41 protein-coding genes and 1 riboswitch are annotated in these 44,162 nt (G+C 71.6%); of the genes, 24 read left to right on the plus strand and 17 right to left on the minus strand.

Going from position 1 to position 44,162, the window contains the following annotated elements:
- Positions 1–173: 173 nt before the first annotated feature.
- On the minus strand, positions 174–1,274 hold the full coding sequence (cobT, locus tag IE260_RS28910) for a nicotinate-nucleotide--dimethylbenzimidazole phosphoribosyltransferase (protein WP_189877112.1): 1,101 nt from the start codon (positions 1,272–1,274) through the stop codon (positions 174–176).
- A gap of 161 nt (positions 1,275–1,435) precedes the next feature.
- Here cobT and IE260_RS28915 point away from each other — a divergent pair, with 161 nt between their 5' ends.
- The gene (locus IE260_RS28915) at positions 1,436–2,173 is read left to right on the plus strand and encodes a class I SAM-dependent methyltransferase (protein WP_189877114.1); all 738 of its coding nucleotides are present in this window, start codon (positions 1,436–1,438) and stop codon (positions 2,171–2,173) included.
- On the opposite strand, the gene IE260_RS28920 is transcribed toward IE260_RS28915, so the two are convergent.
- Positions 2,162–3,361, minus strand: coding sequence for a bifunctional adenosylcobinamide kinase/adenosylcobinamide-phosphate guanylyltransferase (locus tag IE260_RS28920; RefSeq protein ID WP_189877116.1), 1,200 nt, complete (start codon positions 3,359–3,361; stop codon positions 2,162–2,164). The two genes, IE260_RS28915 and IE260_RS28920, sit on opposite strands and share 12 nt — an antisense overlap.
- A 182-nt stretch (positions 3,362–3,543) precedes the next feature.
- Here IE260_RS28920 and IE260_RS28925 point away from each other — a divergent pair, with 182 nt between their 5' ends.
- Positions 3,544–3,756 (plus strand): hypothetical protein, encoded by a 213-nt coding sequence (locus IE260_RS28925; RefSeq protein ID WP_189877118.1) that lies wholly within the window; start codon positions 3,544–3,546, stop codon positions 3,754–3,756.
- Between the two features lie 47 nt (positions 3,757–3,803).
- Here IE260_RS28925 and IE260_RS28930 read toward each other — a convergent pair whose 3' ends face one another.
- The 3 genes from IE260_RS28930 to IE260_RS28940 all read right to left on the minus strand — a co-directional run bounded on the left by IE260_RS28930 (position 3,804) and on the right by IE260_RS28940 (position 6,364).
- Positions 3,804–4,883 carry a S1C family serine protease gene (locus IE260_RS28930; protein ID WP_189877120.1) on the minus strand — a complete coding sequence of 360 codons (1,080 nt, stop codon included), beginning with the start codon at positions 4,881–4,883 and terminating at the stop codon, positions 3,804–3,806.
- A gap of 57 nt (positions 4,884–4,940) precedes the next feature.
- Complete coding sequence (locus tag IE260_RS28935; protein WP_189877122.1) at positions 4,941–5,642, minus strand: class I SAM-dependent methyltransferase; 702 nt, start codon at positions 5,640–5,642, stop codon at positions 4,941–4,943.
- Positions 5,643–5,725: 83 nt separating this feature from the next.
- On the minus strand, positions 5,726–6,364 hold the full coding sequence (locus IE260_RS28940) for a DUF3043 domain-containing protein (RefSeq protein WP_189877225.1): 639 nt from the start codon (positions 6,362–6,364) through the stop codon (positions 5,726–5,728).
- A 270-nt stretch (positions 6,365–6,634) separates the two neighbouring features.
- Here IE260_RS28940 and IE260_RS28945 point away from each other — a divergent pair, with 270 nt between their 5' ends.
- The 5 genes from IE260_RS28945 (at position 6,635) to IE260_RS28965 (ending at position 13,075) form a co-directional block, all read left to right on the plus strand.
- Positions 6,635–7,420 (plus strand): PspA/IM30 family protein, encoded by a 786-nt coding sequence (locus tag IE260_RS28945; RefSeq protein ID WP_189877124.1) that lies wholly within the window; start codon positions 6,635–6,637, stop codon positions 7,418–7,420.
- Between the two features lie 39 nt (positions 7,421–7,459).
- Positions 7,460–7,741 carry a PspA-associated protein PspAA gene (gene pspAA, locus IE260_RS28950; protein ID WP_189877126.1) on the plus strand — a complete coding sequence of 94 codons (282 nt, stop codon included), beginning with the start codon at positions 7,460–7,462 and terminating at the stop codon, positions 7,739–7,741.
- Positions 7,742–7,882: 141 nt separating this feature from the next.
- Positions 7,883–9,100, plus strand: coding sequence for a sensor histidine kinase (locus tag IE260_RS28955; RefSeq protein ID WP_189877128.1), 1,218 nt, complete (start codon positions 7,883–7,885; stop codon positions 9,098–9,100).
- 22 nt (positions 9,101–9,122) lie between these two features.
- On the plus strand, positions 9,123–9,806 hold the full coding sequence (locus IE260_RS28960) for a response regulator (protein WP_189877130.1): 684 nt from the start codon (positions 9,123–9,125) through the stop codon (positions 9,804–9,806).
- Between the two features lie 152 nt (positions 9,807–9,958).
- Positions 9,959–13,075 carry an efflux RND transporter permease subunit gene (locus IE260_RS28965; RefSeq protein WP_189877131.1) on the plus strand — a complete coding sequence of 1,039 codons (3,117 nt, stop codon included), beginning with the start codon at positions 9,959–9,961 and terminating at the stop codon, positions 13,073–13,075.
- A gap of 97 nt (positions 13,076–13,172) precedes the next feature.
- Here the strand turns inward: IE260_RS28965 and nadA are convergent, their stop codons facing one another.
- On the minus strand, positions 13,173–14,357 hold the full coding sequence (gene nadA / locus IE260_RS28970; RefSeq protein WP_189877133.1) for a quinolinate synthase NadA: 1,185 nt from the start codon (positions 14,355–14,357) through the stop codon (positions 13,173–13,175).
- A gap of 252 nt (positions 14,358–14,609) precedes the next feature.
- On the opposite strand from nadA, the gene IE260_RS28975 reads away from it, so the two are divergent.
- Positions 14,610–14,966 (plus strand): iron-sulfur cluster assembly accessory protein, encoded by a 357-nt coding sequence (locus IE260_RS28975; protein ID WP_028422454.1) that lies wholly within the window; start codon positions 14,610–14,612, stop codon positions 14,964–14,966.
- A 95-nt stretch (positions 14,967–15,061) separates the two neighbouring features.
- On the opposite strand, the gene IE260_RS28980 is transcribed toward IE260_RS28975, so the two are convergent.
- Both IE260_RS28980 and IE260_RS28985 read right to left on the minus strand, forming a co-directional pair.
- Complete coding sequence (locus IE260_RS28980) at positions 15,062–16,612, minus strand: hypothetical protein (RefSeq protein ID WP_189877135.1); 1,551 nt, start codon at positions 16,610–16,612, stop codon at positions 15,062–15,064.
- A gap of 94 nt (positions 16,613–16,706) precedes the next feature.
- The gene (locus tag IE260_RS28985; protein WP_189877137.1) at positions 16,707–16,925 is read right to left on the minus strand and encodes a hypothetical protein; all 219 of its coding nucleotides are present in this window, start codon (positions 16,923–16,925) and stop codon (positions 16,707–16,709) included.
- 133 nt (positions 16,926–17,058) lie between these two features.
- Between IE260_RS28985 and IE260_RS28990 the strand changes: the two genes are divergently transcribed.
- Positions 17,059–18,033, plus strand: a complete 975-nt coding sequence (locus IE260_RS28990; protein ID WP_189877139.1) for a carbohydrate kinase family protein — start codon at positions 17,059–17,061, stop codon at positions 18,031–18,033.
- Between the two features lie 78 nt (positions 18,034–18,111).
- Here the strand turns inward: IE260_RS28990 and IE260_RS28995 are convergent, their stop codons facing one another.
- Positions 18,112–19,494: a cysteine desulfurase/sulfurtransferase TusA family protein gene (locus IE260_RS28995; protein WP_189877142.1), complete on the minus strand. Its 1,383-nt coding sequence runs from the start codon at positions 19,492–19,494 to the stop codon at positions 18,112–18,114.
- A 305-nt stretch (positions 19,495–19,799) separates the two neighbouring features.
- Here IE260_RS28995 and ctaC point away from each other — a divergent pair, with 305 nt between their 5' ends.
- The 4 genes from ctaC to IE260_RS29015 all read left to right on the plus strand — a co-directional run bounded on the left by ctaC (position 19,800) and on the right by IE260_RS29015 (position 24,285).
- On the plus strand, positions 19,800–20,759 hold the full coding sequence (gene ctaC, locus IE260_RS29000; protein WP_189877144.1) for an aa3-type cytochrome oxidase subunit II: 960 nt from the start codon (positions 19,800–19,802) through the stop codon (positions 20,757–20,759).
- Positions 20,756–22,492, plus strand: coding sequence for an aa3-type cytochrome oxidase subunit I (ctaD, locus tag IE260_RS29005; RefSeq protein ID WP_189877146.1), 1,737 nt, complete (start codon positions 20,756–20,758; stop codon positions 22,490–22,492). The genes ctaC and ctaD overlap by 4 nt, the downstream gene beginning before the upstream one ends.
- A complete protein-coding gene (locus tag IE260_RS29010; RefSeq protein ID WP_189877148.1) occupies positions 22,489–22,887 on the plus strand; it encodes a cytochrome c oxidase subunit 4 in 399 nt (132 codons plus the stop codon). The genes ctaD and IE260_RS29010 overlap by 4 nt, the downstream gene beginning before the upstream one ends.
- A gap of 129 nt (positions 22,888–23,016) precedes the next feature.
- Positions 23,017–24,285 carry a L,D-transpeptidase gene (locus tag IE260_RS29015; RefSeq protein WP_189877150.1) on the plus strand — a complete coding sequence of 423 codons (1,269 nt, stop codon included), beginning with the start codon at positions 23,017–23,019 and terminating at the stop codon, positions 24,283–24,285.
- Positions 24,286–24,365: 80 nt separating this feature from the next.
- On the opposite strand, the gene IE260_RS29020 is transcribed toward IE260_RS29015, so the two are convergent.
- On the minus strand, positions 24,366–24,767 hold the full coding sequence (locus tag IE260_RS29020) for a response regulator (protein WP_189877152.1): 402 nt from the start codon (positions 24,765–24,767) through the stop codon (positions 24,366–24,368).
- A 189-nt stretch (positions 24,768–24,956) separates the two neighbouring features.
- On the opposite strand from IE260_RS29020, the gene ctaE reads away from it, so the two are divergent.
- From ctaE to IE260_RS29050, 6 genes are all read left to right on the plus strand, one after another.
- Complete coding sequence (ctaE, locus tag IE260_RS29025) at positions 24,957–25,577, plus strand: aa3-type cytochrome oxidase subunit III (protein ID WP_029393865.1); 621 nt, start codon at positions 24,957–24,959, stop codon at positions 25,575–25,577.
- Positions 25,578–25,643: 66 nt separating this feature from the next.
- Positions 25,644–26,453, plus strand: coding sequence for a cytochrome bc1 complex diheme cytochrome c subunit (qcrC, locus tag IE260_RS29030; RefSeq protein WP_189877154.1), 810 nt, complete (start codon positions 25,644–25,646; stop codon positions 26,451–26,453).
- On the plus strand, positions 26,450–27,508 hold the full coding sequence (qcrA, locus tag IE260_RS29035; RefSeq protein ID WP_189877156.1) for a cytochrome bc1 complex Rieske iron-sulfur subunit: 1,059 nt from the start codon (positions 26,450–26,452) through the stop codon (positions 27,506–27,508). The genes qcrC and qcrA overlap by 4 nt, the downstream gene beginning before the upstream one ends.
- Complete coding sequence (gene qcrB, locus IE260_RS29040; RefSeq protein WP_189877158.1) at positions 27,505–29,142, plus strand: cytochrome bc1 complex cytochrome b subunit; 1,638 nt, start codon at positions 27,505–27,507, stop codon at positions 29,140–29,142. Before qcrA ends, qcrB begins: the two co-directional genes overlap by 4 nt.
- Positions 29,143–29,268: 126 nt before the next feature.
- A complete protein-coding gene (gene trpD / locus IE260_RS29045; RefSeq protein ID WP_189877160.1) occupies positions 29,269–30,333 on the plus strand; it encodes an anthranilate phosphoribosyltransferase in 1,065 nt (354 codons plus the stop codon).
- Between the two features lie 79 nt (positions 30,334–30,412).
- Positions 30,413–30,529, plus strand: a riboswitch (SAM riboswitch).
- Between the two features lie 181 nt (positions 30,530–30,710).
- Positions 30,711–32,078: an aminotransferase class V-fold PLP-dependent enzyme gene (locus IE260_RS29050; protein ID WP_189877162.1), complete on the plus strand. Its 1,368-nt coding sequence runs from the start codon at positions 30,711–30,713 to the stop codon at positions 32,076–32,078.
- Here the strand turns inward: IE260_RS29050 and IE260_RS29055 are convergent.
- The 7 genes from IE260_RS29055 to IE260_RS29085 form a co-directional block, all read right to left on the minus strand.
- Positions 32,033–33,226 carry a glycerate kinase gene (locus tag IE260_RS29055; protein WP_189877164.1) on the minus strand — a complete coding sequence of 398 codons (1,194 nt, stop codon included), beginning with the start codon at positions 33,224–33,226 and terminating at the stop codon, positions 32,033–32,035. The two genes, IE260_RS29050 and IE260_RS29055, sit on opposite strands and share 46 nt — an antisense overlap.
- 12 nt (positions 33,227–33,238) lie before the next feature.
- A complete protein-coding gene (locus IE260_RS29060) occupies positions 33,239–34,654 on the minus strand; it encodes an SLC13 family permease (RefSeq protein WP_189877166.1) in 1,416 nt (471 codons plus the stop codon).
- A gap of 57 nt (positions 34,655–34,711) precedes the next feature.
- A complete protein-coding gene (locus IE260_RS29065; RefSeq protein ID WP_189877168.1) occupies positions 34,712–35,374 on the minus strand; it encodes a response regulator transcription factor in 663 nt (220 codons plus the stop codon).
- Positions 35,375–35,394: 20 nt separating this feature from the next.
- On the minus strand, positions 35,395–36,876 hold the full coding sequence (locus tag IE260_RS29070; protein WP_189877170.1) for a sensor histidine kinase: 1,482 nt from the start codon (positions 36,874–36,876) through the stop codon (positions 35,395–35,397).
- Complete coding sequence (locus IE260_RS29075; protein ID WP_189877172.1) at positions 36,806–37,117, minus strand: small secreted hydrophilic protein; 312 nt, start codon at positions 37,115–37,117, stop codon at positions 36,806–36,808. The genes IE260_RS29070 and IE260_RS29075 overlap by 71 nt, the downstream gene beginning before the upstream one ends.
- 81 nt (positions 37,118–37,198) lie before the next feature.
- On the minus strand, positions 37,199–37,480 hold the full coding sequence (locus IE260_RS29080) for an Lrp/AsnC family transcriptional regulator (RefSeq protein WP_189877174.1): 282 nt from the start codon (positions 37,478–37,480) through the stop codon (positions 37,199–37,201).
- The gene (locus IE260_RS29085; protein ID WP_189877176.1) at positions 37,477–38,238 is read right to left on the minus strand and encodes a rhomboid family intramembrane serine protease; all 762 of its coding nucleotides are present in this window, start codon (positions 38,236–38,238) and stop codon (positions 37,477–37,479) included. The genes IE260_RS29080 and IE260_RS29085 overlap by 4 nt, the downstream gene beginning before the upstream one ends.
- Positions 38,239–38,394: 156 nt before the next feature.
- Here IE260_RS29085 and IE260_RS29090 point away from each other — a divergent pair, with 156 nt between their 5' ends.
- The 5 genes from IE260_RS29090 (at position 38,395) to IE260_RS29110 (ending at position 43,780) form a co-directional block, all read left to right on the plus strand.
- Positions 38,395–38,634, plus strand: coding sequence for a hypothetical protein (locus IE260_RS29090; protein ID WP_188180961.1), 240 nt, complete (start codon positions 38,395–38,397; stop codon positions 38,632–38,634).
- A gap of 68 nt (positions 38,635–38,702) precedes the next feature.
- The gene (locus IE260_RS29095; RefSeq protein WP_189877178.1) at positions 38,703–40,046 is read left to right on the plus strand and encodes an NYN domain-containing protein; all 1,344 of its coding nucleotides are present in this window, start codon (positions 38,703–38,705) and stop codon (positions 40,044–40,046) included.
- A 232-nt stretch (positions 40,047–40,278) separates the two neighbouring features.
- On the plus strand, positions 40,279–41,319 hold the full coding sequence (locus IE260_RS29100; protein ID WP_189877180.1) for a C40 family peptidase: 1,041 nt from the start codon (positions 40,279–40,281) through the stop codon (positions 41,317–41,319).
- A gap of 216 nt (positions 41,320–41,535) precedes the next feature.
- Positions 41,536–42,549 (plus strand): C40 family peptidase, encoded by a 1,014-nt coding sequence (locus IE260_RS29105; protein WP_189877182.1) that lies wholly within the window; start codon positions 41,536–41,538, stop codon positions 42,547–42,549.
- A gap of 40 nt (positions 42,550–42,589) precedes the next feature.
- Complete coding sequence (locus IE260_RS29110) at positions 42,590–43,780, plus strand: hypothetical protein (protein ID WP_189877184.1); 1,191 nt, start codon at positions 42,590–42,592, stop codon at positions 43,778–43,780.
- Positions 43,781–44,162 lie beyond the last annotated feature (382 nt).

Below are 44,162 nucleotides of genomic sequence, written 5' to 3' on the forward strand. Positions count from 1 at the left end.
CCCGCAGGGGCCGGCGGTGGCTCGCGCCCCTCGGGGGCCCGCATGCGTCGGCGGTGGGCTCACCCTCCCTGGGCGCCCGCAGGGGCCGGCGGTGGCTCGCGCCCCTCGGGGGCCCGCATGCGTCGGCGGTGGGCTCACCCTCCCTGGGCGCCCGCACCCGCGCCGGCGGTGGCTCACGCCCCCTCGGTGGCCGAGGACTCGTCCGCGGCGTCCGTCTCCTCCGACGCCTTCGGCCGCTCCGGCAGCTCCGCCGCCAGCGCCGCCGCGGCCTGCACCAGCGGGAGCGCCAGCAGGCCACCCGCCCCCTCGCCCACGGTCACACCCTGGGTCAGGAGCGGCTCCAGCGCCATCCGGTCCAGGGCCTTGGCCTGGCCCGGCTCCCCGCTGTCGTGCGCGGCCAGCCACCAGTCCGGCGCCCGGAACGCGACCCGCTGGCCCACCAGCGCACACGCGGCCGCCACGACCCCGTCCAGGATCACCGGCATCTTGCGCACCGCGCTCTGCAGCAGGAAGCCCGTCATCGCGGTCAGGTCGGCGCCGCCCACCGTCGCCAGCAGCTGCAGCTGGTCCCCGAGCACCGGCCGGGCACGGCGCAGCGCGTCACGGATCGCCGCGCACTTGCGCATCCACGCCAGGTCGTCGATGGCGAGCCCGCCCCGCCCGGTGACGACGGACGCGTCCGTTCCGCACAGGGCCGCGACCAGCACGCCCGCCGCCGTGGTCCCGCCCACGCTGATGTCGCCGAGCACCACCAGATCCGTGCCGGAGTCGGCCTCCTCGTCGGCCACCGCGACCCCGGCCCGGAAGGCGGCCTCCGCCTCCTCCAGGCTCAGCGCGTCCTCCATGTCGATGCGCCCGCCGCCGCGCCGCACCCGGTGCCGTACGACCTCGTCCGGCAGTGTCTCCGGGTCGCAGTCCAGCGCCATGTCGACGACCCGCACGGGCACGCCGAGACGCCGGGCGAGGACGGACACGGGCCGGCCGCCCTCCAGCACCTCGCGCACCAACTGCCCGGCACCGCCCGCGGGCCGCGCCGAGACCCCCAGTTCGGCGACCTTGTGGTCACCGGCGAAGAGCACCACCCGCGGCCGTTCGACCGGCCGTACCGGAACCGCCGACTGCGCCGCGGCCAGCCACTCACCCAGGTCGTCCAGGCGGCCCAGCGATCCTGGCGGCACGACCTGACGCTCCCGGCGTGCCTCGGCGTCGCGGCGCACCCCGCCGTCGGGGCGCTCGATCAGATCGGTGAAGTCGTCGAGATTCAGCGAGCTCATTCGCCGAACAGTACCGGCCCCGGTCGAACAGGACGCCGGGCACTTCCGCACCGCGCCCGAGCGGCGTCGTTGCACCCAAGATCGGGATCCCATACGTTCCGTTTTGCAGCGGATTGTCGTACGTCCCCTCGTACGTCCCCTTCTCGCGCCGGGAGCCGCCCATGCCCGCATCGCCCGTACCGTCCGTGCCGCCCCTGCCCCGTCACGAGCCGCGCCGCGAGGACTGCCCCTGGTGCGGCTCGCAACGGCTGCGCACCCGTCGGCGCGGGGGCCCGCCGCAGTACGCGCCGCCCCGCCCCGCCCTCGACGAGTGCCGGGACTGCCGCCACACCTTCCACAACCCCCGGTCCGCGGCCGGAACGGAGCCGTGGGGCCCGTCCGTCCGGGCGCGGGTCCGCCTCGGCCACCGCTCGGCCGCCCGCGCGCTGCACCAGCGGTGCCCCGAGCCGGAGAGCTGGCTGGACGTGGGCACCGGCGACGCCGACTTCCCCCGCACGGCGCGGTCGCTCTTCCCGTACACATCCTTCGACGGTCTCGACCCCACCCACCGCGTGCTGCGGGCCCGCGCGGCCGAGCGGGTCGAGGAGGCCTACGTCGGCCGGCTGACGGACCCGCACATCGCGGCCCGCCTGCGCGCCCGCTACGACGTCGTCAGCATGTTCCAGCACCTGGAGCGCGTCCCGGACCCCCGCGCCGAACTGCGCGCCGCCCTCCACGTACTGCGCCCCGGCGGCCATCTGCTCGTCGACGTCGCCGACCCGCGCCGCCTGTTCACCCTCCTGCCCGGCGCACCGCGTCCGGCCGGCCTGCGCGCCGAACTGGAGGCCCGGGGCTGCACGGTCCTCACCGGCGCCAGGGCGCGCCGCGTCGTCGCGCGCAAGGAGCTGTCAGCCCCGTAGCACCAGGGCCTGCCCGGCCACCACCAGCAGCACCTGCTCGCACTCGCCGGCGAACGCCGTGTTCAGCCGGCCGAGTTCGTCCCGGTACCGGCGGCCCGACGCCGTGGCCGGCACGATCCCCGACCCCACCTCGTTCGACACGGCGACGAGGGTGCGACGGGTGTGCCGCACCGCCTCCGTCAGTTCCCGCACCCGCTCCGCGAGGGCCCGCTCCCCGCCGTCGGCCCACTCCGCGTCGTCCCACGCCCCGACGGCGTCCATCGCGTCCGTCAGCCACAGCGACAGACAGTCCACGAGCAGCGGCGGTCCGTCCTCCTCCAGCAACGGCACCAGGTCGCACGTCTCCACGGTGCGCCACGACCCCGGCCGCCGCTCCCGGTGGGCCGAGACCCGCGCCGCCCACTCGCTGTCGCCGCCCCGGGTTCCGCCCGTCGCCACGTACAGCACGTCGGGGAAGGACTCCAGCCGCCGTTCCGCCTCCACCGACTTCCCCGACCGCGCCCCGCCCAGCACCAGCGTCCGCCGCGGCACGTCGGGTACGTCCTCGTAGGCGCCCACCACGAGCGTCGCCCCGTCCGGCACCGCCCGGGCCCCCGCCGCGGCCAGCCGCCGCGCCAGCTCCGGCCCCGGCGGCACGTCGTGGTCCAGATGGACGGCGACCACGTCGGTCGTCGGCCCCGCCGCACCCACGGCCCGCAGCCTCGCCAGCGCGTCCGGCCGGCCGACGACGTCCGCGAGGACCATGTCGTAGGGCTCGGCCGGCTCCTCCAGCCCCGCCGGCGCGGCGCCCGGCGGCAGATACAGCAGCCGCTGCCCGTCCGGGCCCGTCACCGCGTACCCGGTGCCCGGCGAGTCCATCGCCACCGCGCGCACCCGGTGCCCGGTCAGCAGGGCCAGTTCCCGCCCGTCCGGCACCCGGCCCGGCTGCGGCAGCCCGGCCGGCACCTCCACCGCCGGTCCGTCGTGCGGGTGGGAGAGCAGCACCTGCCGTACCCCGCCCAGGGAGTGCCCGGCCCGTGCGGCCGCGAACGCGGCGCCGGGCGTCAGGTCGAGCAGCAGCGCCCCGTCCACCAGCAGCGCGGTCGCCGCGCGCGCGTTCTCGCCCTGCGCGGCGGCACAGGCCGCGCAGGGACAGTCGGGGCGGGGGAGTCCCGCGGGGGCACCGGTACCGAGCAGAGTGACGTCCACGCACCGATTTTCGCCGGTCACCCCGCGACCTGCGCGTCCGAGACCCCCTGAGGAGCGCCGACCGCCCCCGGCGTTCTGCGGCGGCCTTCTACGGCGCGCCCGGCGAAGCGCATAGGCTGCGACCGGGAGCCGGACCAAGATCCGGCTTCCGCACTGCATGTGCTCACATCTTGGAGGCGTACATGGCGGCATGGACGTGGCGGTTCGAGACGGCCGGCGGGGCGGAGGTCCAGCCCGCGGTCCAGCCGGAGGAGTTCACCACGCAAGGGGACGCCGAGTCCTGGATCGGGGAGCACTGGAAGGCCCTCCAGGAGGGCGGCGCGGACCAGGTGCGGCTGTTCGAGGACTCCACCGAGATCTACGGGCCGATGAGCCTGCACGCCGAGGAGGCCTGACCGGCCGACGGGGCGGCGGGGCGGTCGCGGCCGGACCGCCCCCCGCCTCACTGCTCGCCGAGCGTCACCTCGACCGTCCGGTCACTTCCGTCCCGGCTGAACGTCACCTTCGTCCGCTCGCCGGGCTGCATCGACGCCAGCGCCTCGGCGAGCGACGTGATCGTGGTGATGTCCGTGTCCCCCAGCCGGGTGATGACGTCCCCGCTCCTGATGCCCGCCTTGTCGGCGGCCCCACCGCCGCTCACCTCCACGACGGCCACGCCGATCGCCCGGTAGCCGGTGTCGAGGACCGTACGGCCGCTGATGCCCAGCGCCGCCCTCCCCGAGTCGGTGACCTTGCCGTCCTTCACGATCTGGTCGGCGATCGTCCGCACCGTCGAGGCGGGGATCGCGAACCCGATGCCGGGTGCCTGACTGTCGCCGATGTTGGGGTCGGTCGCGGCGAGCGTCGGGATGCCGACGACCTTCCCGTCGAGGTCCACCAGGGCGCCGCCGCTGTTGCCGGGGTTGACGGCCGCCGACGTCTGCACCATGTTCCCGATCGTCGCGCCCGTGCCGCCGCCGCTGGGACGCTCGGTGACGGTCCGTCCGGTCGCCGACACGATGCCCTGCGTCACGCTCGACGACAGGCCGAGCGGCGAGCCCATCGCCAGGACGATCTGCCCGACCTCGATCTTCTCGGAGTCCCCGAAGGCAGCCGGCTTCAGCCCGTCCGGCGCCTTGTCGAGCCTGACGACGGCGAGGTCCTGCTCGGGGTAGGACAGGACCAGGGTGGCGGCGAGGGGGTCCTCGCTGTGGGCGGTCGTCACCGTGAAGGTCTTGTCGTCCCCCACGACGTGCGCGTTGGTGACGACGTGGCCCTTGTCGTCGTACACGACCCCCGAACCCTGCTCCTCACGGGACTGGACCTGTACGACCGACGGCAGTACGTTCCTGATCACCCGCTGGTAGTCGTCCTGCAGGTCCTTGGCCACCGGCACGGCGGCCCGCGTGGTGGCGCGCTCCTGCTCGTCGCGGGTGTCGGAGTCGGAGTCGGACCCCGTGCAGCCGGCCGCGAGGAACAGGGCGCAGGCCAGCGCGGCGGCAGGGGCGAGGAGCCGTGGCACACGGATGCGGCATATGTCCATGCCTCCGAGTCTCGCCGCGGAGCGCACACACGGCTTGCGGTGAGCACCCGAACGGGCTCAGCCGCGCACCCCGCACAGGTGGAGCAGGGCCGCGACGCCCCGGTACGGGTCGGTCCGCCCGGCCCGCTCCTCCACCGCCAGCAGCGTCTCGACGTCGTCCGGGACCGCGGCCCCGTCGACCGCCGTGTCCGTGAAGACCCGGACGCCGTACCAGGTGTGCAGCGGGGCGCCGATGCTCGCGAGCTTGGCCGTCATCGCCGCCAGCCGGTCCGCGCGGACGTCGAGCCCGAGGCGGTTGCGGTAGGCCGTGGTGTCGAAGGCGGCCAGGGCCCCGGCCCACTCGCCGTACAGGCCCGGCCGCATGGCGAGCGCGTCGCCGTTGCGCACGAGCAGCGACAGCAGTCCGCCCGGGGCGAGCATCCGGGCCAGCCCGGCCAGCAGCGGATCGGGCTCCTCCACGTACATGAGCACACCGTGGCACAGCACGACGTCGAAGCTGCCCGGCAGGAAGTGCACGCCGGTGTCCCGGCCGTCGCCCTCGATGATCCGCATCCGCTCCCGGATGCCCTCCGGCTGGCCGGCGAGGGCCTGCCGGGCCGTGGCGATCATCGTGGCGTCCTGCTCCAGACCGGTCACCTGGTGCCCGGCCCGGGCCAGGCGCAGCGACTGCGTGCCCTGCCCCATGCCGACGTCGAGCACCCGCAGCCGCTGACCGACCGGGAACCGGCCGGCTATCTGCTCGTCCAGCTGCCGGGCCACGAGCTCCTGCCGTACGACGTCCCGCAGACCACCCAGCCCACTCAGCCAGGCGTCCGCCGCGCCCCCGGTGAACGGTGTGGTGCTCAGGGCCGCTCCCCGCGCTTGACCTGCGGCTTGGGCAGCCGGAGCCGGCGCATCTGCAGCGAGCGCATCAGCGCGTAGGCCACCGCGCCCCGCTTGTTGTCGTCGGGGAAGCGCTCGGCGAGGCGCTTCTTCAGCCGGAAGCCGGTGACGATCGAGTCGAGCACGATCAGGACGATCACGACCAGCCACAGCAGCAGCGCGACGTTCTGCAGCGAGGCCACCCGCACCATGCTCAGCACGAGGATGATCACGGCCATCGGCAGGAAGTACTCCGCGATGTTGAACCGCGAGTCGATGAAGTCGCGCGCGAACCTGCGGACCGGACCCTTGTCACGGGCCGGCAGGTACCGCTCGTCGCCGCTGGCCAGCGCCTGACGCTGCCGCTCCAGCGCCGTCCGGCGCTCCTCGCGCTGACGCTTGGCGGCCTCCTTGCGCGTCATGGGCGTGTTGGCGACGCTGCGGCGCTGGGACTGGGCCTCACTGCGCTTGGGCGTGGGCCGGCCCTTGGGGGCCTGCGGGTCGCGGGGCTGCTTGGAGTCGGTCAGCGGCGCCTTGTCGGCGGCTGCGGCCTTCTCTTCCTTGGCACGGCTACGGAACACAAAACCCAAGGGTACGGGGTAGGGGGGTGTGGACCCCAGCCCGGTGGGGAACGATCCGGCAACACCGGTCGTCTGTAAGTGGACAGAGGGGACGTTGTGTACGGCTCCGGGTGTCGGCCCCGCAAGGCGACCCCGGGGAGCACCTACTCCCTACGCCGGATCAGGAACGTGCGCAGTCGTCCTTGGGGATGAGCGCATCCGTCCCCGAACAGTGCGGTAATGGATGCAGGGCCCGTACTGTGGGTTCTGTTGCAGTCGCTGGAGCTGGAGTCGGTCAGAAGGGGGCGCGCGAAGCCCATGAGCGGTGTCATGAAGCGTATGGGGATGATCTTCCGCGCGAAGGCCAACAAGGCCCTTGACCGGGCCGAGGACCCGCGCGAGACCCTCGATTACTCGTACCAGAAGCAGCTGGAGCTGCTGCAGAAGGTGCGCCGCGGTGTCGCCGACGTGGCGACCAGCCGCAAGCGCCTGGAGCTCCAGCTGAACCAGCTCCAGTCCCAGTCGTCCAAGCTGGAGGACCAGGGCCGCAAGGCGCTCGCGCTGGGCCGCGAGGACCTGGCCCGCGAGGCGCTCTCCCGCCGCGCCGCGCTCCAGCAGCAGGTGACCGACCTGGAGACCCAGCACGCCACGCTCCAGGGCGAGGAGGAGAAGCTCACCCTCGCTGCCCAGCGCCTGCAGGCAAAGGTGGACGCCTTCCGCACGAAGAAGGAGACCATCAAGGCCACGTACACCGCGGCCCAGGCGCAGACCCGGATCGGGGAGGCCTTCTCCGGTATCTCCGAGGAGATGGGCGACGTCGGCCTCGCCATCCAGCGGGCCGAGGACAAGACCGCGCAGCTGCAGGCCCGGGCCGGCGCCATCGACGAACTGCTCGCCTCCGGCGCGCTGGACGACCCCTCCGGCATGCACAAGGACGACATCCAGGCCGAGCTGGACCGGCTCTCCGGTGGTACGGATGTGGAGCTGGAACTGCAGCGCATGAAGGCCGAACTGGCCGGCGGAAGCACGGGTGGCCGGCAGGCCATCGAGGGCGGCGACGGCCGGGCGCAGTCCCAGCAGCAGCCGCAGGACACCCCGCGCTTCGACAAGCAGTAGTCACCGACGGCAGCCGGGCCCATCGCCGAGGAGGGCGACATGATCGTACGGATCATGGGGGAGGGACAGGTGAGGCTGGCCGACGGCCGCCTCCCCGAGCTCAACAAGCTGGACGACGAACTCCTGGCCGAGATGGAGAAGGGCGACGGGCCGGGCTTCCGCGCCACCCTCCAGGCACTGCTGGCCAAGGTCCACGAACTGGGTGAGCCCCTGCCCGACGACTCCCTGGAGCCCTCGGACCTCATCCTCCCGTCCCCGGACGCCACCCTGGAGGAGGTCCGGGACCTGCTCAGCGACGACGGCCTGATCCCGGGTACCTGAGGCATGCCCGCCCGTCCGGCGTTCGAGGAGGAGGCCGTTCAGGCCGACGCGGGGCTCCGGTGGAGCAGCCCCCGGGGCGGCGGCCGCCTGAACGCCGGGTGCTGTACGAAGCGACGCCCACCCCGGCTACCGTAAACACGCGTGAGCACTATCGCGCGCGCCCGCTGCCGGCTCGCCGCCCACCCCCTGGCGCTGGACGCGGCCCTCGCCGCGGCGGTCCTGGCGTGCATGGTGGCCGGTTCCTTCGTGGAACCGCACGGTCGGGCCGGCGTCACCTGGGGCGTCCGCACCCCCGACCCGCTCAGCCTGCTCCTCATGGCGCTCGGTGCCGCCGCGCTCGTCTTCCGCCGCCGCGCCCCCATCACCGTCCTCGCGCTCACCAGCGGCGTGTCCGTCGTCGAGTGCGTCACCGGAGACCCGCGCGCCCCCGTCGTGATGTCCGCGGTCGTCGCCCTCTACACCGTCGCCGCCACCACCGACCGCCCCACCACCTGGCGGGTCGGCCTGCTCACCATGACCGTCCTCACCGGCGCCGCCATGCTGGCCGGACCGCTGCCCTGGTACGCCCAGGAGAACCTCGCCGTCTTCGCCTGGACCGGCATCGGCGCCACCGCCGGGGACGCCGTCCGCAGCCGGCGCGCCTTCGTGCACGCCATCCGCGAGCGCGCCGAGCGGGCCGAGCGCACCCGCGAGGAGGAGGCCCGCCGCCGCGTCGCCGAGGAGCGGCTGCGCATCGCCCGCGACCTGCACGACGTCGTCGCCCACCACATCGCCCTGGTCAACGTGCAGGCCGGGGTCGCCGCGCACGTCATGGACAAGCGGCCCGACCAGGCCAAGGAAGCCCTCGCCCACGTCCGCGAGGCCAGCCGGTCCGCGCTCGACGAGCTGCGCGCCACCGTCGGCCTGCTCCGTCAGTCCGACGATCCGGCGGCCCCGACCGAACCCGCCCCCGGTCTGGACCGTCTCGACGAACTGGTCGGCACCTTCCGCAACGCCGGCCTGCACGTCGAGGTGGCCCGCGCCGACCAGGGCACCACCCTGCCCGCCGCCGTCGACCTGGCCGCCTACCGCGTCATCCAGGAGGCCCTGACCAATGTGCAGAAGCACGCGGGGCCGGAGGCGAAGGCCGAGGTCAGCGTGGTCCGTGTGGGCCCGAACATCGAGATCACCGTGCTCGACGACGGTACCGGCGAGCACGACACCCCCGCCGCCGGCGGTGGGCACGGGCTGCTGGGCATGCGCGAGCGCGTCACCGCCGTGCGCGGCACCCTCACCACCGGCCCCCGTTACGGAGGCGGCTTCCGGGTCCATGCGATCCTGCCCGTCAAGATGCCCGTCGAGGACCGCGACCGCGCCTGAAGAGGACCCCGGAGGACCCCGTATGACGATCCGTGTCCTGCTCGCCGACGACCAGGCGCTGCTGCGCAGCGCCTTCCGGGTCCTCGTCGACTCCGAGCCCGACATGGAGGTGGTGGGCGAGGCGTCCGACGGCGCGGAGGCGGTGCGGCTGGCCCGGGAGCAGCGGGCCGACGTGGTGCTGATGGACATCCGGATGCCCGGCACGGACGGCCTCGCCGCCACCCGGATGATCAGCGCCGACCCGGACCTCGCCCAGGTCCGCGTCGTCATACTGACCACCTTCGAGGTCGACGACTACGTCGTGCAGTCGCTGCGCGCCGGCGCCTCCGGATTCCTCGGCAAGGGCTCCGAGCCCGACGAGCTGCTGAGTGCCATCCGCGTCGCGGCCGGCGGGGAGGCGCTGCTGTCCCCGGCCGCCACCAAGGGCCTGATCGCCCGCTTCCTCGCCCAGGAGGGAACGGCGGACCAGGACCGCGACCCCGTCCGGGCCGAGCGGCTGGACACGCTGACCGGACGGGAACGTGAGGTGCTGGTGCAGGTCGCGGCAGGACACTCCAACGACGAGATCGCCGAGCGGCTGGAGGTCAGCCCGCTGACCGTGAAGACCCACGTCAACCGGGCCATGGCAAAGCTGGGCGCACGCGACAGGGCCCAACTGGTGGTCATCGCGTACGAATCGGGGCTGGTACGTCCAAGGGTGGAGTGACCTCCGCCGGGCGTACTGCGGCGGGAGTATGCGCCGGATAAAGAAATGGACCTGCGGCCTACGGAATCACCTCGCCGATGGCCCAGGGTGTTGAGGTGGGCGCTCGCATGTGCCCTTCCTCCGCTCAGGCCACAGAAGAGAGACCCTGACCCATGTCCTGGCTGTCGAGATTCAGCCTCGCGCAACGGGCCCTGATAGGGCTGATGTCGATCGTCGCGCTCGTCTTCGGGGCGATCGCGATACCCCAGCTCAAGCAACAGCTGCTGCCCACCATCGAACTGCCCATGGTGTCCGTGCTGACGCCGTACCAGGGTGCCTCGCCGGACGTGGTCGAGAAGCAGGTCGTCGAGCCGATCGAGGACAGCCTCGAGGCCGTCGACGGCATTTCGGGCATCACTTCCACGGCGAGCGAGGGCAACGCCGTGATCATGGCGTCCTTCGACTACGGCAACGGCACCCAGCAGCTGGTCGCCGACGTTCAGCAGGCCGTCAACCGTGCCCGCGCCCAGCTGCCGGACGACGTGGACCCGCAGGTCGTCGCCGGTTCGACGGACGACATCCCGACCGTCGTCCTCGCCGTCACCTCCGACAAGGACCAGCAGGCCCTCGCCGACCAGCTCGACAAGACGGTCGTGTCCGAGCTGAAGGACATCGACGGCGTCGCCCAGGTCGTGGTCGACGGCGTGCGGGACCTCCAGGTGACCGTGACCCCCGACGACGCGAAGCTGGCGAAGGCCGGCGTGAGCCCGCAGGCGCTCGCCCAGTCCCTGCAGGCGGGCGGCGCGACCGTCCCGGCGGGCTCCTTCGACGAGGACGGCGCCAACCGCACCGTCCAGGTCGGCGGCGGCTTCACCTCGATCGAGCAGATCCGGGACCTCATGGTCACCGGGGAGGGCGTCGACAAGCCGGTGCGTCTCGGCGACGTCGCCACCGTGAAGGAGGAGGAGGCCAGGGCCGACTCCATCACCCGCACCAACGGCAGGCCGAGCCTCGCCGTCGCCGTCACGATGGACCACGACGGCAGCGCGGTCGCGATCTCCGACGCCGTCGAGGACAAGCTCCCCGGCCTGCGCGAGCAGCTCGGCTCCGGGGCGACGCTCACCGTCGTCAGCGACCAGGGCCCGGCCGTGTCCAAGGCGATCGAGGGCCTGACCACCGAGGGCGCGCTCGGCCTGCTCTTCGCCGTCCTCGTCATCCTCGTCTTCCTGGCGTCGATCCGCTCCACCCTGGTCACCGCGGTCTCCATCCCGCTGTCGGTGGTGCTCGCGCTGATCGTGCTGTGGACGCGCGACCTGTCGCTGAACATGCTCACCCTCGGCGCCCTGACGATCGCCATCGGCCGTGTCGTCGACGACTCGATCGTGGTCCTGGAGAACATCAAGCGGCACCTCGGCTACGGCGAGGAGCGCCAGGAGGCCATCCTCAGGGCCGTCCGCGAGGTCGCCGGCGCCGTGACCTCCTCGACGCTCACCACGGTCGCCGTGTTCCTGCCGATCGGCCTGGTCGGCGGCATGGTGGGCGAGCTGTTCGGCTCCTTCAGCCTGACCGTCACCGCCGCGCTGCTGGCGTCCCTGCTGGTGTCGCTGACGGTCGTCCCGGTGCTGTCGTACTGGTTCCTGCGCCCGCCGAAGGGCACCCCCGAGGACGCGGCCGAGGCGCGCCGGCTGGCCGAGGAGAAGGAGGCCAAGAGCCGCCTGCAGCGGTTCTACGTCCCCGTCCTGCGCTTCGCCACCCGCCGCCGCCTCACCAGCGTGGCCATCGCGGTCGTCGTGCTCATCGGCACCTTCGGCATGGCGCCGCTGCTGAAGACCAACTTCTTCGACCAGGGCGAGCAGAAGGTCCTCAGCGTCAAGCAGGAGCTGAAGCCGGGCACCAGCCTGGCGGCGACCGATGCCCAGGCCGAGAAGGTCGAGAAGGTGATCGCCGGCACCGACGGTGTCAAGGACTACCAGGTCACGGTGGGCTCGTCCGGCTTCATGGCCGCCTTCGGCGGCGGCACCGACACCAACCAGGCCTCCTACCAGGTGATGCTGGAGGACTCGGCGTCCTACGAGGACGTCCAGGACCACATCGAGGACGGGCTCGCGAAGCTGGAGGGCATCGGCACCACCACGGTGGCCGCCGGTGACGGCTTCGGCAGCCAGGACCTGAGCGTGGTCGTGAAGGCGTCCGACCCCGAGGTGCTCCGCACGGCCTCGGAGCAGGTCCGCAAGACCGTCGCCGGCCTCGACGACGTCACCGACGTCACCAGCGACCTGGCGCAGAGCGTGCCGCGCATCTCGGTCAAGGCCAACTCCCGCGCCGCCGAGGCCGGGTTCACCGACCAGACCCTCGGCGCGGCCGTCGCCCAGGCGGTCCGCGGCACCCCGGCCGCCAAGGCGGTCCTGGACGACACCGAGCGCGACGTCGTCATCAGGTCGGCGAAGCCCGCCGAGACGCTGGCCGAGCTGAAGGCGCTGCGTCTGGGTCCGGTGAAGCTCGGCGACATCGCCACCGTCGAGCTGGTGGACGGCCCGGTGTCGATGACCCGCATCGACGGCCAGCGCGCGGCGACCGTCACCGCGAAGCCGACCGGTGACAACACGGGCGCGGTGAGCACGCAGCTGCAGTCGGAGATCAACGCCCTGGACCTGCCGGCCGGCGCCACGGCCGAGATCGGCGGCGTCACCGCCGACCAGGACGAGGCGTTCGTGAACCTGGGCCTGGCCATGCTCGCGGCGGTCGCGATCGTGTTCATGCTGCTGGTGGGCACGTTCCGCTCGCTGGCCCAGCCGCTGATCCTGCTGGTGTCCATCCCGTTCGCGGCGACCGGCGCGATCGGCCTGCTGGTGGCGACCGGCACCCCGATGGGCGTCCCCGCGATGATCGGCATGCTGATGCTGATCGGCATCGTGGTCACCAACGCGATCGTGCTGATCGACCTCATCAACCAGTACCGCAAGCAGGGGTACGGGGTCGTGGAGGCCGTGATCGAGGGCGGTCGGCACCGTCTGCGGCCCATCCTGATGACGGCCCTGGCCACGATCTTCGCCCTGCTGCCGATGGCGCTGGGCGTCACGGGCGAGGGCGGCTTCATCGCCCAGCCGCTGGCGGTGGTCGTGATCGGCGGTCTGATCACCTCGACCCTGCTGACCCTGCTGCTGGTCCCGACGCTCTACGCGATGCTGGAGCTGCGCAAGGAGCGGCGCGCGAAGAAGCGGGCGGCGAAGAAGGGCGGCGACGTGCCGCCGCAGGCCGCCTCCGAGGAGCCGGAGCCGGCGAAGGTCTGACGCGATCCGGAAAACGGCCGAGGCCCTGCCCGACACCGAAGGTGGTCGGGCAGGGCCTCGGCCGCAGCAGTACGGGCGGACGGGTGGGGGACGCCCCTTACGGCAGCGCCAGCATCCGCTCCAGCGCCAGCTTCGCGAACGCCTCGGTCTCCTTGTCGACCTCGATGCGGTTGACGAGGTTGCCCTCGGCGAGCGACTCGAGCGCCCAGACCAGGTGCGGCAGGTCGATGCGGTTCATCGTCGAGCAGAAGCAGACCGTCTTGTCGAGGAAGACGATCTCCTTGCCCTCGGGAGCGAAACGGTTCGCCAGCCGGCGGACCAGGTTCAGCTCGGTGCCGATGGCCCACTTGGAGCCGGCCGGGGCCGCCTCCAGGGCCTTGATGATGTACTCGGTCGAGCCGACGTAGTCCGCGGCGGCCACGACCTCGTGCTTGCACTCGGGGTGCACCAGGACGTTCACGCCCGGGATGCGCTCGCGCACGTCGTTGACCGAGTCGAGGCTGAAGCGGCCGTGCACCGAGCAGTGACCCCGCCACAGGATCATCTTCGCCGCGCGCAGCTCCTCGGCCGTCAGCCCGCCGTTCGGCTTGTGCGGGTTGTAGACGACGCAGTCCTCGAGCGTCATGCCCATGTCCCGCACCGCGGTGTTGCGGCCGAGGTGCTGGTCGGGAAGGAAGAGCACCTTCTCGCCCTGCTGGAAGGCCCACTCCAGCGCGCGCTTGGCGTTCGACGAGGTGCAGATGGTGCCGCCGTGCTTGCCCGTGAACGCCTTGATGTCCGCGGACGAGTTCATGTACGACACCGGCACGACCTGCTCGGCCACGCCGGCCTCGGTGAGCACGTCCCAGCACTCGGCGACCTGCTCGGCGGTGGCCATGTCCGCCATGGAGCAGCCGGCCGCCAGGTCGGGCAGGACCACCTTCTGGTCGTCGGAGGTCAGGATGTCCGCCGACTCCGCCATGAAGTGCACGCCGCAGAAGACGATGTACTCGGCCTCCGGGCGCGCGGCGGCGTCCCGGGCCAGCTTGAAGGAGTCACCCGTGACGTCGGCGAACTGGATGACCTCGTCGCGCTGGTAGTGGTGACCGAGCACGAAGACCTTGTCCCCGAGCTTCTCCTTGGCGGCGCGGGCGCGCTCGACCAGGTCCGGGTCCGAGGGAGAGGGCAGATCGCCGGGGCACTCCACACCGCGCTCGCTCGTCGGGTCGGCCTCACGGCCGAGGAGCAGCAGGGCGAGGGGCGTCGGCTGTACGTCGAGCTCCTGGGCTTGGGCGGTGGTCACGACACGCACCCTTTCTACTTTTCGTCGAACTGACGCTATATATCATAACTGGTTCATGTCAGTTTGACGATGCTCATTGTGTCGATGTGACGTGAATCCCGGTGTCCGAGCCGCTGTCCGCGCTCCGGGCCATGTGCGAGCATGAAGGAACAGGCCGGGGAGAAAGACCCGGGCCCGACCCGGAATGAATCCGCGGTCCCGCCGGTTGCAACCGTCGGCAAGCAGTCTCCGTACAACCCGGGAGAGATGTAGATGTCCGTATCGGACGAGACCACCACCGTCACCGACGGCATCATCCTGACCGACGCCGCCGCGGCCAAGGTCAAGGCCCTGCTCGACCAGGAAGGCCGTGACGACCTGGCGCTGCGCGTCGCCGTCCAGCCCGGCGGCTGCTCCGGCCTGCGCTACCAGCTCTTCTTCGACGAGCGTTCCCTCGACGGCGACGTGGAGAAGGACTTCGGCGGGGTCAAGGTCGTCACCGACCGCATGAGCGCTCCGTACCTGGGCGGCGCCACCATCGACTTCGTGGACACGATCGAGAAGCAGGGCTTCACGATCGACAACCCGAACGCGACCGGCTCCTGCGCCTGCGGCGACTCCTTCAGCTGAGCCGAGGGCCGTGCACGCGGCCCTGATCACGGTGTGAGGGCGGCGGCCCGGGGTTCCTCCCCGGGCCGCCGCCCTCGTGCGTGTCCGCGGGGCCGCTACCGGTTCCCGGACGGCGCCGGCAGCCGCGCGCCCGGCTTGTGCGACGGGATGCCCTTGCCGTCCGACCCCACGACCTGCCGGTCGCCGAGCGGCTCGTCGAGCCGCACCGTCTGCTGGTACTCCTTGGCGATCAGGATGCAGACCTTGTCCGGGTGCGGGGTCTCGGTCACGGTGACCGTCACCTCGTCCGCGCCCTCGGCCGCCGTCGCCGCGTAGTCGGAGCACACCCCGCCGGTGAAGTACACGGTCAGTTCCGTGCCCTCGGCGGTGTAGCCGCTCACCGGCACGTCCCGCGGCCGAGCCGGTGCCGAGGTCGGCTCGTCGGAGGGGCTGCGGGGGGCCGTGGAGGTCAGGAACTTCGGTTGGACCGCCGGATACGTCACCGTGAAGGCATCCTCCGCGCCCGGCGCCCGTACCTCGAAGAGCCAGGACGGCACCAGCGTCTGCCGCCCCTGCACCGGGTGCGCGGCCAGCCCGAACACCGCCCGTTCGACCTCGATCGTCTCCTTCTTCGGTGTACCCCCCGGCCCGGACGGCGCGCACCGTGCCTCGTCCGCGCGGTCCTGGTGGGGTACCGGGCTCGCGCAGCCGCCGATGCCGGCGCGGGGGTCGCTGCCCGGTGCGTTCATCAGGCCCAGCGTCCTCTCGGCGTCCAGGACGGGGTACGTGGCGCCCTTCACCGGCGTCTTCAGCAGCCCGCTGCCGCCGACCACGTCGCCCTGCGCGCCCACCGTCACCCCGGTGGTCCAGCCGTGGGTGGGCAGTCCGCCGACCTCGGGCTCGGCGTTCACGGCCCGCTGGGCGCCCATGACCTGGCTCGCGTCCACCTTGGCGTCGTCCTGCCCCACCGCCTTCAGCACCGGCGCCGCCGCCTTCCTGGCGGCCTCCTCGCCGACCGGGGTGCCGCCGGCGGACGGGATCTTGCACGCAGAACCCTTTCCGCAGTCGTCCGTGCCGGGCGTGTACCGCTGGAAGGTCCAGGTTCCCGGCGCCTGCCGGTCCACCCGGAGCAGCGGTCCCGAACCGTCCTCGGCGTTCCCGACCCTCCAGTCCTCCCCCTGCGCCACCGGTGCCCCCTCGACGCCGAGCGCCTCGGCCAGACGGGCCACCTCCTCCTCGGTGACCTCGCCCTTCGTCCCGTACACCGGTGCGGAGCCGGGGCCCTCGGGGAGCGGTCCGCCGGCGCGGTAGGTGACGCCGTACGGGTTGGGCTCACCGGGCGCGATGCCGTTCGTGCCGTCCTGCGAGGGCGCCGCGTAGCCGTCCAGGGCGAGCGGCGGGGGAGCGCCGTCACCCGGGGCACCGGACGCCGTCCCGCCGTCCGGGCCGTCGGAGGCGGTCGTGGCCAGATACGCCCCGCCGCCCCCTACGAGCAGCACGGCGGCGGCCACCGAGGCGGCGGCGACCGCCGCCGAGCGCCGCCGGGCCGGACGCCCCGCACCGGCCTCGTCCGTGCCGCGGGACGTGTCCGCGCCGACCCCTTCGGACGTACCGGAGGCCGCGTCGGCGGCGGTGGTGTCGTCGTTGTCGGGTCGCTCGCTGTTCACCGCATCGCTCCTTCGGCTGTTACTGGGGACAGCGATGGGACGCGGTGGGGGAGCATCCGGTTCCCGGGTGCCGGGTGTCGCCCGGACGGGTGCCTCAGTCGCCGTAGTCCGACATCGCGTCCAGCAGCCGGGCGGACGTCTGCGGCACGGTCACCCCGTGGATCAGCGACAGCGGGACGGGGCGGGAGGGGCTCCGCTCGGGGGCTGACCAGTGCGCCGACATCCGGGCGCAGTCACCGCGCAGCGAGGCCAGGTCGCCCTCCAGGTCGGCCGGGGCACCCGGGGCGGTCGAGACGCTCTTGAGGTTCGTCATAAGGGAACCGTAGGCACGTCCCGGACCGCGAAGAAAGATCTACTATCGGGTAGTTTTGCCTGCTTCGGAGCGGGGGCACTCCCGGGTAGCGTGGACTGTCAACCCACCCTCCCCGCAGGAGAGAGTCCACGCCGTGCGCATCGCAGTCACCGGCTCCATCGCCACCGACCACCTCATGACCTTCCCCGGCCGCTTCGCCGACCAGTTCGTCGCGGACCAACTGCACACGGTCTCGCTCTCCTTCCTGGTCGACAAGCTCGACGTGCGCCGCGGCGGCGTCGCCGCCAACATCGCCTTCGGCATGGGCCAGCTCGGCACCCGGCCGATCCTGGTCGGCGCCGCGGGCTCGGACTTCGACGAGTACCGCGCCTGGCTGGAGCGGCACGGCGTCGACACCGACTCGGTGCGCATCTCCGAGACCCTGCACACCGCCCGCTTCGTGTGCACGACCGACGCCGACCACAACCAGATCGGCTCCTTCTACACGGGTGCGATGAGCGAGGCCCGCCTGATCGAGCTCAAGACCGTCGCCGACCGTGTGGGCGGCCTCGACCTGGTCTCCATCGGCGCCGACGACCCGGAGGCGATGCTCCGGCACACCGAGGAGTGCCGCTCGCGGTCCATCCCGTTCGCCGCCGACTTCTCCCAGCAGATCGCGCGCATGGACGGCGACGAGATCCGGATACTGCTGGACGGGGCGACCTACCTCTTCTCCAACGAGTACGAGAAGGGGCTCATCGAGACCAAGACCGGCTGGACGGACGCCGAGATCCTGTCCCGCGTCGGCCACCGCGTCACCACCCTCGGCGCCCGGGGCGTGCGCATCGAGCGGGCCGGCGAGGAGACCATCGAGGTCGCCGTCCCGGACGAGGAGCGCAAGGCCGACCCCACCGGCGTCGGCGACGCCTTCCGCGCGGGGTTCCTGTCGGGACTGGCGTGGGGGGTCTCCCTGGAGCGGGCCGCACAGGTGGGGTGCATGCTGGCGACTCTCGTCATCGAGACGGTGGGTACGCAGGAGTACCAGCTGCGGCGGGGTCACTTCATGGAACGGTTCACCAAGGCGTACGGGGACGAGGCCGCCGCGGAGGTCCAGGCGAAGCTGGCCTGACGTCCCTGGGGCGGCCCCCGGTCGGGTGCGGGTGCGCGGGGGGCTGGTCCGACGGCTCTCCCCGCGCCCCCGGGCGGGTCACCCGGCCCGGCGGACCAGGTAGGCCGTTCCTCGTTCCGCCGGCTCCTCGCCCACGTACTCCTGCCCCCGCATCTCGCACCACGCCGGGATGTCCAGCCGCGCCGCCTCGTCGTCCGACAGGACACGGACCGTGCCGCCGACGGGCACGTCACCGATCACCTTGGCCAGCTCGATGACCGGAATCGGGCAGCGCCGGCCGATCGCGTCGACGACGAGGTCGGCCCCGCCCTCACGGACGACCTCCGGGGCCGTCGGCGCCCCCAGCTTCTCCCGCACCGCCGCCACCGTGCCCGGCAGCACCTGAAGGAACCGGTCGACGTCCTCGGCGGGTGTCCCCGGCGGCAGCGACACCCGGACGTTGCCCTCGCTGAGCACCCCCATCGCCTTGAGGACATGGCTCGGCATCAGGGTGCTGCTCGTGCAGGACGAGCCGGAGGAGACCGAGAACCCCGCACGGTCCAGTTCGTGCAGCAGGGTCTCCCCGTCGACATAGAGGCACGAGAAGGTGACGATCCCGGGCAGCCGGCGCACCGGATCGCCGACCACCTCCACGTCCGGCACCAGCGCGGGCACCCGTGCCCGGATCCGGTCCGTCAGCTCCCGCAGCCGGGCCGCCTCCTCGGCCGCCTCGGCCCGCACCGCCCGCAGCGACGCCGCGGCGGCCACGATCGCCGGGAGGTTCTCGAAGCCGGGAGCCCGGCCCGACTCCCGCTCGTCCGCCGGTCCCCGGGGCGCGAACCGCACCCCCTTGCGGACGACGAGCAGACCGACCCCCGACGGTCCGCCCCACTTGTGCGCGCTCGCCGCCAGCAGCGACCAGTCGCCCGCCACCCGGCCCCAGCCCAGCGACTGGGACGCGTCCACCAGCAGCGGCACGCCCGCCGCCCGGCACGCCTCGGCCACGGCGGCCACCGGCTGTTCGGTGCCCACCTCGTGGTTGGCCGACTGCAGACAGGCCAGGGCGGTGTCGTCCCGCAGCGCCGCCGCGTAGCCCGACGGGTCGACGGCGCCCGTACGGTCCACGGCGACCCGGGTGACCGACCCGCCGTCCGCCTCGTGCGTCTCGGCCGCGTGCAGTACGCAGGAGTGCTCGACCGCTGACACGATCAGGTGACGACCGGCGCGTCGCCGCCCGGCCAGCGCGCCCGCGACGCCGGAGTGCACCGCACGGGTGCCGGAGGGGGTGAACACCAGCTCGTCCGGCCGGCACCCCACCGCCTCGGCCGCGGCCTCCCGCGCCGCGTCCAGCAGCATCCGGGCCCGACGCCCTTCTCGGTACAGACGCGCGGGATCGGCCCACCCCTCGTCCAGGGAGGCCATCAGGGCCTGGCGGGCCACGGGATGGAGGGGAGCGGAGGAGGCAGCATCGAAGTAGGACACACAACAACGCTAAGCGCCCCGGGCGCGAGGCCGCGCCGGCATGCGGCCGTGCCGCCCGGGCGCATGCCGGCCGCGACGGACCGTCAGCCGCCACATAAGCCGCACTCCCGGCCCAGTTGGCGCGCCGTCCCACCCTTTCAGGTCGACCCGCGACGCGTATGCCACCCTCCCCGCGAACCCCCGGAGGGCGTCGGCTAGGGTTTGGTCCGCATAAACATCAAACCCCTGCCCGACGCAGGGCGGCGACCGACCAGCGAGAAGGCCGCAGCCAACCAGCGCGGGCGAGACTCTCGGGAAGGCGCTACGTGAGTCCCAACGGCTCCGACCGCTCGCCGCGGCGCCCGATGCGGCGGAAGCTGCTGCAGGCACTGACCGCGGGCCTGGTCCTGGCGACCGCCACCGGTTGCACATACGAGGACTTCCCCCGCCTCGGTATGCCCACCCCGACCACGGAAGAGGCTCCGCGGATCCTCTCCCTGTGGCAGGGATCCTGGGCTGCCGCGCTCGCCACCGGCGTGCTGGTGTGGGGCCTGATCCTGTGGAGTGCATTCTTCCACCGGCGCAGCCGCACCAAGGTCGAAGTTCCTCCGCAGACCCGGTACAACATGCCCCTCGAGGCGCTGTACACCGTGGTTCCGCTCGTCATCGTGTCGGTTCTCTTCTACTTCACCGCGCGGGACGAGTCCGAGCTCCTCAAGCTCGAGAAGAAGCCCGACGTCACCGTCAACGTGGTCGGCTTCCAGTGGAGCTGGTGCTTCAACTACGTCGAGGGCGTCGAGGGTTCCTCCGGTGACGCCAAGACGTCCAAGGAACTGGCCGCGATCCCCGACCGGTACAAGGACGAGTTCCCGGCGGACGCCGGCGGCGTCTACGACTGCGGTGTCCCGGGCACGGAGAACCCCCAGACCAAGAACCCGGGCCCCACGCTGTGGCTGCCCGAGGGCAAGCGGGTCCGCTTCGTCCTGACCTCGCGGGACGTCATCCACTCCTTCTGGGTGGTGCCGTTCCTGATGAAGCAGGACGTCATCCCGGGCCACACCAACGCCTTCGAGGTGACCCCCAACAAGGAGGGCACCTTCCTGGGCAAGTGCGCCGAACTCTGCGGCGTCGACCACTCCCGGATGCTGTTCAACGTCAAGGTCGTCTCCCCTGAGCGCTATGAGCAGCACCTCAAGGACCTCGCGAAGAAGGGGCAGACCGGTTACGTTCCCGCCGGCATCGCGCAGACGAGCCACGAGAAGAACCGGGAGACGAACAACCTGTGAGCATCCTCAACGAACCCCAGGGTGCCGCGGCAGCAGGATCCCACTATCAGGATGAGCTGCCGGTCCGGCGCCAGAGGCGTGGCGAAGTCGTCGTCAAGTGGCTGACCACCACCGACCACAAGACGATCGGCACGCTGTATCTGGTCACGTCGTTCGCGTTCTTCTGCATCGGTGGCGTGATGGCGCTCTTCATGCGCGCCGAGCTGGCCCGGCCGGGCCTGCAGATCATGTCGAACGAGCAGTTCAACCAGGCGTTCACGATGCACGGCACGGTCATGCTGCTGATGTTCGCGACGCCGCTGTTCGCGGGCTTCGCGAACTGGATCATGCCGCTGCAGATCGGCGCGCCGGACGTGGCCTTCCCCCGGCTGAACATGTTCGCCTACTGGCTGTACCTGTTCGGCTCCCTGATCGCGGTGGGCGGGTTCCTGACCCCGCAGGGCGCGGCCGACTTCGGCTGGTTCGCCTACTCGCCGCTGTCCGACGCGGTGCACTCGCCGGGCATCGGCGGCGACCTGTGGATCATGGGTCTGGCCTTCTCCGGCTTCGGTACCATCCTCGGCTCGGTCAACTTCATCACCACGATCATCTGCATGCGCGCGCCCGGCATGACCATGTTCCGCATGCCGATCTTCACCTGGAACGTGCTGCTGACCGGTGTGCTGGTCCTGCTGGCCTTCCCGGTCCTCGCCGCGGCCCTGTTCGCGCTGGAGGCGGACCGCAAGTTCGGTGCGCACATCTTCGACTCGGCCAACGGCGGAGCCCTGCTGTGGCAGCACCTCTTCTGGTTCTTCGGACACCCAGAGGTGTACATCATCGCGCTGCCGTTCTTCGGCATCGTCAGTGAGATCATCCCGGTGTTCTCGCGCAAGCCGATCTTCGGTTACATGGGTCTGGTCGGCGCGACGATCGCCATCGCCGGTCTGTCGGTGACGGTGTGGGCCCACCACATGTACGTCACGGGCGGCGTGCTGTTGCCGTTCTTCTCGTTCATGACCTTCCTGATCGCGGTCCCGACCGGTGTGAAGTTCTTCAACTGGATCGGCACCATGTGGAAGGGGTCGCTGAGCTTCGAGACCCCGATGCTCTGGTCCACCGGCTTCCTGATCACCTTCCTCTTCGGTGGTCTGACCGGTGTCATCCTGGCCTCGCCGCCGATGGACTTCCACGTCTCGGACTCGTACTTCGTGGTGGCGCACTTCCACTACGTGGTGTTCGGCACGGTCGTGTTCGCGATGTTCGCCGGCTTCCACTTCTGGTGGCCGAAGTGGACGGGCAAGATGCTCGACGAGCGTCTGGGCAAGATCACCTTCTGGACGCTGTTCATCGGCTTCCACGGCACCTTCCTGGTCCAGCACTGGCTGGGCGCCGAGGGCATGCCGCGCCGGTACGCCGACTACCTGGCGGCCGACGGCTTCACCGCCCTGAACACGATCTCCACGATCGCCTCGTTCCTGCTCGGCATGTCCCTCCTGCCGTTCTTCTACAACGTCTGGAAGACCGCCAAGTACGGCAAGCCGGTCGGCGTGGACGACCCGTGGGGCTACGGCCGCTCGCTGGAGTGGGCGACGTCCTGCCCGCCGCCGCGGCACAACTTCACGACGCTGCCGCGCATCCGCAGTGAATCCCCCGCCTTCGACCTGCACCACCCGGAGATCTCCGCTCTAGACCAGCTCGAGAACGTCGGTCACGGTGAGAAGGCCCTCGCTGGCGGCAAGGAGGCCGGCAAGTGAAGATCCAGGGCAAGATGTTCATCTGGCTGAGCGTCTTCATCCTCGCCATCGCGGTCGTCTATGGCGTGTGGTCGAAGGAGCCGGCCGGCACCACGGCCCTCTTCCTGGCCTTCGGTCTGTGCATCATGATCGGCTTCTACCTGGGCTTCACGGCCCGCCGGGTGGACGTCGGCGCGCAGGACAACAAGGAGGCGGACGTCGCGGACGACGCCGGCGAGGTCGGGTTCTTCAGCCCGCACAGCTGGCAGCCGCTGTCCCTCGGCATCGGTGGCGCGTTCGCCTTCCTGAGCATCGCGATCGGCTGGTGGCTGATGTACTTCTCGGCGCCGCTGGTCCTGATCGGTCTGTGGGGCTGGGTCTTCGAGTACTACCGCGGTGAGAACCGCACCCAGTAACACGCGTCGAGCGCTCAGGGGCCCGGACACTCCGACAGGAGGGTCCGGGCCCCTTCGCATGGCCTACGTTTCTCACCCGTCCGGATGATTCAGCGCGCCACCGTTGACGCCCCTCCCTAGCGTGAGGGCATGAACAACACGGTTCATTTCCCGGCGCTGGGGCGCACCGTCGTCGGCTGCACTCTGCTGGTGGTCGCCCTCGGCGCGACCGGCGTCGCGTGCAGCGGTGACGACAACCCGCTCTCGGCCACGCCGTACGACGCGGCGGACCAGATCTCCTTCAACGGACCCACGGACGAGGGGAAGAAGGCCGACCCGGACAAGCCCCTGGAGGTCGTCGCCGAGGGCGCCGACGGACGGATCACGGACGTCACGGCCATGGACGCCACAGGCCGCTACGTGGCGGGCGAACTCTCCGCCGACGGGGCCCGCTGGCACAGCACCTCGCCGCTGGCCGCCAACGCCCGCTACACGGTGCGGGTCAGCACCGAGAACGGCAGCGGGGCGCCCGGCCGCAAGGTGCTCACCTTCGAGACCGGCAAGCACGGAGCCAAGAAGACCCTGAACGTCACCTTCGGGCCCCAGGCGGGCACGTACGGCGTGGGCCAGCCCGTCACGGCCGAACTGAGCCAGCCGGTGAAGGACGAGGCGCAGCGCGCCGTGGTGGAGCGGGCGCTGAAGGTGCAGTCCACGCCCGCCGTGGAAGGCGCCTGGTACTGGGTGGACGACAAGAAGCTGCACTACCGGCCCAGGGAGTACTGGCCCGCCCACGCCACCGTCCAGGTCAGCAGCAACCTCGAAGGCATCAAGATCGGCGACCGGCTGTGGGGCGGCGCGGCCAAGCCCTTGAAGATCAGCACGGGGGACAGCATCGTCGCCCTCACCGACGCCGCCGCGCACACGATGACGGTCCTGCGCAACGGCAAGGAGATCAAGCGGATCCCCGTCACCGCCGGCAAACCCGGCTTCGAGAGCCGCAACGGCGTCAAGGTCGTGCTGGCCAAGGAATCCGTCGTGCGCATGCGCAGCAGCACCGTCGGCATCGCGGAGGGCTCGTCCGAGTCGTACGACATGCCCGTGCACTTCGCCACCCGGGTCACCTGGAGCGGTGAGTACGTGCACGCCGCCCCCTGGTCGGTCGGCTCCCAGGGCTCCGCCAACGTCAGCCACGGCTGCATCGGCATGAGCACCGCCAACGCCCAGTGGTTCTTCGACACCGTCCGCGAGGGCGACATCGTCCAGGTCGTCAACTCCGCCGGCAAGATCATGGAACCGTTCGGCAACGGCTTCGGCGACTGGAACGTGGACTGGACCAAGTGGCGCTCGGGCAGCGCCCTGACGGGCACCCCCCAGGCCGCACCACAGGACACGGCACGACTCCGCCCGACGGCGGTGTGAGCGCCCCGCAAGGGGCGCGGGGCACCGCGCGATCGACGCCGGACGGCCCGCAGCCGCGGACGACGGAAAGGACCGAGCCCCTAGGCGCTCTGCAGGTGCCTCTGCCGCAGCAGAGAGGCCAGAGCACCGGCGAACTCGACGGGCTCCACCGGCAGCGTCACAGCGGCGTCCGCGCGGCTCCACGTGGCCAGCCAGGCGTCCTGGGGCCGCCCGATGAGCAGCAGCACCGGCGGGCACTGGAAGATTTCGTCCTTGATCTGGCGGCACACCCCCATGCCGCCCATGGGCACCGCCTCGCCGTCCAGGACGCAGACGTCGATCCCGCCCTTGTCCAGCTCCCTCACGACGGCGGCCGGAGTCGCGCACTCGACGAACTCGACCACGGGCACGTCCGGAGCCGGCCGCCGGCCGGTGGCGAGCCGCACCTGTTCGCGGGTGTTGGAGTCGTCGCTGTAGACCAGCACCGTGGCGGTCGGCTGCATGCTTCCTCCGATACGCAGTGAAGACTGTCGTAGCCCGTTGCGCGGGATGCTACTCCCTTGGACACCCCGTCAACACCGGTCGGCACATGCCTTCGACGTGCCGTTCGATGGGCCATACGGGCACTGCAGAGGGTGCGGACACTCCGAACGGCACCCCCCGGAGTGAGGGCGGGATAAGCGACCGACATAATGTCGGTCGTGGCGACAGCAACGACAGTAGAAACCGGGCACGCGCACCCGTCGGTCAACCGGCCGAACCTCACCAGCGTCGGAACCATCATCTGGTTGAGTTCCGAGCTGATGTTCTTCGCGGCCCTCTTCGCGATGTACTTCACCCTGCGATCGGTGACCGGCCCGGACTTCTGGTCCGAGAAGGCCGACGCGCTGAACTTCCCGTTCTCCGCGACGAACACCACGATCCTGGTGCTCTCCTCCCTCACCTGCCAGCTCGGCGTGTTCGCGGCCGAGCGCGGTGACGTGAAGAAGCTCCGGATGTGGTTCATCGTCACCTTCGTCATGGGTGCGATCTTCATCGGCGGTCAGGTCTTCGAGTACACGGAGCTGGTCAAGCACGAGGGCCTGTCGCTCTCGTCGGACCCGTACGGCTCGGTGTTCTACCTGACCACCGGCTTCCACGGCCTGCACGTGACGGGCGGTCTCATCGCCTTCCTGCTGGTCCTCGGCCGTACCTACGCGGCCCGGAGGTTCACCCACGAGCAGGCGACCGCCGCCATCGTCGTGTCCTACTACTGGCACTTCGTCGATGTCGTCTGGATCGGCCTCTTCGCCACGATCTACATGATCAAGTAGGCGCGGACCGCTCCCGCGCACATCCCAGAAGCATCGACGCAGAAGATCCTGACACCGGGGTAATCCGTGAAAAAGCTCTCCGCACGACGACGCCATCCGCTGGCGGCGCTCGTCGTACTACTCCTCGCGCTGGCATGCACCGGGGGGCTGTACGCCGTGTTCGCGCCCGCGGACAAGGCGCAGGCCGATGAAACCGCCCAGTCCCTCGCCATCGAAGAGGGCAAGAAGCTCTACGCCGTCGGCTGCGCCAGCTGCCACGGCACCGGCGGTCAGGGCACCACCGACGGCCCGAGCCTGGTGGGCGTGGGCGCCGCGGCCGTCGACTTCCAGGTCGGCACCGGCCGTATGCCGGCCCAGCAGCCGGGCGCGCAGGTTCCGCGCAAGAAGGTCATCTACTCCCAGGCCGAGATCGACCAGCTGGCGGCGTACGTCGCCTCCCTGGGCGCCGGTCCGGCGGTCCCGTCGGAGGAGAAGTACGGCCCGGAGGGCGCGGACATCGCCAAGGGCGGTGAGCTGTTCCGCACCAACTGCGCGCAGTGCCACAACTTCACCGGTAAGGGCGGCGCGCTGACGCACGGCAAGTACGCCCCGACCCTCGAGGACGTCGACCCCAAGCACATCTACCAGGCCATGCAGACCGGCCCGCAGAACATGCCCTCCTTCCCCGACACCACGCTGTCGGAGCAGAACAAGAAGGACATCATCGCGTACCTGAACGCGGTCAACGGTGAGGAGACCGAAAGCCCCGGCGGCCTGAGCCTGGGCGGACTCGGTCCGGTCACCGAGGGCCTGTTCGGCTGGATCTTCGGTCTCGGCGCCTGCATCGCCGTCGCCGTGTGGGTCGCCGCTCGGACCGCAAAGGCCAAGAAGTCATGAGTAGCCAAGACATTCCAGAAGAGAACCTGCCCGCTGAGCAGGGCGCCGCTCACGGCGCGGTAGGCGTCGCGGACGAGGAGCACCCGTTCGCCGACCCGGGCCTGCCGCCCCACGAGCACCGGATCCAGGACGTCGACGAGCGGGCCGCCAAGCGGTCCGAGCGCACGGTCGCCCTGATGTTCACGGTGTCGATGCTGGCCACCATCGGCTTCATCGCCTCGTTCGTGGCGATCGACGTCGACACGTCGGTCTACATCTGGCCGCTCGGCCACATCAGCGCGCTGAACTTCGCGCTCGGTGTGACGCTCGGCATCGCCCTGTTCACCATCGGCGCCGGCGCGGTCCACTGGGCGCGCACCCTGATGTCCGACGTGGAGGTCGCCGACGAGCGCCACGCGATCGAGGCGTCCCCCGAGGTGCGCGAGAAGGTCTTCGCCGACTTCAAGCAGGGCGCCAAGGAGTCCGCGATCGGCCGGCGCAAGCTGATCCGCACCACCATGTTCGGTGCGCTCACGCTGGTGCCGCTCTCCGGCGTCGTCCTGCTGCGCGACCTCGGTCCGCTGCCCGAGGAGAAGCTGCGCCACACCCTGTGGTCCAAGGGCAAGCTGCTCGTCAACATGAACACCAACGAGCCGCTGCGTCCCTCGGACGTCGCGGTCGGTTCGCTGACCTTCGCCAAGCCCGAGGGCCTGGAGGAGCACGACCACGGCTTCCAGAACGAGATCGCCAAGGCCGCCCTGATGATCGTCCGGATCCAGCCGGAGAACATCAAGGACAAGCGCGAGCTCGAGTGGTCGCACGAGGGCATCGTGGCGTACTCGAAGATCTGCACCCACGTCGGTTGCCCGATCTCCCTGTACGAGCAGCAGACGCACCACGTGCTGTGCCCCTGCCACCAGTCCACCTTCGACCTCTCCGACGGCGCCCGAGTGATCTTCGGTCCCGCCGGTCACGCCCTGCCGCAGCTCCGCATCGGCGTGAACGACGAGGGCTACCTCGAAGCGCTCGGCGACTTCGAAGAGCCCGTCGGTCCTGCATTCTGGGAGCGCGGATGAGCACTACAGCGAACACCGATTCCCGCTCACGCGGGAAGGCACCGGCCGGCGAGCGTGTCGCCGACTGGGCCGACGGCCGGCTCGGGATCTACTCCCTGGCCAAGGCCAACATGCGCAAGATCTTCCCGGACCACTGGTCCTTCATGCTGGGTGAGATCTGCCTCTACAGCTTCATCATCATCATCCTCACGGGTGTGTACCTGACGCTGTTCTTCCACCCGTCGATGAACGAGGTGGAGTACCACGGCAGCTACGTCCCGATGCAGGGCCAGCTGATGAGCGAGGCCTACAAGTCGACGCTGGACATCAGCTTCGACGTGCGCGGTGGTCTGCTGATCCGGCAGATCCACCACTGGGCGGCGATCATCTTCCTCGCCGGCATGTTCGTGCACATGATGCGCGTGTTCTTCACCGGCGCGTTCCGCAAGCCGCGTGAGATCAACTGGCTGTTCGGCTTCCTGCTGTTCGTCCTGGGCATGTTCACCGGCTTCACCGGTTACTCGCTCCCGGACGACCTGCTCTCCGGCACCGGTGTCCGCTTCACGCAGGGCGCGATCCTGTCCGTGCCGATCGTCGGCACGTACATCTCGATGTTCCTGTTCGGCGGAGAGTTCCCGGGCGACGACTTCGTCGCACGGTTCTACTCGATCCACATCCTGCTGCTGCCGGGCATCATGCTCGGTCTGGTGGTCGGCCACCTGATCCTGGTCTTCTACCACAAGCACACGCAGTTCGCCGGTCCCGGACGGACCAACAAGAACGTCGTCGGCATGCCGCTGCTGCCGGTGTACATGGCGAAGGCCGGAGGCTTCTTCTTCCTGGTCTTCGGTGTCATCGCCCTCGTCGCCGGCATCGCCACCGTCAACCCGATCTGGGCCCTGGGCCCCTATCGGGCCGACCAGGTGTCGACCGGCGCCCAGCCCGACTGGTACATGGGCTTCGCCGAGGGTCTGGTCCGCGCCATGCCGGGCTGGGAGATCAACCTCTGGGGTCACACGCTCGTCCTGGGTGTGTTCATCCCGCTGGTGATCTTCGGTCTGTTCCTCGCGTTGATCGCCGTCTACCCGTTCATCGAGTCCTGGGTGACCGGCGACAAGCGCGAGCACCACATCCTGGACCGGCCGCGCAACGCCCCGACCCGGACGGCGTTCGGTGTCGCGTGGATCACCGCGTACATGATCATGCTGATCGGTGGTGGCAACGACATCGTCGCGACCCACTTCCACCTGTCGATCAACGCGGTGACCTGGTTCGTCCGCATCGGGTTCTTCGCAGGCCCCGTGATCGCGTTCATCGTCACCAAGCGGATCTGCCTCGGCCTGCAGCGCCGGGACAAGGACAAGGTGCTGCACGGCCGCGAGTCGGGCATCATCAAGCGCCTGCCGCACGGTGAGTTCATCGAGGTGCACGAGCCGCTCAGCCAGGAGCACATGTACACGCTCACCGCGCACGAGCAGTACAAGCCGGCCGAGATCGGCCCGACCGTCGACGAGAACGGCGTCGAGCGCAAGGCCAAGAGCTCCGAGAAGCTCCGCGCCAAGCTCAGCAACGCGTACTACGGCGAGGGGAACCAGATCCCGAAGCCGACCGTCGAGGAGTACAGGGAGATCACGAGCGGCCACGGCCACCACTGATCACCACGTCGCCACACCACGGTCGAAGGGCCCCGTCCGGTCTGCGGACGGGGCCCTTCGCCGTGCCGCGGGCTGGATAGGGTGGAGGCAGACCTGACTCACCTGTCTACGACCCAGGAGCGGCTGATGAGCGCTGTGACCCCCGCTGGAGGCGACACCGCGGCGGGCCGCTCCTGGCCCGCCCTGCTGAACGGCCTGCTCGACGGCCACGACCTGTCCGCGGACGACACCGCCTGGGCGATGGACCTGATCATGCGCGGCGAGGCGACCGACGTACAGATCGCCGGGTTCGCGACGGCCCTGCGGGCCAAGGGCGAGACCGTCGGGGAGATCTCCGGCTGCGTACGCTCGATGTACGAGCACGCGCACGTCATCGAGGTGCCCGGCAGGACCGTCGACATCGTCGGCACCGGCGGCGACGGTGCCAAGACCGTCAACATCTCCACCATGTCGGCGATCGTCATCGCGGGCACGGGCGCGAAGGTCGTCAAGCACGGCAGCCGTGCCGCCTCCTCGGCGTCCGGCGCGTCCGACGTGCTGGAGAAGCTCGGCGTCAATCTGGAGCTGACGCCGAAGCGGGTGGCCGAAGTGGCCGAGGAGGCCGGGATCACCTTCTGCTTCGCGGTGAAGTTCCACCCGGCGCTGCGCCACGTGGCGGCGGCCCGGGGCCAGCTCGGCGTGCGGACGGTGTTCAACTTCCTCGGCCCGCTGACCAACCCGGCGAAGGTGAAGGCACAGGCGGTCGGCGTCGCCGACCCCAGGATGGCCCCGATCATCGCCGGCGTGTTCGCCGAGCGCGGCAACTCCTCCCTGGTCTTCCGGGGCGACGACGGCCTGGACGAGCTGACCACGACGTCCACCTCCCGGGTGTGGGTCGTGCGGGACGGCAAGGTGACCGAGGAGAGCTTCGACCCGCGGGACGTCGGCCTGGAACTGGTCCCGGTGGAGGCGCTGCGCGGTGCCGACGCCTCCTACAACGCCGACGTGGCCCGGCGGCTGCTGAACGGCGAGAGAGGGCCGGTGCGGGACGCGGTGCTGCTGAACGCGGCGGCCGCCCTGGTGGCCCTGGAGGCCGGCGAAGGGCCGCTGACCGAGCGGATCCGGGCCGGGATGGACCGGGCCGCGGAATCGATCGACTCCGGTGCGGCCAGGCGCGTCCTGGAGCGCTGGGTGGCCGCGAGCCACGCGTAGCCCCTTGTGAGGTGAGGTGCGTCCCGCGATCCGGACTCGGGTTGCGGGACGCCGATCTTTTCCCGTACGTTCCTGTGCAGGTCATGAGTGACAGTCATTCGGCCCCGGCCGACTGTCCGGCAACCCTCCGTCCGTGGCGGGGTGCCCCGGGTGAAGACCAGGCCGTGGACAGCAAGGTCCACGGCAAGCGCGGACCCCTCGCGCGCTCCTGAAGGAGCGCGGGGCCAGGGGTCCTGGTCGTTCGAGGGAGCCTTCCGTGAATCAGCGAATGCGTTAGGGCCGCAGAGCCCCGCCTCCGCACACCCCTTTCACCTTCTCCCACGCCCGAGCCGTGTGCGCTCGCGTGGTGATTCCGCCTGACCTCACGGGAGTTCGCCATGTCCGTCTCCACCGCTGCCGCCGACCAGTCCGTTTGTGCGCCGCTGCCCGTTCTGGGGCGAGATGTCACCGTCCCGCTCGTCACCGGCGGCGAGGTCACCTACGCCGCGCTCGACTACGCCGCCAGCGCGCCCGCGCTGCAGCGGGTCTGGGACGACGTGGCCGCCTACGCCCCGTACTACGGCAGCGTGCACCGCGGTGCCGGGTACCTGTCGCAGCTGTCGACGGACCTGTTCGAGAACGCCCGCAGGTCCGTCGCGGAGTTCCTCGGCTGCCGGAGCGGCGACCAGGTGGTGTTCACCCGGTCCACCACCGACTCCCTCAACCTGCTCGCCGGCGCCCTCCCGGACGACTGCCGGGTCTTCGTCTTCGAGACCGAGCACCACGCCTCGCTGCTGCCCTGGCGGGACGCTCAGGTCACCTACCTCGACGCCCCCGGCAGCCCGGACCAGGCGGTCGCGACGCTGGAGCGCGCCCTCGCCGCCCGCGACCCCTACGGCCCCGCCCTGGTCTGCGTGACCGGCGCCTCCAACGTCACCGGCGAGCTCTGGCCGGTGCGCGAGCTGGCCGCCGCCGCGCACGCGCACGGTGCCCGGATCGTGCTCGACGCCGCCCAGCTCGCCCCGCACCACCCGGTGAGCGTGAGCGACCTGGACGTCGACTGGGTCGCCTTCTCCGGGCACAAGCTGTACGCGCCGTTCGGCTCCGGCGTGCTGGCCGGCCGCGCCGACTGGCTGCGCGAGGCCGAGCCGTACCTCGCGGGCGGCGGCGCCAGCCGCCGGGTCACCCGGCGCACCGACGGCGGCGTGGACGTGGAGTGGCACGACAGCGCCGCCCGCCACGAGGCCGGGTCCCCCAACGTCATCGGTGCCTACGCCATCGCCTCGGCCTGCAAGGCCCTCACCGAGGCCGGCTTCGACACGCTGGTGGCCCGCGAGCGGTACCTGATCGGCAAGGTGCGGGAGGGGCTCGCCGAGGTGCCCGAGGTGCGGGTCCTGTCCCTCTTCGGTGACGACGCCCCCCGCGTCGGTGTGATCTCCTTCGTCGTCGAGGGCTGGAACAGCTCCCACTTCGCCGCCGCGCTCTCCGCCGAGTACGGCATCGGCGTGCGCGACGGCCTCTTCTGCGCCCACCCGCTGGTGCGCACCCTCCTGGGCAGCGACCCGCAGACCCAGGGCGAGTGCGGCGCCCCGGAGGCGGCTCCGGGGGAGAAGTCCCTCAACGCGATCCGCGTGAGCTTCGGCGCGGGCACCCCGGACGAGCACGTGGAGCGGTTCGTGACCGCCGTGAAGGAACTCGTACGGGACGGAGCCCGGTGGAACTACCGTACCGAGGACGGCCGTTGCGTGCCGGACACCTCCGCGTGAACCGGTAGCCGGGCGCCCAGGAGCACCATCCTCAGGGCGCGTTCCGTGGCGTCCGTGAGGAGTTCGGCGGCGCGCACGAGGGCCTCGGCCAGGGCCATCGGCGCCGGCAGGATGCCGTGGCAGGCGTCCACGCCCGGCACGTCGTGCGCGCCCTCTCCGAGGGTGCCCGCCAGGGCCAGGACCGGGCGGCCGTGCAGCTTGGCGCGGCGGGCCACCTCGGCCGGCACCTTGCCGCGCGGGGTCTGCCGGTCCAGGGCGCCCTCGGCGGTGAGCACCAGGTCGGCCCGGGCGAGGCGGGCGTCCAGGTCGAGGTGGTCCAGCAGCACGTCGAAGCGGGGCAGGAGGCGGGCGCCGAGGGCGGCGAGGCCCGCGCCCAGACCGCCCGAGGCGCCGGTGCCGGGGCCGAGGCGCAGGTCGGTGTCGGTGACGCCGAGGTCGCGGGTGAGGACGCGGGCCCAGTTCTCCAGGCCGGCCGACAACTGCTCGACCTGTGCCGGGGTCGCCCCCTTCTGCGGGCCGAACACCCGGGCCACGCCGCGCTCGCCGCACAGCACGTTGAAGGGATTGCAGGCGACGAGCAGCTCGACGTCCCTCAGCCGGGCGTCCAGCCCGGACGGGTCGATGCGTGCGAGGCGAGTCAGCTCCCGTCCGCCGGGCGGGAGTTCGAAGCCGTCGGCGTCCAGCAGCCGGGCGCCGAGCGCCTGGAGCGCTCCCGCGCCCCCGTCGGACGTACCCGAGTCGCCGCAGCCGACGAGGATGCGCCGCACGCCGGTGTCGAGCGCGGCGCGGACCAGTTCGCCGACGCCGTACGTCGTCGTCGCGCCCGGGTCGCGCAGGGCCCGCGGGACCAGGGCGAGGCCGGCGACGGCGGCCATCTCGACCACCGCCGTCCCCTGGGTGCCGAGCAACGCGAAGTGGGTGCCGACGGATTCGCCGACGGGACCGGTGGCGGCCAGCGCGACCAGCCGCCCGCCCGTCGCGGCGGCCAGCGCGGTGGCGGTGCCCTCACCGCCGTCCACCAGCGGGATCCGGTCGATCTCGGCGTCCGGCAGGACGCGGCGCACGCCCGCGGCGATGGCGTCGGCGGCGGCCTGGGCGGACAGGGACTCCTTGAAGCCGCTGGGGGCTACGACGACACGGTTCAGCACGATACGGCTCCTTCAACGGGTCACGGGTACGCCGAGCAGCGGCCAGACGGCGGCGGCGAAGAGCAGGACGAGCGCGGCGGTCAGCGGGGCCAGTACGGCCGACAGACGCAGCAGGTCGCGCGGGGTGTAGGTGGGGGTGCCGGGGATGTCCGCGAAGAGCGTGACGGGCTTGGCGGAGGCCGGCAGCGTGTGGCAGAAGCCGGCGGCGGCGGTGGAGGCGAGTGCGGCGGCGACCGGGTTGACCCCGGCGCCCACGGCCGCGGCGATCACCAGCGGGACCAGTACCGAGGAGCGGGCCGAGCGGGACTGGAGGACCAGGTGCGCCGCAGTGCTGACGACGACCACGACGGTGAGGAAGACGGCCGGGGTGACGTGCGCGGGCAGTCCGGACACCAGCCATTTCGCCGCCCCGGAGTCGGCGAGCGCGACGCCCATCGCCATCGTCGCCGCCATGAACAGCAGCAGCGACCAGGGGACGGTCTTCAGCGCGTCCTTCAGCCGGACGGTGCCCAGCGCGGGGGAGGAGGCGACGACCGCGCCGATCAGCGCGACCACCGCGGGCGGGACCCGGTGCAGCGGCTCGCTGCACCACAGGGCCACGACGGTGGCCAGCAGCAGGGCGCAGCGCTTCTCCTCCTGCGTCCAGGGACCGGTGACGGGGCTGTCGCTGTGCCGCTGTATCTCCTCGGCCGTGATGCGTACGGGGCCCTTGCGGTCCGCTCGCCGGGTCGTCGTCCACAGCACGGCCTCGGCGGCCAGATGGGAGGACGCCACCGCCAGCGGCAGGCCCAGCAGCAGCCACTGGGTGAAGCCGATGCGGTCCCCGGTGGCCTCCCACAGCACCGACACGGTGATCAGGTGCGCGCCCGCGCCGATCAGGGTCGCGACCGCCGACAGGAGGATCACGGTCGGGAACAGCAGCGCCAGCATCACGACCAGTCGCTTCCGGTCGGCGAGGGCCTTGGCGAGGGCGAGGAACACCGGCAGCGCGAGCGCGGCCCGGCCCGAGGTCGCGGGCACCGCGAACGCCGTGACGACCAGCGCGGCCGTGGTCAGGTGGACCAACTGCCGTACGCTGCGCGCCCCGCCCACCAGGAACGCCGCCGCCCGCCCCGCGAGCCCGGTCCGGGCCACCGCGGCCGCCAGGACGAAGGCGCAGATGAGCAGCCACACGGTGGAGTCACCGAGGGTGCCGAAGAGGGTGTCGCTGCTGATGACGCCGGTGGCGGTCAGCGCCAGTCCGGCGCCGAGCGCGATGTACGTGTCGTCGATCGGCGTACCGATCCAGGCGCAGGTCGCCAGCGCGAACACGGCGAAGGTCAGGCGCGCGTCACCGCTCAGGCCGGGGAAGTTGACGGGGACCGCCAGCAGCGCGCACAGGGACAGTGCCACGCACAGGGCCGCCGCGAGTCGGAGATTCAACGTCACGACATCGAGGGTTCACTCGCGTCGTGAAACCCCAATGAGCCGGACATGAAGGAGATTTCACGCGGGCAGCCGGTACCCCATGCCCCGTACCGTCTCCACCTGATGGGGCCCCAGCTTCTTGCGCAGCGCCCGTACGTACACGTCGACGATGTTGGATCCGGGGTCGAAGTCGTAGCCCCAGACGTGGGAGAGGATCTGCTCGCGGGACAGCACCTGCCCGGGATGCCTCAGGAACAGTTCCAGCAGTACGAACTCACGGGCCGTCAGGTCCACGGTCCGCTCACCGGCCCGGGCCCGGCGCGTGCGCAGGTCCAGGGAGAGGCCGCCGGTCCTGAGCACCGTCACCTCCGGTGCCCGGGCCGCCGTGCGCAGCCTGAGCCGTACCCGGGCGAGCAGTTCCTCGAAGCGGAACGGCTTGGTCATCCAGTCGTCGGCGCCGCCCTCCAGGCCGGCCACCGTGTCCCGTACCGAGTCCCGCGCGGTCAGCACGATCACCGGGGTGGTCACCCGGGACTCGCGCAGCTCGCGCAGGACCGTGAAGCCGTCCCGGCCGGGCAGCCCGATGTCCAGGACCACCAGGTCGAAGCCGCCGGTGAGGGCGTACTCGTAGGCGGCGTCGCCGTCGGCGACGACGGTGGTGGTGAAGCCGTTGGCGCGCAGGCCCTTCTCGACGAAGGAGGCGATGCGCTCCTCGTCCTCCACGATGAGGATGCGGTTCATGGACGTGCCTCTTCCTGGAATCAGTCGAGCGTCAGTACGAAGGTGGCGCCGCCGCCCTCGGTGTCGTGCAGGCCGACCCGCCCGCCGTGGCCCTCCGCGATCGCCTTGACGATGGACAGCCCGAGCCCGGCACCCGAGCCGCGCACCCCGCGCCGGGCCGTGCCGCGCCGGAACCGCTCGAAGATCACCTCGGCGTCCTGCGGCTGGACTCCGGGCCCGGAGTCGGCGACGTACAGCTCGACCCGGGGACCGTCGGCGCGTGAGCCGATGCGGATGGTCTGGCCGGGGACGGTGTGCTGCACGGCGTTCTGCGCGAGCTGCACCATCGCCTGCGTGATCCGCTGCGGGTCCAACAGCGTCTCCCGGTCGGCGACTTCGGCGAGCTGCCAGTCGCGCTCGCCGAGCGTGCGGGCCTTGACGTAGACGTCGGCGGTGAGTTCGGCGAGCTGGACCGGCTCGGGGCTGACGAAGTCGGGGCGTTCGGCCTTGGCGAGCAGCAGCAGGTCCTCCACGATGCGGCTCATCCGGTCCAGTTCGTCGGTGACCAGACGGACGGTCTCCTCCCGCTCCGCCGGGTCGTCGCCCATGAGTTCCAGATGGCCGCGCACGATGGTGATGGGAGTGCGCAGTTCGTGGCCCGCGTCGTCGACGAACCGGCGCTGGGTGGCGAAGGCCCGTTCCAGCCGGTCGAGCATGGCGTTGAACGTCTCCGCGAGGGCGGCCACGTCGTCGTGGCCGTGCACCGGGATGCGCCGGGTCAGGTCCTGCTCGGTGAGCTGGGCGGCGGTGGTGCGCACCAGGCGTACCGGCTTGAGGATCCGCCCCGCGACCACCCAGGCGATGCCGGTCGTCATCAGCAGGGCGACCCCGGAGATGGCGAGCAGCACGCGGAACACCTCGTCCGCGCGCGCCTTCTCCCGCCCCGGGTGGAAGGCGACCACGAACGCGGCCTCCGGTTCGCCGCCGTACCGGGCCACGGTGACCTTGGCCCAGCGGATCTCCCCCTGCGGCCGGTGCAGGGTGCCGGTGGCCTCGGACGAGCCGAAGATGCGGCGCCGGGCGTCGGCGTCCTCATGCAGGGGCAGGGAGACCGGGATCTCGCGCTGCTGGATGATCTGCGTCGGGACGGTGCCCGGCCGGCCCACCAGCCCGATCAGCTCCTCGTCCAGGTCGGCGTACTGCCGCTCCAGGAAGACCCGCAGCAGCCGGCCCGGGTCGGTGAAGGGGCGGCCGGTCTCCGGGTCGAAGCCCTGCTCCTCGAAGTTGGCGAACTCGCCGGCCTCCTGCGCGAGCAGGCCGTTGATCCGCTGGTCGGTGTCCCGCAGCAGGATCGAACGGGTGGTGGCGGCCACCGAGGCGAGTGCGACCGCCATCACGAGCAGCAGCCACAGCAGGATGCGGACCCGGGCAGATATCCGCCGGCGGTCACGGTCAGCCGTCGTCGGCCGGTCCGTCGTCGGCGGGGCCGTCGTCCCCGGTGTTCCGGCCGCGGTCGTCGTCATCGTCGTCATCCGGAGGGCTGTCGGTCACCGGCGGCCGGGACACCACCTGGTCGCCGGGGCTCGGCGTCGGCTCGGGCCGGGAGGAGGCGGGCGAAGGCGTGGGGGAGCCGCTCTCCAGCTCCACCTTGGCGGGGACCTTGGGCTCCTGCGGACTGTCGGTGAGGGCGAAACTGGTCGCCGCGATGCCGAGGGGGATCAACACGACGGCGGCCAGTGCCGCCATCCGGCGGGAAAAGACCATGCTCCTGATCCTGCGCCCGGCACCCGAGGATGCGGATGAGCCCGGGATGAAGAACTCTTCATCCGCGGGCACGCCCGTACCTCAGTTGTCCAGACCGATCGCGAAGGCCGCTTCCAGGTCGTGCTGCGAGTACGTACGGAACGCCACGTGCGTGTCCGTGCCCTCCACACCCGGGATCTTGCTGATCCGGCCGGGGATGACCTCCGCCAGGTCCTCGTGCTGCTTCACCCGCACCATGGCGATCAGGTCGTAGGTGCCGGTGACGGAGAAGACCTCGCTGACGTTCTCCAGCGCGGCGATCTGCTCCGCGATCTCGGGAATCCGGTCCACGCTGGTCTTGATGAGGACGATCGCGCTGATCACGGCTGGTTCTCTCCCTCGGGGGCCGTCGCTGGGGCGGTTCTCACTCTAGTCGCACGCCCGAACCGCACCCCGGCGAAGACGAAGCCCAGCCCGAAGCCCACCAGGTGCGCGAGGTACGCCACCCCCGGGCCGTCCCCGGCCCGCCCGGCCGCCGTCCACTGCAGGGCCGCCCAGAACGGCAGCACGAGCCAGGCCGGGAAGCGCAGCGGCAGGAAGAACAGGAAGGGCAGCAGGCTGGTGACCCGGGCGCGGGGGAGCAGGAAGAGGAAGGCGCCGAGGACCGCCGAGATCGCCCCCGAGGCGCCGACCAGGGACTCCTCGGAGCCGGCGTTGGCCGCCGCGTAGCCGAGCAGCGCCAGGTAGCCGCAGCCGAGGTAGAACAGGGCGAACTGGAGGCGGCCCATCCGTTCCTCGGTCAGCGCGCCGAAGACGTAGAGGAAGAGCATGTTGCCGAGGAGGTGGACCCAGCTGCCGTGGACGAACAGGGCCGTGGCCGGGGTCAGGGCGGCCCGGGGGGAGTCCTCGAACAGGTCTGCGGGGATCACGCCCCAGCGCCGGAAGTAGGCGCGCTGCGCGGCGAGCAGCTCGTCGCCGGAGCCGTACGCCGGATTCAGCCCCGCCGCGGGGCCGACCAGGAACAGCAGGCAGCACAGGGCGATCAGTCCGTAGGTCACCGGCGCCGCCGAGCCCCGTGAGGTGCGGGTCCTGCCGAGTGCTCCGATCGTCCTGGCGGCCACCGTGCTCCAGTTGCGGATCATGGATACAGAGCATGACGTAACGGGACGCAACCGCCCAGGTCGCCTCGCCGCCGTGGACGGACGGGCGTCGGGTACCCGCCAGGCCGTAGGGTTACGTGCCATACGCACCGGGGAGCCCGGCGCGTCACCGACACTGGAAGAAAGCGAACAGTCACGATGACGGTTCCCCTGCCGACCGCCACGACCCGGTGGCGCTGCACCCTCTGCGGCAACCTCACCCGCTTCGACGTGACCCGCGCGTCGAAGGTCGTCGAGTACGTCCACCTCGATCTGGCCGGCGAGCCGAAGGTCGAGGAGCGCGAGGTGCTCAGTGAGACGATCGAGTCGGTGCGGTGCCGCTGGTGCAACGCGGTGGACCAGGTCGAACTGGTGGACAGGCCGGGTGCCGATTCCTGACCGGAGCGGGCCGGCGCACAGCCGGTCCCGTACCGTACCGGGATCGCGCAGAGGTATTGGGGTGACGGATGGTGGAGACACACGGCGGGGGGCCGGGCGACGGCGCCGCTGAGGTGCTCGACCGGCCGCTGCCCGACGGAGTGCGCCGCAGGGTCGTGCACATAGTGTCCGACGGCTTCGGCGGGCTCACCCCCGGCGAACTGCCCGCACAGCTGAGGCAGTACGCCCGGTTCACGCCGAGCCGTCGGGTCAAGTTCGCGGGCAACGCCATGGCCGCCGCCCTGGAGACCGATCCGCTGTTCCGGCAGCGCATCGGCGAGAAGTTCAGAGAAGCCCAGCCGGAACTGGCCGGCGCTCTCGACTCCGGCTCCCCGCCCCCGGCCGCGGACCCGCTCGACGTGGCGGCCGCGGCCTACGTACTGCGGCCGCACGGCTGGGTGAAGCTGGTGACCGCCGCCGGCGAGGAGGCGCAGCGCGCCGACGCCGAGCGGGCCGACGAGGAGAGCCGGGCGGAACTGGAGCGGCTGCGCGAGGAACTGGCCCGCGCCCGCGAGCACACCAGGGCCGAGACCGAGCGGCTGCGCGGCGAGCTGGAGGCGGCCAAGAAGGAGGCCGAGTCGCTGCACCGCAAGCTCCGCTCCGCCCTCAGCGACGTCAAGCGCGGCGAGGCGGCGCTGCGCAAGGTGCACGCCGAGATCGAGGCCGTGCGTGCCGAGGGGCAGCTGCAGGTGTCCGCCGCCGAGAGCGAGACCCGGCGCCTGAAGACCCGGCTCGGGGAGGCGGAGGCCGCCCTGGAGGCCACCCGCAGGGCCGCCCGCGAGGGTCGCAGCGTGGAGGACATGCGCGTACGGCTGCTCCTGGACACCCTGCTCGACGCGACTCAGGGCCTGCGCCGTGAGCTGGCGCTGCCGCCGGTGTCGGTGCGGCCGGCGGAAACGGTGGACGCGGTGGAGCCGGGCCGTATGACGCCGAAGGACATCGCCGCCCGCGCGCTGTCCGAGAACGACCCCGCCATCCTCGACCAGCTCCTCGCGCTGCCCCAGGCGCATCTGGTCGTGGACGGCTACAACGTCACCAAGACCGGCTATCCGCAGATGCCGCTGGAGAAGCAGCGGCTCAGGCTGCTCGGGCAGCTCTCCCAACTGGCGGCGCAGACCGGCGCCGAGATGACCTGTGTCTTCGACGGGGCCGAACTGGCGGCACCGGTGCTGCTCGCACCGCCGCGCGGCGTGCGGGTGCTGTTCTCCAAACCGGGCGTCACCGCCGACGAGTTGATCCGCCAGCTGGTGCGCGCCGAGCCGCCGGGCCGGCCGGTCATCGTCGTCTCCACCGACCGCGAGGTCGCCGACGGGGTGGCCCGTGCGGGGGCGCGGCCGGTGGCGTCGGCGGTCCTCCTCAAGCGGCTTTCCTAGCCCCTGGTTCACTTCCGTCCCAACCGCAACGTAGGGGCCCTATGCCCGAATTGACGGAACCGTCACGCAACGTAGCGTCAACCGGGTATCACTGCATGTGAGTTGACGGCAAAGAATGCGGTGCGTAACCGGGATTTTTCGGCGGAGGATTTGAACTGATCACGAGTGGGTCACTAGGGTCTGCCTTCGAACCCGCGATCGGGTGATCACTCTCGAGAAGGAGCTCGTCTCCGTGGCGTCCCACCGTCGTCCCAAGCAGCCGAGCCGCGCGCGCGTGACCGTGCTCACCACCGCTGCCGCCGCCGCTGTCGTCCTCAGCTCGCAGGCCGCCAACGCCGCGCCGAGCGAGAAGCCGAACAAGGACGAGGTCAAGGCCAAGGTCGACAAGCTCTACGAAGAGGCGGAGCAGGCCACCGAGAAGTACAACGGGGCCAAGGAGAAGCAGGAGAAGCTCCAGAAGGAGATCTCCACCATCCAGGACAACGTCGCCCGCGGCCAGGAGGAGCTCAACGAGCTGCGCGACGGCCTCGGTTCGATGGCCAGCGCCCAGTACCGCTCCGGCGGCATCGACCCCTCGCTCCAGCTCTTCCTCTCCGCCGATCCGGACGACTACCTGGACAAGGCCTCCACGCTGGACCAGCTGAGCGGTCAGCAGGTCGAGGCGCTGAAGAAGATCCAGGAGAAGCAGCGCGACCTCGCCCAGCAGCGCAGCGAGGCGTCCGAGAAGCTCAAGGACCTCTCCTCCACCCGCACCGAGCTGGGCAAGAAGAAGAAGGAGGTCCAGGGCAAGCTGGCCTCCGCGCAGAAGCTGCTCAACACGCTCACCGCGCAGGAGAAGGCCGCCCTCGCCGCCGAGGAGGAGCGCGCCACCCGCAGCAGCGAGCGCGAGGTCCTGTCCGGCTCCACCGCGTCCGCCTCCGGCCGGGCCGGCGCCGCCTTCGCCGCCGCCCAGAGCAAGATAGGCACGCCCTACGTCTACGGCGCCACCGGCCCGTCCTCCTTCGACTGCTCGGGCCTGACCTCCTGGGCCTACGGCCAGGCCGGCGTCGGCATCCCGCGCACCTCCGAGGCCCAGGCCAACTACGGCACGCGCATCTACTCGATGAGCGACCTGAAGGTCGGCGACCTGGTCTTCTTCTTCAACGACCTGCACCACGTCGGCCTCTACGCCGGCAACGGCCAGGTCCTGCACGCCCCCCGCACCGGCACGGTCGTCCGGTACGAGTCGATGAACACCATCGGCGGCCCGTTCATGTTCGGCGTCCGGGTCTGACCCGGACCGCCCCCGAGACGGGCGAAGACCCGCACCCCCTGCCGCCCGATCGGGCGAATCACGACAGGGCCGTCTGACTCCCCGCCCCGCCGCTGACCTGCGTCATCGGCGGGGCGTCGCGTTGCGCGCCCCCTCCCGGTCGTTGGTCGGCACACCGCCGCGGGGCTACTGTCTGCCGCGTTTCCCTGTCCGCCAGCGGAAGGAGTGCGGCTTCCCGTGGGGTCCCATCGCCGCCTTGCACCAACCGGGTTCGCACGCGGCGCCGGCGCCGCCGCCGGGCTCGTCACCGTAGCCGCCGCGGTCCTGGGCGCCGTACCGGCCGCCGCCGCGCCGCACGACGACACCCGGGCCGAGGTGGACCGCCTCTACGCGGAGGCCGAGAAGGCGACCGAGGCGTACAACAAGGCCGACGAGCGCACCGACGCGCTGCGCAAGCAGGTCGGCACCGCACAGGACGCCGTCGCCCGGCAGCAGGAGCGCATCAACACCATGCGGGACGCGCTCGGCTCGCTGGCCGGCGCCCAGTACCGCTCCGGCGGCCTCGACCCGTCGCTGGCGCTGCTGCTCTCCGCCGACCCGGAGGACTACCTCGACAAGGCATCCGTCCTCGACCGGATCAGCACCCACCAGGCCGGTGAGCTCAAGGAGCTTCAGCGGGCCATGCGCGACCTCACCGAGGACCGCGCCGAGGCCGCCCGGAAACTCGCCGAGCTGGAGAAGGGCCGCAAGGCCGTCGCCGCCCACAAGAAGACTGTGGAGCGCAAGCTCGCCGAGGCCCGGCGGCTGCTCAACTCCCTCCCGGAGGACGCACGCGACGCCTACGACCGCGCCTCCCGCGCGGATCGCTCCGACCTGTCCGGCCCGGCCGGTGCCGGTCCCTCCTCCGGCCGGGCGGCGGCCGCCTTCGCCGCAGCCCGCTCCGCACTCGGCAGGCCCTACATCTGGGGCGCCAACGGGCCCGGCGGCTTCGACTGCTCCGGCCTGACCCAGTGGTCGTACGCCCAGGCCGGGGTGGCCCTGCCGCGCACCTCGCAGGCGCAGCGGTACGCCGGCCGGCAGATCCCGCTCTCCCAGGCGCGGCCCGGCGACCTGGTCGCCTACCGGGACGACGCCAGCCACATCGGCATGTACGCGGGCAACGGCCAGGTGATCCACGCGCCCTACCCCGGCGCCCCGGTGCGCTACGACCCGGTCGGCATGATGCCGATCTCCTCGGTCACCAGGGTCTGACCTCTGACCCGCGCGGCCCTGCCCCCGTACGATCGGAAAGGTGGCTGGTCGAAGGCGGGTCCCGGGATCCTCGGTGGTGGTGCTGTGCCTGCTGCTCGTCGCCCTGGTGGCCTGCGGCGGCCGGACCGCCGCCGACCCCGCCCGGGCCGAGGTGCAGCGGGTGCTGGACCTGCGTGCGGCGGCCGTCCTCGACCACGACGAGGCCGACTACGCGCGCACGGGCACGCGCGCCGGGTTCGGCAACCTGCGCGCGGTGCCCCTGGCCGACTGGTCGTACCGCGTGCGGGACCTGGACCGCTCCGGCGACACCGCCACCGCCGACGTCGACCTGCGCTACCGCATCGAGGGCCACGACAAGGGAGCCGTCACCACCGCCCGCACCCTGCGGCTGAGCCGGGAGGAGGACGGGCGGTGGCGCGTCGACTCCGACCGGCCCGCCGAGAAGTCCCCCCAGCAGCCGTGGGACCAGGGCGCGGTGCGGGTCGTTCGCGGCGAGAGCAGCCTGGTGCTCGGTGTCGGGCAGTCCACCGAGGCGCTGCGCCGCTTCGCGGACCTGGCGGACAACGCGGTACCGGCCGTGTCGGACGCCTGGGACGGCGCCTGGGCCCGGCGCGTCGTCGTCCTCGTGCCCCGGTCCCTGGAGGGGATGGCGGGGCTGCTCGGCTCGCCCGCCTCCTCCTACCGCGGGATAGCGGCGGTCACCACCGGCGAGACCGGCGGTCCCGCCGACGCCCCCGCGGACCGGATCATCGTCAACCCGGACGCGTACGGGCTGCTCGGCACCCTCGGCAAACAGGTCGTGCTCACCCACGAGACCACCCACGTCGCCACCCGGGCCGCCACCACCGCCGCCACTCCGCTGTGGCTGTCCGAGGGGTACGCCGACTGGGTCGGCTACCGGGGCAGCGGCCGCTCCCCGGCCCAGGCCGCCCCCGAGCTGTCCCGCGCGGTGTCCGAGGGACGCCTGCCCGGGGCGTTGCCGACGGACGACGACTTCGGCTTCACCGGTGACGGGGCCGAGCTGGCACGCGCCTACGAGGGCGGCTGGATGGCCTGCCGGATGATCGCCGAGCACTGGGGCGAGGAACGGCTGGACGCCTTCTACCGGGCCGTGGGGGCCCACGACAAGCGCGAGGGGGCCGTCGAGGACGCGATGGACACCGTGCTCGGCACCACGCCGGAGGAGTTCACGACGCGGTGGCGGGACTACCTGCGGGCGCAGTTCCGCTGACGCGACCGACGCCGGGCGGTCGCCCCGGTCCGGATCCCCGCGCCGAGCCGGGTGCCGGACCTGCGCGGTCCGGCGTCTCCGCGGCCCCGGTGGGCCGGGACCCGCGTGTCCGTGCCGAACGTCGGGCCGGATCCGTTCGCGCCGGCTGTCGGCCGTGGTCGGTGTCTCTGTGTCGGCTGTCGGCCGGTCCTGTCGGTCGCTTCGTCCGTCGGTGGGCTCGTGTGTCCGCCTTGTCCGTGGGGCGGGCCCGCGTGTCCGTGTCGGTCGTCGGGCCGGGTTCGTCGTGTCGGGTGTCGGCGGGGGGCGGTGTCTCTGTGTCGGCTGTCGGCCGGTCCTGTCGGTCGCTTCGTCCGTCGGTGGGCTCGTGTGTCCGCCTTGTCCG

Source organism: Streptomyces viridiviolaceus (assembly GCF_014650995.1).
Classification (GTDB): domain Bacteria; phylum Actinomycetota; class Actinomycetes; order Streptomycetales; family Streptomycetaceae; genus Streptomyces; species Streptomyces viridiviolaceus.

Bases quoted from the DNA above. Each gene is read 5' to 3' on its own strand.
- IE260_RS28965 (WP_189877131.1), top strand. From the start codon at position 9,959: ATGTCCTGGCTGTCGAGATTCAGCCTCGCGCAACGGGCCCTGATAGGG.
- IE260_RS29095 (WP_189877178.1), top strand. From the start codon at position 38,703: ATGGTGGAGACACACGGCGGGGGGCCGGGCGACGGCGCCGCTGAGGTG.
- qcrB (WP_189877158.1), top strand. From the start codon at position 27,505: ATGAGCACTACAGCGAACACCGATTCCCGCTCACGCGGGAAGGCACCG.
- IE260_RS28960 (WP_189877130.1), top strand. From the start codon at position 9,123: ATGACGATCCGTGTCCTGCTCGCCGACGACCAGGCGCTGCTGCGCAGC.
- trpD (WP_189877160.1), top strand. From the start codon at position 29,269: ATGAGCGCTGTGACCCCCGCTGGAGGCGACACCGCGGCGGGCCGCTCC.
- IE260_RS28985 (WP_189877137.1), bottom strand. From the start codon at position 16,925: ATGACGAACCTCAAGAGCGTCTCGACCGCCCCGGGTGCCCCGGCCGAC.
- ctaE (WP_029393865.1), top strand. From the start codon at position 24,957: ATGTCGGTCGTGGCGACAGCAACGACAGTAGAAACCGGGCACGCGCAC.
- IE260_RS29015 (WP_189877150.1), top strand. From the start codon at position 23,017: ATGAACAACACGGTTCATTTCCCGGCGCTGGGGCGCACCGTCGTCGGC.
- IE260_RS29070 (WP_189877170.1), bottom strand. From the start codon at position 36,876: ATGACGACGACCGCGGCCGGAACACCGGGGACGACGGCCCCGCCGACG.
- IE260_RS29075 (WP_189877172.1), bottom strand. From the start codon at position 37,117: ATGGTCTTTTCCCGCCGGATGGCGGCACTGGCCGCCGTCGTGTTGATC.
- IE260_RS28915 (WP_189877114.1), top strand. From the start codon at position 1,436: ATGCCCGCATCGCCCGTACCGTCCGTGCCGCCCCTGCCCCGTCACGAG.
- IE260_RS29065 (WP_189877168.1), bottom strand. From the start codon at position 35,374: ATGAACCGCATCCTCATCGTGGAGGACGAGGAGCGCATCGCCTCCTTC.
- qcrA (WP_189877156.1), top strand. From the start codon at position 26,450: ATGAGTAGCCAAGACATTCCAGAAGAGAACCTGCCCGCTGAGCAGGGC.
- IE260_RS29050 (WP_189877162.1), top strand. From the start codon at position 30,711: ATGTCCGTCTCCACCGCTGCCGCCGACCAGTCCGTTTGTGCGCCGCTG.
- IE260_RS29085 (WP_189877176.1), bottom strand. From the start codon at position 38,238: ATGATCCGCAACTGGAGCACGGTGGCCGCCAGGACGATCGGAGCACTC.
- cobT (WP_189877112.1), bottom strand. From the start codon at position 1,274: ATGAGCTCGCTGAATCTCGACGACTTCACCGATCTGATCGAGCGCCCC.
- IE260_RS29020 (WP_189877152.1), bottom strand. From the start codon at position 24,767: ATGCAGCCGACCGCCACGGTGCTGGTCTACAGCGACGACTCCAACACC.
- IE260_RS29090 (WP_188180961.1), top strand. From the start codon at position 38,395: ATGACGGTTCCCCTGCCGACCGCCACGACCCGGTGGCGCTGCACCCTC.
- IE260_RS28925 (WP_189877118.1), top strand. From the start codon at position 3,544: ATGGCGGCATGGACGTGGCGGTTCGAGACGGCCGGCGGGGCGGAGGTC.
- IE260_RS28975 (WP_028422454.1), top strand. From the start codon at position 14,610: ATGTCCGTATCGGACGAGACCACCACCGTCACCGACGGCATCATCCTG.
- IE260_RS28930 (WP_189877120.1), bottom strand. From the start codon at position 4,883: ATGGACATATGCCGCATCCGTGTGCCACGGCTCCTCGCCCCTGCCGCC.
- IE260_RS28945 (WP_189877124.1), top strand. From the start codon at position 6,635: ATGAAGCGTATGGGGATGATCTTCCGCGCGAAGGCCAACAAGGCCCTT.
- pspAA (WP_189877126.1), top strand. From the start codon at position 7,460: ATGATCGTACGGATCATGGGGGAGGGACAGGTGAGGCTGGCCGACGGC.